Below are 44,240 nucleotides of genomic sequence, written 5' to 3'. Positions count from 1 at the left end.
TCCCGCCTTCTCCGGCCTGTTCGCGCCGTACTGGCGTGCGGATGCCCGCGGCGCACTGGTCGGACTGACCCGGTACGTGAACAAGGGCCACATCGCGCGCGCGGCCCTGGAAGCCACGGCCTTCCAGACCAGGGAAGTCCTCGATGCGGTCAATGCCGACTCCGGCGTGCCCCTGGCTGAGCTGAAGGTCGACGGCGGGATGATCGCGAACAACCTCCTGATGCAGTTCCAGGCCGATATCATCGGAGTGCCGGTGGTGCGCCCGGTCGTTGCCGAGACGACTGCCCTCGGCGCCGCTTACGCGGCCGGGCTGGCGGTCGGCTTCTGGAGCGACCTCGACGAGCTCCGGTCCCACTGGCAGGAAGACAGCCGCTGGACGCCGAGCATGTCCGAAGAAGAGCGCGGCCGTCAGCTCCGCAACTGGAAGAAGGCGGTCACCAAGACCTTCGGCTGGGTCGACGAGGACGTCGTCTAGAGCCCGGTTCAGGCCTGGCTGGACGCGACCCAGGCGGCGAGTTTGGCCGTGGCCGCCCCGGAGTCGACAGACTCCGCGGCCACGGCCATTTTCGTGCGGAACCGGTCGAGGATATTGACCTGCGCCTGTGCGGGATCGTTCGCGAGATCGAAGGCCACCAGGCCGGCTGCCGCGTTCAGCAAGACGATTTCCCGCACCGCATCGTCCTGGCCGGCCAGCATCGAGTGCACGACGGCGGCGTTGTGCTCCGCATCACCGCCCACGAGCTCACTCATCCTGGCCCGACGAAGGCCCAAATCGCGCGGATCGATGTCGTGCTCCGTCACGAGGCCCCTCGATACTTCCCACACGTGGCTGTGACCCGTCGTGGTGAGCTCATCGAGACCGTCGTCCCCGCGGAAGACGAGCGCCGTCGCGCCTCGAGTTTGAAACACGCCGACGATGAGCGGAACCCGGTCGAGGGCGGCGACGCCGACCGCAGACGCTTCCGGTCGAGCCGGATTGCAGAGCGGACCGAGATAGTTGAACACGGTCGGAATGCCCAGTTCTCGGCGGGCAACCGCAGCGTGACGGAAACCTGGGTGAAAGCCTGCCGCATATGCGAACGTGATCCCGGCCGTTTCCAGCGTCTCGGCCACCTTCTCCGCGGACATGGTCAGATCGATGCCGAGCGCCGACAAGACGTCCGAGGCGCCCGAAGCCGAGCTTGCGGCTCGATTCCCGTGCTTGATCACCGGCACTCCCGCCCCTGCGCACACGATCGACGCCATGGTGGAGATGTTGACGGTGCCGAACCGGTCACCGCCCGTGCCGACGATGTCCAGTGCCATGGGGTTCACCGGTAAGGGCACGGCATAGTCGAGGATCGCGTCCCGGAAACCGACGATTTCATCGACCGTTTCTCCCTTGGCCCGCAAGGCCACCAGAAAGCCGGCCAACTGCGCCGGCGTCGCCTCCCCGAGCATGACCTGTTCCATGCTCCACGCCGCGTCTGACACGCTTAGATCCTCACCGGAGAGCAGCGCGCTGATGACGTTCGGCCAAGACTGAATTTCAAGCATGAATCAATTTTAGCGAGAAGGATCCCCCATGCAGAATTCGGCGATGAGGGCCGGTTTGTTTCGATCCGGTAGTCATTCGAACAAAAGCGCGACAGGCATGCCCGGTTGAGAATATCCGGGGCGGAAATCGGCCATAATGGAACGGTGACGAGCCCCTCAATTTCTTATACGGTCAATGCGCCCGTTGTTAACCGGCCAAACAGCGTGGCTGTTGGCACCATTGTCTGGTTGGGCAGCGAAGTCATGTTCTTCGCCGGGCTCTTTGCCATCTACTTCACTCTGCGATCGACCTCGCCGGAGTTGTGGCAGGCCGAGACCGCGAAGCACGGCTTCACGTTCGCGCTGATCAACACGCTCATTCTGGTGTCGTCCTCCGTGACCTGCCAGTTCGGTGTTTTCGCGGCGGAGCGTCTTCAGTCCAGGTCGACGGGCTGGAAGCCGAGCCAGTGGGGCATGGTCGAGTGGTTCTTCCTCACCTACGCCCTGGGTGCGATCTTCGTTTCCGGCCAGGTGTTCGAGTACGCGACCCTCGTTTCCGAGGGCGTGACGCTGGCCAGCAACGCCTACGGTTCCGCGTTCTACCTCACCACCGGGTTCCACGGCATCCACGTGACCGCAGGTCTCCTCGCGTTCCTGCTCGTCATCGGACGTGCATTTGCCGTCAAGAACTTCGGCCACAAAGAGGCGACCAGCGCGATCGTGGTGTCCTACTACTGGCACTTCGTCGACGTTGTGTGGATCGGTCTCTTCCTCGTCATTTACGTACTTAAATAGAAACTCGGAGTGGACAACACGTATGACCACGTTTAACACCCCCAAGCAGCCCCGAGGCCGCAAGGCCGGGCGCCGCAGTCCACTGGCCAGTGTCGCTCTCATCGCGATCGGCCTCCTCTTCACCGGCGGTGCGTACGCAGCGTTCAGCACGAGCACCGCTAGCGCCGAGACCAACGCCACGTCACAGCAGACGGTCGGCGAGGGCCAGAAGCTCTTCGCCGCCAACTGCGCAACCTGCCACGGACTTGCCGCACAGGGCTCCGGCAGCGGACCCAGCCTGATCGGCGTCGGCGCGGCAGCCGTCGACTTCCAGGTCGGCACCGGTCGCATGCCCATGCAGATGAACGGACCGCAGGCCCAGAAGAAGAAGGTGCAGTTCACGGAGGAGCAGATCGCCTCGCTCGCCGCCTACGTCGCGTCCCTGGCCCCGGGACCGGGTAAGCCGGACGCGAGTCTCCTCGACGCCGAGGGTAACGCTGCCAACGGCGCCGAGCTCTTCCGCATCAACTGCGCCATGTGCCACAACGTCGCCGGCGCCGGTGGGGCCCTGACGGCCGGAAAATACGCCCCGAACCTCAAGGGTGTCACCGAGGCCCACATCTACGAGGCCATGGTCACCGGTCCGCAGAGCATGCCCGTGTTCAACGACATGAACATCTCCCCGGAGAGCAAGCGGGACATCATCACGTACCTCAAGTACCTGGAGAAGACCCCCTCTCCCGGCGGCCTCGCACTCGGCTCTCTCGGACCGGTATCAGAGGGCCTGTTCCTCTGGATCTTCGGCCTCGGCTCGATCGTCGCCCTAACGGTGTGGATCACAGCGAAGTCGAACTGACCGTCGACGCTCACGCATACAACATGTCTCACACAGAACTTCCGATGAAGGAGAATAATGGCCAAGGACGATAACAGCGGGAAGGACCTGACCGCTGCTGACTCGTCGACAGTCGGGCATGAGGGGGCTCCCGCAGGCACCGCCGTAGTCGTTCGCGACGCCGTGGCCAACCCGGGCTTTCCTCCGCACCGCCCACGTGTCACCGACCTCGACCCGAGCGCAGAACGTCAGGCCGAGCGCACTGTCTACACGCTCTTCTACCTGTCGATCGTTGGAAGCGTGTTCGCCATCGTGGCGTACATGGTGTTCCCGATCATCCCGGAAGACCCTGGTTCCGTTCGCCTGAACAACCTGTTCATCGGGCTGGGCCTCACCCTGGCGCTGATGGCCATCGGCATCGGGGCGGTGCACTGGGGCAAGGCGCTGATGTTCGACCATGAGGGCATTGACGAGCGTCATCTCGTCCGAGGAACGGACGAGACCCGCACGCGAGCCGTCGAGATCTTCCACGAGGCCAATGTGGAGTCCGGGATCGGACGCCGCAGCCTCATTCGCAACAGCCTCATCGGCGCGCTGATCGCCTTCCCGCTGCCCGCTGTTGTGCTCTTCCGCGGCCTCGGCCCGATGGACACCAACCCGTCCGCACTTCTCAGCCACACCATGTGGAAGGCGGGCACCCGCCTCGCGATCGACCCGACCGGTACGCCGATCAAGGCTTCCGACGTCACCCTGGGCTCCGCATTCCATGTGATTCCCGAGGGCCTCCAGGACCTCGAGCACGGCAAACTGGAAGAGAAGGGCAAAGCAGCCGTTCTCCTGATGCGCCTCAAGCCCGAAGACCTGAACGAGCTGCCCGAACGCAAGGGCTGGTCGTATGACGGAATCGTGGCCTACTCCAAGATCTGCACGCACGTCGGATGCCCCGTCGCGCTGTACGAGCAGCAGACGCACAACCTGTTGTGTCCGTGCCACCAGTCGCAGTTCGACGTCACCAACCACTGTGAGGTCATCTTCGGGCCGGCCAAACGCCCGCTTCCGCAGCTGCCCATCGCGGTAGACTCAGAGGGCTACCTCATCGCACAGAGCGATTTCACTGAACCCGTCGGACCGAGCTTCTGGGAGCGGCATTGAGTACTGCAACGACGACCACTGAATTGGTCGAGACCAAGAAGTCCGGCGGCCTGACCGGCGCCGCCGCAAACTACATCGACGAGCGCACCAGCATCTCGACGGCGGTCAAGGAATTGGGTCGGAAGATCTTCCCGGACCACTGGTCCTTCCTGCTCGGTGAGGTGGCCCTCTACAGCTTCGTCATCATCCTGTTGTCCGGGTCCTTCCTGACCTTCTTCTTCCACGCCTCCATGACGCCGGTCGAGTACGACGGTTCGTTCATGCCGCTCAAGGGTGTTGAGATGTCCGCGGCGATGGCTTCGTCGCTCGACATCTCCTTCGACATCCGTGGCGGACTGCTCATGCGCCAGGTCCACCACTGGGCGGCCCTGCTCTTCGTGGCGGCTATTGGCCTGCACATGCTGCGCATCTACTTCACGGGTGCCTTCCGCAAGCCCCGTGAGCTGAACTGGATCATCGGGTTCATCCTGTTCATCCTGGCCATGGCGGAAGGATTCACGGGCTATTCCCTCCCCGACGACCTTCTCTCCGGCAACGGTCTGCGCATCATCGACGGAATGGTCAAGGGAATCCCCCTGATCGGCACCTGGATCTCGTTCCTTCTCTTCGGTGGCGAGTTCCCCGGCGAACAGATTGTCGGGCGTCTCTACTCGCTGCATATTCTGCTACTGCCGGCCATCATCGTTGCCTTGATCGCGATGCACCTCCTGTTCGTGGTCGTCCACAAGCACACGCAGTACCCCGGAGCGGGCCGCACCAACCAGAACGTGGTCGGTTACCCGGTACTTCCGGTCTACGCAGCGAAGGCCGGCGGATTCTTCTTCATCGTCTTCGGCGTGGTCATGCTGATGGCGTCGCTGTTCACGATCAACCCGATCTGGAACTACGGCCCGTACGACCCCTCCCCCGTCTCCGCCGGAACGCAGCCTGACTGGTACATCGGATTCGCTGACGGCGCCCTGCGCCTGATTCCGCCGGGACTCGAGTTCGTCTGGCTCGACCGCACCTGGTCGTTCAACATCCTGATCCCGCTGATCAGCCTCGGCCTGTTCATCCTCGTCGTACTGATCTACCCCTTCATCGAAGCGTGGGTGACCGGCGACAAGCGTGAGCACCACATCCTGGACCGCCCTCGGAATGCCCCGACCCGCACCGCCATCGGCGCGGCCGGCGTGACCTTCTACGCCGCCCTGTGGGCAACCGCATCCTCCGACATCATCGCCACGCACTTCTCGGTGACGATGGAGGGTGTCATCCACACGATGCAGTTCCTCGTCCTGGTCGGACCGTTCATCGCCTTCTTCGTGGCCAAGCGCATCTGCCTTGCCCTGCAGAAGAAGGACCGGGAGATCGTCCTGCACGGCTACGAGTCGGGTCGCATCGTACGCCTGCCCGGCGGCGAGTACATCGAGGTGCACCAGCCCGTCGACGAGTACGATCGCTGGAAACTGGTCAGCTACAACGACTACAAGCCCCTGATGATCCGCCCGAACGCCGATGGCAAGATCACCGTTGGGCAGAAGGCGCGCGCCGGACTGTCTCGCTGGTTCTTCGAGGACCGGATTGCACCGGTGAACAATACAGAACTCGAGCAGGCACACGGGGATCACCACTAGGCCCTCCATCACAACAACAGAACGGGCATCGATGTCCCTCCAGACCCTGTCGGAGTGGCTTCGGTGCCCGAACTGTTCTCTCCCCCTTCATCCGGGCGGTGCCCTCGTCCTGAAGTGTGACGCCGGCCATTCCTTCGACGTGAACAAGCGCGGATTCGTTTCCCTCGCCGGCCAGGCACGACGATTGATCGGCGACAGCATCGCGATGGTCGATGCCCGGGACCTGTTCCTGGGCACGGGATGGTACGACCCACTCCGTGACCGAATCGCGGACCGGGTCGCGGCAGAGCACCCCGGCCGTCTCCTCGACATCGGTTGCGGCACCGGCTACTACCTGAGGGGCATTCTGGACCGGGTTCCCGGCATACGTGTCCTGGGCATGGATCTCTCCCCCTCCGCCGTGGGGCGCACGGTCGCCGGTCAGAGCGGCGTTGACGGGTTGGTAGCGGATGTCTGGTCTCCCCTGCCGGTGCGGGACGGGGCAGCCGACGTGCTCCTCAACGTCTTTGCCCCCCGTAATCCTCCCGAGTTCCATCGAATCCTCACGGATGACGGCCTGTTGGCCGTCGTCGTGCCGCAGGAGCGCCACCTGCGTGAGCTCCGGCAGGCCGGGCTGGCCCTGGACGTGCCGTCCAACAAGGTCGCCCACCTCGTCGAGACTCTGGCTCCCTTCTTCCGACTGGAGGCCGCAGAAGACCTGTGCTCGACGCTCAGCCTGGAGCCGATCCAGATCGCAGCTCTAATCGGCATGGGGCCCTCTGCCCACCACACCGATGCAGGCGCTCTAACGGACCAGCTCAGCGCCGTGCAGACGGTGACCGCCGCGTTCCACCTGTTGAGCTTCCGGCGGCTGGCTTACCCGTCGCGATGAGCGCCGCGCGTGCAGCGCCCACCGGTCTGCCGCAGTCAGCGCCAGGCGCCGAGGCCCGAATGTTGCTGGCGCGCCACCACCGAGCTCGCCTGTTCCGGTCGAGTTCGGCAGGTGTGCGGGGCGAAGTCGACCGGAAGTGGCGAACCCGGCGCGGATGCCGTCTCGGGAAAACGCAAAAACGGCGTCCGGGACAGTGTCCCGGACGCCGCCGAATCCCCGTGTGGGAACCCGTGAATCAGATCAACGCGCGAAGTTCCCGCGGTAGTACTCGTAGACCCAACCGACCAGGCAGATGATGCCGATGCCGAGGGCGATGATCGAGATCCAGACCCCGACGGCGAGTCCCATGAAAAGCAGCGCGGCGCTACCTGCGAGCAGGATCGGCCACCAGCTCCAGGGGCTGTAGAAACCAACCTCTGGGTCGCCGTCATCGATGTTCGCGTCGAGACGGTCCTCGGGAAGCTCGCCGCCCTGGGCGCCATGCACTCGGCTGAGATAGAACGCGACGAACGCGACGAACACTGCGCAGAGGCTCAGGACGAAGGTTCCGGCCCACTCCACTCGCCCTTGACTCGGGTCAATGAGACCCCAGACCGTGTACGCGGTCGCAACGACGACGAAGAACCCCGTGAGAATCCACAGCAGGTTGACGTTGGCTCTCATTACTTGACCTTCTTCGATATCGCGTCATACGTGGGCGAGTCCGGAGCATCCTTGCCGGGGCCGATTCCGACGGGCATCGCGACCTCAGGGTGGTTCAGGTCGAACGCCGGACGCTCGGAACGGATGCGCGGAATCGAGGTGAAGTTGTGACGCGGCGGCGGGCAGGACGTGGCCCACTCGAGCGACGCACCGTAGCCCCACGGGTCGTTGACCGTGACGAGCGGCGCCTTGCGAGCGGTGATGTACACGTTCAGGAAGAACGGAATCATCGACACGGCGAGAATGACCGACCCGATCGTCGACACCTGGTTCATCCAGGTGAAACCGTCCTCAGGCGAGTACGACGCGTAGCGACGCGGCATTCCGACGACTCCGAGCCAGTGCTGCACCAGGAACGTGGTGTGGAAACCGATGAACAGGAACCAGAAGTGCCACTTGCCGAGGCTCTCGTTGAGCATCTTGCCGGTCCATTTGGGCCACCAGAAGTAGAACCCGCTGAACATCGCGAAGACCACGGTGCCGAAGATGACGTAGTGGAAGTGGGCGACGACGAAGTAGGTGTCCGAGACGTGGAAGTCGAGCGGGGGCGATGCCAGGATCACTCCGGTGAGGCCACCGAAGGTGAAGGTGACCAGGAAGCCGAGCGCCCAGAGCATCGGGGTCTCGAAGGTCAGTGATCCGCGCCACATCGTGCCGATCCAGTTGAAGATCTTCACCCCGGTCGGGACGGCGATCAGCATCGTCATCAGAGAGAAGAACGGCAGCAGCACAGAGCCTGTGACGTACATGTGGTGGGCCCAGACGGCGACGGACAGCGCGGCGATGGAAATGGTCGCGTAGATCAACGTCTTGTACCCGAAGATCGGTTTGCGGCTGAAGACCGGGAAGACCTCCGAAACGATGCCGAAGAACGGCAGCGCGATGATGTACACCTCGGGGTGCCCGAAGAACCAGAACAGGTGCTGCCACAGGATGGCACCGCCGTTGGCCGGGTCGTAGATGTGCGACAGGAAGATGCGGTCGGACGCGGCAGCCAGAAGGGCGGCAGCGAGAACCGGGAACGCCATCAGGACCAGGATCGAGGTGACCAGCGTGTTCCAGGTGAAGATGGGCATTCGGAACATGGTCATTCCGGGCGCACGCATGGTGATGATCGTGGTGATGAAGTTCACGGCGCCGAGGATGGTTCCGAACCCGCTGAGGCCGAGACCGACCATCCAGAGGTTTCCGCCGACACCCGGTGAGAAGGTCGTGCTGGCGAGCGGCTGGTACGCGAACCAGCCGAAGGACGCCGCCCCCTGCGGGGTGAGGAATCCGCCGACGGCAACGAGGCTGCCGAAGAAGAACGCCCAGAAGGAGAATGCGTTCAAACGAGGGAACGCCACGTCCGGAGCGCCGATCTGAAGCGGCATCAGCGAGTTCGCGAAGCCGAAGAAGAGCGGTGTCGCGAACATGAGCAACATGATCGTGCCGTGCATGGTGAAGAGCTGGTTGTACTGTTCCTTGGTCTGAACGACCTCGAGACCGGGCGCGAAGAGCTGCGCGCGGATGACGAGGGCCATGACGCCGGCCAGACAAAAGTAGACGAAGGAGGTGATCAGGTACATGTACCCGATGACCTTGTGGTCGGTGGACGTGATCCATCTGACCAGGACGTTGCCCTTGCGCTCGACTCCCGTGGGGCGACGAGTGGCGGCCGGCGTTGTGGGAGCAGTGGTTGTACTCATGGCTTAGTTGCCCTCCTGAGCCGTCGGGGCGGATGTGCCCGGAAGATTCGAGTTGCGCTTGTAGTCATTATCGACCTGGCCCTCGTTTCCTGCAGCACGGAGAGAGTCGATGTAGGTGGCGTAGTCGGCCTGGGAGACGACTTCGACCTTGAACAGCATCAACGAGTGGTACTCTCCGCAGAGTTCGGCGCACTTGCCCGAGTAGGTACCGATTCGTTCCGGGATGACCGACATGTAGTTGGTCTTGCCTGGGATCATGTCCTTCTTGTACAGGAAGTCAACGACCCAGAAGGAGTGGATGACGTCGCGGGATTCGAGCGCGAGTTCGATCTTCTGGCCGACGGGAAGGACGAGCGTGGGGATCTCCGATTCGACCAGGGCCCCCTTGGCCCCCTCGAGGTCAGGCTGTCCCTGCACACCGGTCGTGAAGACGTCTTCATTCACGTAGTTGAAGTCCCATGCCCACTGCTTACCGATGACCTCAACCTTGATGTCCGGGGCATCGAAGCGAGCCTCGATCGCAGCCTGGTCCCGCGCGGTGAAGGCGAAGAAACCGACCACCAGGATCAAGGGAACGACCGTGTAGAAGATCTCGATCGGCATGTTGTAGCGCAGCTGCACGGGGAGACCGGTCTGGCCCTTGCGGCGGCGGTAGACGACCACTGCCCAGATGGTCAAGCCCCAGGTGATGAGGCCGACGATCATAAGCACAATCCAGGACGTGGTCCACAGGCCACTGATCCGTTCGGTCTGGTTTGTCACCGCCGGCTGACCTTCTTCGAAGCCGGGGAGGAAGCCGTGAAGCTGGGCTTGAGTGCACCCCGCGAGAACTACGGCCAACGACGCTGCGATCGGAATTGCAGCCCATCGGAGACGATGGTTTTTGCGCACCAGTTACCTTTCGGTGGGACTCGACGACACTCCATTGGAAGTGTTTTATAGGTTCCCAGCCTACTGGGAGGGAGGGCGTGGGTTGTGCAGGAACGCGCCCGCAGAGGTAACAAATTCGCCTCTAGTCACACGATTTGCGAGCCCGTCCCGCGGCCGGGGATCAGCTGAAGGAGTCCCCGCAGGCGCAGCTTCCACCGGCGTTCGGGTTGTCGATCGTGAAACCCTGTTTCTGAATCGTGTCCTCGAAATCGATGGACGCGCCATCCAGGTACGGCACGCTCATCTTGTCGACGACGACCTCGACGCCGTCGAAGTCGACGAGGGCGTCGCCTTCGAGGACCCGTTCGTCGAAGTAGAGCTGGTAGATGAGTCCCGAGCAGCCGCCGGGCTGCACCGCAACGCGCAGGCGTAGATCCTCACGGCCTTCCTGGGCCAGGAGGCTCCTCACCTTCGCGGCCGCGGTCGCGCTGAGACCCACGCCGTGGGCCGCCGTACTGGTGCTGAGTGTGTCGGTCATGGTGCTCCTCGTTGCTTTCTCGCTGCTGGTCAGCGGGCCAGATTCCCGTTGTTTCTCACCGAGATTCTACCGAGGGAAACCGATAAGTCTTCCCCGGCATTCCCGAAATTTCCGCGGCCGGGCAGGTTCAGTCGACTGAACGGTCATTCAGCCGTCCGAGCAGGAAGGCCTCACTGAGGATCGCCCGCTTGAGCACGCCCAGATGAAGGGACTCGTTCGGGCTGTGCGCCCGTGAATCGGGGTCCTCGACGCCGGTCACGAGAATTTGGGCCTCGGGGAAGACTCGCACGAGATCGGCGATGAACGGGATGGATCCGCCCACTCCGATGTCCACCGGTTCGACTCCCCAGGCTTCGGCCATGGCGCTCCGGGTCTCGGTGACGGCCCAGCCGCCGGTGTCGACCAGGAAGGCCTCCCCCGTGTCGACATCATCGATGTCGACACGGGCACCGAACGGCGCGTGGGCTCTGAGGTGCGCTTCCAACGCCACCAGGGCCTCCTGGGCCGGCTGTCCGGGGGCGACCCGGGTGCTGATCCGGACGGAGACGGCGGGAGAGAGCGTATTTGAGGCGTTGGCCACCGAGGGAGCATCGATCCCGGTGATGGTGATCGCCGGCTGCGACCAGATCCGGCTGAGCACGGATCCGTGGCCGATCGGCTCGACGCCCGCGCTGAGACCGGTTTCCCGTCGCAATTGCTCGACCGGGTAGTCCGGGGTGGGTGCATCGTGGCTGGTGAGTCCGGCGACAGCCACGGACCCGTCGTCGGCGTAGAGGGTGGAGAGAAGGCGGACGGTGGCCATCATGGCATCCGGCACCGCTCCCCCGAACATGCCGGAGTGGGAGGCGTGGTCGAGGGTGCGCACGGTCAGCCGGAAGGTGACGTTGCCGCGCAGCGCGGTGGTCAGCGCCGGCGTGTTGATGTCCCAGTTGCTCGAGTCGGCGACGACGATCGCGTCCGCGCGCAGGGAGTCGCGATTCTCCTCGAGGAAGGTGGCGAACGAACGGCTGCCGAACTCCTCCTCGCCCTCGATGAAGACAGCGAGTCCGAGATCGAACTCCGGCCCCTCTGCTTCAACCAGCGCGCGAATCGCGGCGATGTGTGCCAGCACGCCCGCCTTGTCGTCCGCGGCGCCGCGGCCGTACAGGCGGTCCCCGCGCACCGTCGGCTCGAACGGGTTCGACTCCCAGTCGGCGTCCTGCCCGGGAGGCTGCACGTCGTGGTGGGCATACAGAAGAACGGTCGGGCGCCCGTTGCGGGCTGCGCGGGTGGCCAGAACAGCCGGATGTCCCAGGCCGGATCCCCCGGGGATGCCGGCCCTCTTGACCTGGACCGACTCGAAGACCCCGGTGTCACGGACGAGGGCGGCGACGGCGTTCGCGCTGGCAGTTACCTGTGCAGCGTCGAAAGCGTCCCAGGATACCGAGGGGATCCGGACGAGGGCACACAGGTCAGCGATGGTCGTGGGCAGGCCACGCTCAACGGCGGTGCGAAGCGCCGAGGCGCCCGGGGAGGTTGCCGCGGGCTCTGTTTCTCGAATATCGGTCATCAGGTAATCTTAAGCCAATCGATTGCAAGGAACTGATGTGGCTAAGCCTGTGAACCCAGACGCACAACCATCCATGGAGACCCCGGACGAGACGCGAGCCCGCCTCGCTGCCGGCCAGTCCGCCGGCAAGGGGCAGGCGACGCCCAGCCGGAAGCAGCAAGAGGCGTTGAACCGACGCCCGCTGGTTCCGGACGACCGTAAGCTCGCGGCCAAGCAGGCCAGGGGCAAGGCGGCCGAGACACGGGACCGGGCCAGGGTCGGCATGGCTGCCGGCGACGAGAAGTACCTCCCGGTTCGCGAACGCGGCCCGCAGAAGCGCTTCGCGCGCGATTATGTTGACGCCCGCTTCAACGTGGGCGAATTCATGATCCCGGTGATGTTCCTCGTGATCCTCCTGACCTTCTTCCCTGACCCGTCGGTGCAGACCTATGGCATTCTCGCGCTCTGGGCCTTCTTCCTGGTCGCCGTGGTCGACTCGGTCATCCTCGGCTTCACACTCACCCGCAAGGTGAAGGCCAAGTTCGGCGAAGCCAAAGCGGAGCGCATCCGCTGGTATGCCGCGATGCGGGCGTTGCAGCTGCGCCCCATGCGTCTGCCCAAGCCCCAGGTCAAGCGCGGCCAGTACCCGTCCTGACCGCTCGGTCAGTTCGAGAAGGCCCCTGACCTGATCAGGGGCACGCGGAGTTCCTCGTCGGTCAGCGATCCGTGCTGGCCGACCATCGAGCGCGCGGACTGATTCGATTCGCGGGAATCGTAGTAGGCCACGAGTTTGCGCGCGGCCACGATCACATCCCCGATGCGGGGGCGCACCTCCGCCGCGATCTCCCCGAACAGTCCGGCCCGGATGGCGTCCTCTCTCGTGAACACCCACGCTCGCGCCCCCTCCACGTCGGACCAGGCGTCGGCGAGAGCCTGCGCGGAATCGCCGCCGAGCCCCGGTTCGAGATAGAGCTGGACACAGCGCGGGTCGCCCCCGATATGACGAACGTTCGCGACCAGCTCCGGCACGGTGTCGAAGAGCACCTGCCGGGTGGAGGGGACGTCGACGATGCCGTGGTCGGCCGTGACCAGAAGGCCTTCGTCGGCGCGGAGCCCCCCGGCGAAGCGCGCGAGGGCGCCATCGAGCGTTTCGAGCTCGGCCAGCCACCTGGCCGACTCCCAGCCCTGGGCATGGGCCGCCACATCGAGCTCGGGAACATACAGGTAGACCAGGGCGCGCGGCTCCGTGTCGAGCAGGTGCCGGGCCGCTGCGAATCGGTCAGCAAGGCTCTCCGCGGAGACGTAGCGGGCCCCGCGCAGCACGGCCTGGGTGAACCCCGATGCGGCGTAGCGCCTGGGGCCGATTGCGAAGCCGGGCACGCCGGCATCCGTGGCCTGCTGGAAGACGGTTCGTTGACGTTGCCAGATTTCGGGCTGCATTCCCGCGTCCCAGCCCGTGAGCTGATTGACGACGCGGTCGCGCTCGGCGTCGAACACCCGGTAGCCCACGAGGCCGTGCTGACCGGGCGGAACCCCGGTGGTGAGGGTCGCAATCCCCGCGGCGGTGGTCGACGGGAAGACACCGTCGACCACGCTGGTCTTCGTCAGCAGCGAGTTCAGGAACCGGGCATGGCCGGCCCGGGCGCGCAGCGAGCTGACACCGAGCCCGTCAGCGAGCACCACGACCGCTTTCGAGGCCGGGCCGAGGCCCAGCGGGTTCGGCCGGCCCAGAACGGATGACAGCGAACTTGCGAGAACGTCGGCAAGGCGCAGAGGGCTGAATTGGCGGGCCGGTAGCATGGATGGCATCGCGCCAAGTCTGACATAGACGTGGCCGGATCGATCCAGCGCCTACCCGCCAGCGCGTGTCCCGCAACGCGCGCCTCAGCAGAATCCACGAATGAGCCGCTCAGACAGCACCACACCCGCCGCCTTCACCGAGCGCATCGAGGACGTCGATGTCTCCACCGAGATGCAGGGATCCTTCCTCGAGTACGCGTACTCGGTCATCTATTCGCGGGCGCTCCCCGATGCCAGGGACGGACTGAAGCCCGTCCAGCGCCGCATCCTGTACCAGATGAGCGAGATGGGGCTGCGTCCCGACCGCGGACACGTCAAATCCGCCCGCGTCGTCGGCGAGGTGATGGGAAAGCTTCACCCGCACGGCGACACGGCCATCTATGACGCCCTGGTGCGGATGGCGCAGGCATTCACCCTGCGGGTTCCGCTCATCGACGGCCACGGCAACTTCGGCTCCCTGGACGACGGCCCGGCCGCGCCCCGCTACACGGAAGCCCGCCTCGCCGCGCCGGCGCTGGCCATGACTGAGAACCTCGACGAGGACGTCGTTGACTTCGTGCCCAACTACGACAACCAGCTCACCCAGCCCGATGTGCTGCCGGCGGCGTACCCGAACTTGCTGGTGAACGGTGCGAGCGGCATCGCCGTGGGCATGGCCACGAACATGGCCCCGCACAACCTGATCGAGGTCGTCGGAGCCGCCCGCCACCTGCTGGCCCACCCCAATGCCACCCTCGAGGACCTGATGGAGTTCGTCCCCGGCCCCGACCTCCCCACCGGCGGAACCATTGTCGGCCTCGCCGGCATCAAGGATGCCTACGCGACCGGCCGCGGCAGCTTCAAGACCCGGGCGCGCGTATCCGTTGAAGCCATCACGGCACGGAAGGCTGGGCTCGTCGTCACGGAGCTCCCCTACCTGGTCGGTCCCGAGCGAGTGATCGAGAAGATCAAAGACGGGGTCAACTCCAAGAAGCTGAGCGGCATCTCCGATGTCACGGACCTCACCGACCGCACCAAGGGCCTGCGCCTGGTGATCGGGATCAAGACCGGGTTCAGCCCCGAGGCTGTGCTCGAGCAGCTGTACCGGGTCACCCCGCTCGAGGACTCCTTCAACATCAACGCCGTGGCGCTCGTCGACGGCGGGCCGCAGACCCTGGGCCTGCGTGAACTGCTGCTCGTCTACATCGGGCACCGGATCGAGGTCGTCACCCGGCGCTCCGCCTACCGGCTGGCGCGGAGGAAAGAGCGCTTGCACCTCGTGGAGGGGCTCCTCGTCGCCATTCTCGACATCGACGAGGTCATTCAGGTCATCCGCGCCAGCGAGGACAGTGAACAGGCTCGCACCCGGCTGATCGACGTCTTCGATCTGAGCCAGGTGCAGGCCGAGTACATCCTCGAGCTGCGCCTGCGGCGGCTGACCCGGTTCTCGTTGATCGAACTGGAAGCCGAGCGCGACCAGTTGCTGGCCGAGATCACGGCCCTGGAGAAACTGCTGGGCAGCAAACCGGCCATCCGCTCACTGGTCTCCGACGAACTGGCCTCGGTGGCGGAGCGGTTCGGCACCCCGCGCCGCACGCTGCTCACGGAGGCGAAACCGAGCATCGCCGGGGCCGCCGCCAAGCGCCAGGCCGCCATCCTCGAGGTCACGGACAGCCCGACCCGCGTGTACCTGAGCGCCACCGGCCGGATTGCCCGGGTGGATCGTCCGCTCGACGACGCAGCGCTGCCGGATCGGATCACGCCCGCCCAGCGCCGCAGCAAACACGATGCCGTGCTGTCCACGTTGGACACAACCAGCAGAACCGAGATCGGCGCGGTCACCAGTCGTGGGCGGCTGATCCGCTTCTCCCCCGTCGACCTGCCCGTCATGCCCGCGTCGTCCATCCAGCTCGCGGCCGGGGTCAAGGTCAGCGACTACCTGGCCCTGCCCAACCGCGGCGAGTCGGTTCTGGCGCTGGTCTCCCTCGACTCCGATCGATCTATCGCCCTCGGAACCCGGCTCGGAACCGTCAAGCGGGTCACGGTGAATGACTGGGCGAACAAGCCCGACTTCGAGATCATCGCCCTGAAGCCCACAGACGTGGTCGTCGGCGCCGTGCAGGGCTCGGAGGATGACGAACTGGTCTTCATCGCCTCCGATTCACAGCTGCTGCGCTTCCCTGCAAGCACCGTGCGGCCCCAGGGACGAACCGCGGGCGGAATGGCCGGCATCAAACTGGCCGCGGATGTCCACGTTGTCTTCTTCACCAGCCTGTCCCCGCAGACCATTGCCACGGCCGTCGTCGCCACGGTCGCCACCGGAAGCCACACTCTCCCGGGCACGGATCCCGGAAGCGCCAAGGTCTCGGACTTCTCCGAGTACCCCGCTAAGGGGCGTGCGACGAGCGGGGTGCGCTCCCAAAGGTTCCTGAAGGGCGAAGACACGATCTCCGTCGCCTGGGTCGGGCCGCTCCCGGCCCGGGCGGTCGGGCCCGACGGTTCTCCGCGCGTCCTCCCCGATTCCGGATCACGACGCGACGCGTCGGGGGCCATGCTCGATTCGGTGATCGGCGCGATCGGGGCCCGGATCGCCTGAGAGTCGTCGTCGCCGTGGTCGTTGTCGGCGCCGGCCCTGCCCCGGTCTCTCCCGCGCCGTTCTGGCGCAGAAGATGCTGGGTTAGGGTGACGGAATGACTCTCATCTCGGATTCGGCCATTCTCGTTGTCGGTGCCTCCGGCGGACTCGGCCGGGAGATCGCCCGGCTGCTCAACGCGGGCGGAGCCCGTCTCATCCTGACCGGTCGCGACCGCACGAAACTGGCGGCGCTCGGCATCCACGGAACCGTGCTCGAGGCCGATCTCTCCGATCCGGCGGCGATCGTCGGCCTCGTCGCCGACGCCGTCGGCGTGCACGGTCGCCTTGACGGTATCGTGAACGCGTCCGGCGTGGTCGCGTTCGGCCCGGCCACGGAGGTGAGCGATGAAACGCTGGCGGAGCTGTTCGCCGTCAACACCCTGGCGCCGATCCGCCTGCTTCGAGCGGCGCGCGCGGCGTTGACCGATTCGGCCGAGCAGGGCCGCGAACCGTTCGTGCTCACCCTCAGCGGGGTCGTGAGCGAGAGCCCGACCGCCAACCTGGCCGCGTACTCCGCCTCGAAGGCCGGCTTGGCCGCCTTCGGCCAGGCCGCCGCCCGGGAACTGCGGCGCAGCGGCATCCGGATCGTTGATGCCCGACCGGGCCATACCGAGACGGCCCTGTCCACGCACCCGATTTCCGGGACGGCACCCCGCCTTCCCTCCGGCTACCCGCCGGCCGCCGTCGCGCAGCGTCTGGTCGACGCCATCATCGGCGGCGAACGAGATCTGCCGAGCACGGCCTTCCAGCTGAAGGACGCCTGACCCCCCGCTCGGCGTTGCCCGCCAGCCGTCAGCCGACCGGGTCAGACGTCGATGCGGTCGCGACTGAGCTTGTCGGAGCTCTCAATGATGAACTCCTTGCGTGGGGCCACGTCGTTGCCCATCAGCAGCTCGAAGACGTTCCCGGCCATTTCGGCATCCGCGACCCTCACCCGGCGCAGCGTGCGGTGCGAGCGCTCCATGGTCGTCGTGGCAAGCTGGTCGGCGTCCATCTCGCCCAGTCCCTTATAGCGCTGGATCGGGTCCTGATACCGCTTGCCGCTCTTCTTCAGGCCGGCAAGGACACCCTGGAGCTCCTGCTCCGAGTAGGTGTAGATGGTCTCGTTGGGCTTGGTGCCCGGGTTCATGACCACGACCCGGTGCAGCGGAGGAACCGCCGCGAACACCCGACCCTCGGTGATCATGGGCCGCATGTAGCGGAAGAACAGGGTGAGCAGCAGCGTTCGAATGTGAGCGCCATCGACATCCGCATCGCTCATGATGATGACCTTGCCGTACCGGGCAGCAGACAGGTCGAAGCTCCGGCCGGAGCCGGCTCCGATCACCTGGATGATGGATGCGCACTCCACGTTGGAGAGCATGTCGGACACGGAGGCCTTTTGCACGTTCAGGATTTTGCCGCGGATGGGCAGGAGGGCCTGGTGCTCACTGTCCCTGGCCAGCTTCGCCGTGCCCAGCGCGGAATCACCTTCAACGATGAACAGTTCGCTGGTGGACACGTCGTTGCTGCGACAATCAACCAGCTTCGCCGGAAGCGAAGAACTCTCCAGCGCGTTCTTGCGCCGCTGGGTCTCCTTGTGCGCCCGCGCGGAGATGCGTGACTTCATCTCGGCCACGATCTTGTCGAGCACGACCGCAGCCTGGGTCTTGTCGTCGCGTTTGGTGGACACGAAACGCTCGTTCATTGCCTTGGCGACGACGTTCGCCACGATGGCCCGCACGGCTGGGGTGCCGAGCACTTCTTTCGTCTGGCCTTCGAACTGCGGCTCCGGCAGTCGCACCGTCAGAACCGCGGTGAGGCCGGCCATCACGTCGTCTTTCTCGAGCTTGTCCGAGCCCATCTTGAGGCGGCGCGCATTCAATTCGACCTGGGCGCGCAGGAACTTTAGCAGGCCGGCGTCGAAGCCGGCCAGGTGCGTCCCACCCTTCGGGGTGGCGATGATGTTCACGAAACTGCGCACGACGGTGTCGTACCCGGTCCCCCACCGGAGGGCGATGTCCACGGTGCAGTCCCGCACCAGCTCCGTGGGAACCATCGCTCCCTTGTCCGTCAGAACGGGGACGGTCTCGGAGAAGCTGCCCTGTCCGGTCAGGCGCCAGGTGTCGGTGATCGGGGAATCCGTCGCGAGGTGGTCGACGAACTCGGAAATGCCGCCGTCGAATTTGAATGATTCGAACACGTGGTCTGCGGTGCGCTGGTCGGCGATGTCGATGCCCAGCCCGGGCACGAGGAACGCCGTCTGCCTGGCCCGTTCGAGCAGCTCCTCGGTTTGGAAGGCCGCACCCTTCGTGAAGATCTGCCGGTCGGCCCAGTACCGGACCCGGGTGCCGGTCACGCCGCGTTTGACCTTGCCGATGACTCGGAGTTCGCTCTGGTTCTCGAATGGGGTGAACGGAGCATCCGGACTCTTCTCCCCCGTGTCGGCGAAGATGCCCGGTTCGCCGCGGTGGAAGGACATGGCCCATGTCTTCCCGTCACGGTCGACCTCGACGTCGAGGCGCTCCGACAGGGCGTTCACGACGGATGCGCCCACGCCGTGCAACCCGCCGGACGCGGCGTAGGATCCGCTGCCGAATTTGCCACCGGCATGCAATTTCGTGAAAACGACCTCGACCCCGGTCAGACCCGTTTTGGGTTCGATGTCCACGGGGATTCCTCGTGCCGTGTCGCGGACCTCCACGCTCTCGTCGGCGTGCAGAACGATGTCGATCCCGCTGCCGTAGCCGCCGAGGGCCTCATCGACGGAGTTGTCGATGATCTCCCAGAGGCAGTGCATGAGCCCCCGCGAGTCGGTGGAACCGATGTACATGCCGGGACGCTTGCGGACCGCTTCCAGCCCCTCGAGGACAGACAGATGGCGCGCGGAATAGTCAGAAGAGCTCACAACTTCCAAGAATACCGACTGTGGCCCCTCGGCCTTTCATCAACACTCCTCGGAGGCGGGCTACGCGGTGAGCGAAATAGCGTCCTCCGGGCTCGATTACCGGGCAGGAGCGTGTTTACATTAAGAACAGCAAACATTGGTATCGCTTGGTATCAGTCTGGAGGAGGAAACCATGTCTCAGATCGCCACCGAAAATGGTGCAGTCGGCCAAGAGAAGGCTCCCCACCAGCTCACCGCAGCGGACCGCTGCGACGCTTGTGGAGCCCAGGCCTACATCCGGGTCGTAGTCAACAACAGCGAATTGTTGTTCTGCGCTCACCACGGCCGTAAGCACCAGGAGAAGCTCGCAGCCATTGCCGAGAGTTGGCACGACGAGTCGAGTCGGCTCCTAGAGGACCAACGCTCCTAGAGCGAACGCACGACGAAACAAAGCTACGGCGCAGGAGCATCACGGATGCTCCTGCGCCGTAGCTTTTTACTCCGCCGTGAGCCCCAGGCGCACCGCGATCGGGTTGCGCGCGGCCCGCGCTATCTCGTCTACCGCCACCGTGTGCGCGCCGGGCGTATAGGCGCGGCCGAGGCGGACCAGCGCGGAGCGCAGCAGGTGATCGGCCAGGCCGGGATTGCGTGCAAGCACGGGACCGTGCAGGTGGGTCCCGACCAGGTTGCCCATGACGAGCCCCTCGAGTCCTCCACCGTTTCCGGTGCCCGACTCGACCCGGCCCAGAGGCGACGCCTCCGCGCCGACATACCCGCGAGCGTGATTCTCGAACCCCACCAGCCGACCGTGCTTCGTGGCGACGATGACGTCATCCGTGGCCCGGGCGGCCAACGGCACGGCGCGCCCGGCCACGATGCCCAGTCCTTCGATCACTGAGCCGTCCGCGAGCTCGATTCCCCAGCTCAGCAGTTCCCACCCGGTGCCGACAGCCAGAACCGGAACGCCCTCGGTCGTCCAGGTGCGCAGGTGCCCGGTCATCGTCGCCAGGATGTCTCGGGCGGTGACGAGGTCGGAATCCGAACCGGAGCCGATCACCACGGCATCGGCCCGCTCGGGCAGGTCGTCGACCGTGCGTACGTCCACGACGTGCGCATCGATGCCGGCCCACCGGCTGCGCTGGGCAAGAACGCGGGCGTTGGCCGCGTCGCCGTTCGTGCCCAGTAGCTCGGGCAACAGGGACACGATCGTCAGTGCCGTCGTCACTCCTGGCCCTCCTTGTTGCTGGCGAGCCCGAGGTGGGCCCGGGTTCGGCGCATCGAGTCCGCGGAGAAGATGATCGTTTTCAGTCCGGCAGCCGGTTTCGGCAGCGCCAGGAAGTCATCGAGCGCCTGGCCCAGGTCCGGCTCGACCCGCTCGACGATCACGTCGTCATAGGCGAGCTGCAGTGCGATGTCCTGCGCTTTGGATCCGGAGGCGATGAGGACGCGGCCGAGTACCGATGTGTTCACGGGCCAGAAGTAGGACGGATCGCGCACGTCGGAGCCGATGGCGATCAGGATCTGCTCTGTCCCGGGTTCCAGGCTGTCCACGTTGAGCTGGAAGCTGGCCGGATTCTGCACGAGGACGAATTCCACCTGTTGGCCGCGAACGGTGACAATCTCGCCGCGGCCGAAGACGGGCGGAATCGTCGAGATTGCCTCGGCGGCCACCCGGGGGTCGAATCGATCGCCCAGGGCTGCCCGGGCGGTGGCGAGAGCAGTCAGGGCATCCACGGCGTAGTGCGTCCCCCGTGAGGGCAACCCGACGGGGTAGTCCTGCCCGGCGATCGCGATGGTGGCGTTGCGGCCGTCGATGTGGGTCAGGAGCATTCCGGACTCCGCGGGGAGCCGGTCGTGAGCGGTGGCGCTGTAGCCAAGCCCGCGCGGGTTGGCCGCCAGCACCTCTGCGGACACTCCGTACCGGGCAACCGACACTCCGGCGCCGAGTCCCGCGGCGAGATCGGCGAGGTACCCGTCGTCGGCGTTGACAACGACCGTCCCGGTGGCGCGGGCCGCGATTTTCGCGAGCATCGCCGCGACCATGTCGGAATCGTGGAATCGGTCGATCTGGTCCACCATCACGTTGGTCAGGGCGACCACGCGCGGAGCGAGAGACCCGGAGATCAGGGCGCCGTGGCCCTCATCCATTTCGAGCACGGCCATGTCCGCGGCGATCCTACCGTTCAGATTCACCCGCTCGAGGAGAGCGGACGTGAGCCCCTGGCTGATATTGGCGGTGGACTGGTTCGTGAAGACGTCGGTGCCGTGCGCGCGCAGGGCCGCGACCAGCATTTTCGTCGTGGTCGACTTGCCACTCGACCCGGTGACGATGATCAGCCCACCGGGAAAGCTGTTCAGCGTCCGCGGCAGGAACCCGGGGGCGACCCGGTTGACCACGAGGCCGGGGACCGCTGATCCCCCGCCGGGTTTACGCCAACGGGCGAGTATCCGCACGACCCGCCCGAGCAGGATCGCCGGTGCATAGAGCACCGGGGTTCCTATTCGAGGTAGTCGCGTAGCGACTGGGACCGCGAGGGGTGGCGCAGTTTCGCCATCGTCTTGGACTCGATCTGGCGGATGCGCTCACGCGTCACGCCGAACGTGTCGCCGATCTGGTCGAGCGTCTTCGGCATCCCGTCGCCGAGCCCGAAGCGCATCCGGATGACGCCGGCTTCACGCTCGGAGAGGGAATCGAGCAGGCTTTCCAGTTGCTTCTGCAGCATGGTGAACCCGACGGCGTCCGCCGGAACGACCGCTTCGGTGTCCTCGATCAGGTCGCCGAATTCGCTGTCGCCATCCTCGCCGAGCGGGGTATGCAGTGAGATCGGCTCGCGACCGTACTTCTGCACCTCGACGACCTTTTCCGGCGTCATATCGAGCTCGCGGCTGAGCTCTTCCGGCGTGGGCTCCCGACCGAGGTCCTGAAGCATCTGGCGCTGGACCCGGGCGAGCTTGTTGATGACTTCGACCATGTGCACGGGAATGCGGATGGTACGGGCCTGGTCGGCCATGGCGCGAGTGATCGCCTGGCGGATCCACCAGGTGGCGTAGGTGGAGAACTTGAAGCCCTTGGTGTAGTCGAACTTCTCGACCGCGCGGATGAGGCCCAGGTTGCCCTCCTGGATCAGGTCCAGGAACTGCATACCGCGACCGGTGTACCGCTTGGCCAGCGACACGACGAGGCGGAGGTTGGCGCCCAGCAGGTGGCTCTTGGCCCGGGCACCGTCTTTGGCCACCCAGAGCAGCTCACGCCCGAGGGCACTCTTCTTCTCCGCGTCGGTCATCTGCGCCATCTTGTCCTCGGCGAAGAGGCCGGCTTCGATCCGCATGGCCAGTTCGACTTCCTCGGCCGCGTTCAGGAGCGCGACCTTGCCGATCTGCTTCAGGTAGTCCTTGACGGGGTCGGCGGTGGCTCCGGTGATCGCGCTGGAGTAAACCGGGACCTCATCGTCATCATCCACGAGGGAAAGGACGAGGGCGCCGCTGGGCAGGGCCTCGGCGGATGCGGCACGCTTCTTCGCGGCGTCGTCTGAATCGTCGTCGGCATCCGTGTCATCGCCGGGGGCGTGCTCGTCGTGCTCGTCGGCCGCCGGCTTTGCCTTGGCCTTCGTGCTGGCGGCCCGCTTGCGCGGAGCTGGCTTTTCTTCTCCGGCGGCCGCTGCTGCTTCAGCTTTTGCCAGCTTGGCGGCGGCAGCCTTGGTCAGCGGCTTCTTCGCAACAGCCTGTGCGGCACCGGTTTCCGGGGTCTGGCCGACTTCAGCCTGGGCCTCTGCCGGCGTGCTCACGGGGGACTCGTCGCCTGGCTCGTTTTTCTTGCGGGTTGCCATTCGAACACCTCTCATGCCGTGGCGCGGACACCTGCGGCGCTGCCTGGTCTGGTTCAGCCGGGTCGATCGGGCAGAACGGGCACCGGGGGCAGTGTGGATTTTGGGCAGTACTTGGACCCATGTCAAGTCCCGGGAGATTTACATTGACACTCATGTCGCTGTTCCCCGGACCAGAAAGGGCCCTATTGACAATTATTGCATGCTTTGTGTATGCGGCAAGCCAGCCGCGCCTATTCAGGTCGCCGTCGTCGGCGCCATGCACGAGCCAGTCCAACCCAGAGCGGAGCCACCTCGATCCCCTCTTCGCGCGACAGCTGGCTACGGGTGCGTGTCCTGGTCCGCAGGAGGAAGACAACCCCGATCCCCACGACCAGAAACTGCACGGAAAAAGCGAGACGGAAGGAATCGAGTGAGTAGAGATCACTCGCCGCTCCCCCGGAAACGCGCCAGGAGTCCTGAAGGTCCAGCAGCAGCCCGACCAGGTAGACCATGACGAAGCTGGCCGTGAACCCGCCCACGTTGACCACCCCGTTCGCCGAGCCGTGGCTGCGCTGGGGATTGAAGGTCCGGGCGAAGTCGAAGCCGATCAGCGAACCCGGCCCTCCGACGCCCAGGGCCACCAGCAACAGCACGATCAGCCAGAATGGCGGCTGCCCCGGCCAAAGCAGCACGGCAGCCCAGGCAACCGCCATGACCGTGACGATGCCGAGCACGATGTTGCTACGGCGCAGCGGGTACCGCGCCGTGAGGATTCCGAGGACCGGACCGAACACCATTCCCGCACCGACCAGGACCATCAGCATCGCGGCGGCGAGGGACGGGTCGTAACCGAGCCCGTAGACCATGAATGGGAAGCCCCAGAGCAGTGTGAAGACCGTGCCGGCGGACTGGGTGACGTAGTGCGACCAGAAACCCAGTTGGGTTCCCGGCCGCTTGAAGCTGTGTTTGAGCTGGGCCAGTGCCTCACCGAGGCTGGTGGGCCTCAACCGGTCGGACGTGCCGGCCGGCTGGTCCCGAATCACCACGATGCCGACGACCAGGGCAACCAGAGCGACGGATGCGGCCGAGAGGAATGCGGGTGTCCACCCCCAGATGTGCAGCACCCAGGCGAGCGGGACTGCCGAGAGCACCTGTCCGAGCTGACCGATGTTTCCCAGCCACTGGGAAAGCTGCGGAACGCTGCGACCGGTGAACCAGGATGAGATCAGCCGGATCATGGAGATGAAGATCATGGCGTCCCCAGCGCCGACAAGGATGCGGCCGACCACGGCGATCGAGATGCTCGGGGCGAGCGCGAGCGTGACCTGTCCGGCGGCCATCAGAGAGGTCCCCGTCAGCACGAGCACCCGCGGCCCGTAGCGGTCGATCAGGACACCCACCGGAATCTGGGCGGCCGCGTAGACCACGAGCTGGACCACGGCGAGGCTGGACAGGAGCGCAGCCGAACCGCCGAAACGGTCGGTCGCCGCGACGCCGGCAATCCCGAGAGACGATCGCTGGAGGACAGCTGAGAGATAGGCGAACGATCCGACGGAGAAGACCAACCAAGACCGACGCGAGTTCATTGCCCCTAACTTACCCGCGCTCGGGGCTGCTCCCGCACGGTCCGGCCTCCTCGAGCTCCGACGGACAGAAGCCTACGCCGTCGGGTCAGGCGAGTGTGCCGTCGTCCCTGCCGCGGCGGGTAGCGAGGAAATTCTCCAATTCCGCCGCGATTTCGTCGGCGCTCGGGAGCTCGCCGGACTCGTCCGTCAGGGGCGAACGCAGCGTGCTGCCCTCCATATAAGCGTCATAGCGTTCTTCGAGTGTGCCGACCAGCTTGGCCAGCTCGGGGTTGTCGTGAACCTGCTCGTCGATCCGGGCCACGAAATCGCGATTCTGCTCGCGCACCTGATCGGTCGGGAAGATCAAACCCGTCGACGCGCTCGTGCTCTCGAGTGCGGACAGTGCGGCCGCGGGGAACTCGGTGTCCGCGAGATAGTGGGGCACCAGGAGAACGAAACCGACGACGGTCGCGCCACTTTCCTGGAGCCGGAACTCGACCAGGTGCAGGGCGTTCGCGGGGACCTGCGTGTGCGGGCGCCACACCGACATGCTCTCGATCAGGTCGGAGCGGTTGCCGCTGACCGTGACTCTGATCGGACGCGTGTGCGGCACGGGCATCGGGATGGCGTGCACCCAGGTGGTCGAGGCCACCGTGAATCGACGCACCAGCTGAAGTACCGCGGCGGTGAACTGGTCCCAGCGGAAGTCGGGTTCGTACCCGGCAAGGAGCAGGAAGGGCTGGCCGATCTCGTCCCGGGCCAGGTAGAGCCGGAGAGCCGGCGGCTGGTAGCCGGTGAGGTGGTCCTGATCGAAGTAGATGATCGGGCGGCGGGCCCGGTAGTCCAGAAGGAGGTCAGGGTGGAAGATGGCGATGACGGTGTGCTCTAGCGTTCCGAGCAGGTACTCCGTGAACTGGGACACCGCTCCCCCGGCATCCGCGAACCCCGTCAGACCCGCGACGAGGTGGAGCCCCTCCGGGACGTTCTCGGCGTCCGCGGTCAGCTCGTAGAGGTCACCAGGATCACGCATGTCGTTAACTCTAAACGTCAGAAACGGAGGCGGGGAGGAATCGACGCTCGGGCCGTGATGCCCAGAGCGAACACGGCCGCGGCGGACGATCCGCGTACCATCGGAAGATGACTGCTCCCCGTCTTACCCTGTCCCCAGCACCCGCCATCGAGTCGGATGCCGACGTCCTCATCGTCGGGGCGCTCCAATCGGGCGACACCGCAACGCTCTACGCCGACCCGGCCTTCGCCGGCCTCGCGGAGATTCTTTCCAGCCTCGACATCACCGGCGCCCGCGACCAGGTTGTCCGCCTGCCTGCATCGATCGGCAAAGCCCGCAGTATCGCCATTGTCGGCATCGGCACGGAAGCCACCGCGGACGCCCTGCGCCATGCCGCGGGATCCGCGGTTCGCCAGCTCACCGGCGTTGCCTCCGTCGCATTCGCCTTCCCGACCCTGACGGCGGAGGGGGCCGAGGCTGTACTCGAGGGCGCAGCGCTCGGTTCGTATTCGTTCACCGCCTACCGTCAGAATTCGCTGGCGGCCACGAAGCTGCCGGCTCAGGAGATCACGGTGCACACCGGCGTCGGCGCGGACGGCGCGGTCGACCGCGTGGACGCGATCACCGAGGCCGTCGGCCTGGTCAAGGACCTGGTCAACATGCCCCCGTCAGACCTGTATCCGGACTCGCTCGCTCGCCTCGCGGTCGAGGCGGCAACGGGCCTCCCGGTCACCGTGCGCGTGTGGGACGAGGAACAACTGGCCGCCGACGGTTTCGGCGGGATCGCCGGCGTCGGCCAGGGATCAACCCGACCGCCCCGGCTCGTCAAGGTCAGCTACTCACCGGAAGGCGCCACGCAGCACCTGGCGCTCGTCGGCAAGGGCATCACGTTCGACACCGGCGGACTCTCCCTGAAGCCGCCGGCGTCGATGGTGGGCATGAAGTACGACATGACGGGCGCGGCCACAGTGCTCGCCGTGACTCTGGCTGCGGCCCGGCTCGGCCTGGGCCTGCGCATCACCGCCTGGCTCTGCATCGCCGAGAACATGCCTTCCGGGTCGGCCATTCGCCCCAACGACGTTCTGCGCATCCGCGGTGGACGCACGGTCGAGGTACTGAACACGGATGCCGAGGGCCGCCTGGTCCTCGCCGACGGCCTCGTCGCGGCCGGAGAAGAAGGCCCGGACGCGATCGTGGACGTCGCGACCCTGACCGGCGCCGCCCTCGTCGCCCTCGGCACGCGGTACTACGCCGCCATGGGGCAGGACGCGCTCGTCGAGCGCGTGCTCGCCGCCGGCAAGTCGGTCGGCGAACTGATATGGCCGATGCCGCTCCCCGAGGAGCTGCGCGCCACTCTGAATTCCGACGTCGCAGACATCGCCAACGCCAAGATCGGCAGCAGCCACGGCGGAATGCTCCTGGCCGGAGTCTTCCTCCAGGAATTCATCGGCACCCGCGGAGTGGGCGAATCCGCGGAGACGATCCCGTGGGCGCACCTGGACATCGCGGGACCGGCACACAACACCGGCAGCGCGTGGGGCTTCACGAATGCCGGCCCGACCGGAATCTCGGTCAGGACACTGCTGCGCCTGGCCGAGGACTTTTCGCGCCCGTAGTACAGTCGAGTGGGCGAGAAAGCTCGCCCACTCTTCGCCTGCCCGGATGCGTCATCTCGCGTCGGGCGGATCGGGTTGTGATGCATAAGGGAGTATCTGGGTGTCGGAACAGAATTTTGACCTTGTCGTTCTCGGCGGCGGAAGCGGCGGTTACGCGGCTGCATTGCGCGCCGTTCAGCTGGGCCTCACGGTTGGTCTGATCGAAAAGGACAAGCTTGGGGGCACCTGCCTGCACGTCGGTTGCATCCCGACGAAGGCGCTGCTGCACTCGGCCGAGGTGGCCGACGTCAGCCGCGAGGCCGCCAAATACGGCGTCAAGACGCAGTTCGAGGGCATCGACATGCCCGCGGTGAACGCGTTCCGCAAAGGCATCGTGGCGTCCAAGTACAAGGGGCTGCAGGGACTGATCAAGTCGCGCGGCATCACCATGATCGAGGGCGAGGGCCGCCTGGTCTCACCGAACACCGTGCAGGTCGGCGCAGACACCATCGTGGGCAAGAACGTCATCCTGGCAACGGGCTCCTACTCGCGCTCTCTGCCGGGACTCGCCATCGGCGGCCGCGTCATGACCAGCGAGCAGGCGCTCGAACTCGACTTCGTTCCCCAGAAGGTCGCCATTCTCGGCGGCGGGGTCATCGGCGTCGAATTCGCCAGTGTGTGGAAGTCCTTCGGAGCGGACGTCACGGTCATCGAGGCGCTGCCCCACCTGGTTCCCAACGAGGAAGAGTCCATCTCCAAGCAGTTGGAGCGCGCGTTCCGCAAGCGCGGCATCGAGTACTCCCTCGGGGTCCGGTTCCAGAGCGTCACCCAGCACGAGAACGGCGTCGTCATCACCCTGGAAAACGGGACCGTCATCGAAGCGGAGATCCTCCTCGTCGCCGTCGGACGTGGCGCGGCGACTGCCGGACTCGGCTTCGAAGAGGTCGGCGTTGCCATGGATCGTGGCTTCGTCCTCACCGATGAGCGCCTCGCAACCAACATCCCGGGTGTCTTCGCCGTGGGCGACATCGTCCCCGGACTGCAGCTCGCGCACCGTGGATTCCAGCAGGGCATCTTCGTCGCGGAAGAAATCGCCGGACTGAATCCGATCGTCGTCGACGACCTGAACATCCCGAAGGTCACCTACTGCGACCCCGAGATTGCATCCATCGGCTACTCGGAAGCCAAGGCGGCCGAGAAGTTCGGCGCCGACCAGATCTCCACCGTTGAGTACAACCTGGGTGGAAACGGCAAGAGCTCGATTCTGGGCACTGCCGGTTCGATCAAGCTCGTCCGGGCCAAGGACGGCCCCATCATCGGTGTCCACATGATCGGCGCCCGGGTCGGCGAACTCATCGGCGAGGGTCAGCTGGTAGTGAACTGGGAGGCTTACCCGGAGGACATCGCCCCGTTCCTGCACGCGCACCCCACCCAGAACGAGGCACTCGGCGAGGCCTTCCTGGCCCTGGCCGGCAAGCCACTGCACGCGTAGCAGCCGAATCTCGGCATTCAGACTCTCAAACTCTAATTACAGACAAATGGCTTTGAAGGAGACAATCGCATGAGCGAATCCGTTAACCTCCCGGCACTCGGTGAGAGTGTCACAGAGGGTACGGTCACCCGCTGGCTGAAGAGCGTGGGAGACCGCGTCGAAGTCGACGAGCCGCTGCTGGAAGTTTCGACCGACAAGGTGGACACGGAAATTCCGTCCCCCATCGCCGGAGTGATCGAAGCGATCCTGGTCCAGGAAGACGAGACCGTCGAGGTCGGAACGCCCCTGGTCACCATCGGAGACGGCTCAGCCGCCGCTGCTCCTGCCGCGGTCCCCGTCGCCGAAGCGCCGGCCCTGGTCGAAGAACCGGCTCCCGCGGCAGAGCCTGCTCCGGTCGAAGCCCCGGCACCGGTGGAAGCATCTGCACCCGTGGAAGCGCCAGCCCCCGTGGAAGCACCGGCACCCGCAGCAGTACCAGCGCCCGCAGCAGCGCCGGTGTTCGCACCGACCCCCGTGTTCGCGCCGTCGCCCGTCGCCGCCCCGGCAGCGGCCCCTGCCGCTCCGCCGACGGCCGCGCCGGCAGCTGAGCCCGTCACGTCCCGCGGATCCCACGCGGGAACGTCCGGTTACGTCACCCCCATCGTCCGCAAGCTCGCGAACGAGGCCGGCGTCGACCTCTCCAGCGTTCAGGGCACCGGTGTCGGCGGCCGCATCCGCAAGGAAGACATCGTTCTGGCTCAGGCCAGTGCCACCACGGGCGCCGTCCCCGCTGCCGCACCGGCCGTCGAAGTATCCGCCCTGCGCGGCACGACGCAGCCGATGTCCCGCCTGCGGAAGGTCGTCGCCGAGCGCGCCGTCATCTCCATGCAGTCGTCGGCACAGCTGACCACCGTCGTCGAGGTCGACGTCACCCGCGTGGCGATTCTGCGGGACAAGGTCAAGGGCGAGTTCCACGCCAAGACCGGCAACAAGCTGTCCTTCCTGCCGTTCTTCGCTCTCGCTGCTGCCGAGGCGCTGCAGGCCAACCCGATCATCAACGCCACGATCGACGGCGACACGATTGTGTACCCGAGCCAGGAGAACATCAGCATCGCCGTCGACACCGAGCGCGGCCTGCTTACCCCGGTCGTTCGGAACGCCGGCGAACTGGACCTCGCCGGATTCGCCGCCCAGATCGCCGACCTGGCGCAGCGCACCCGCGACAACAAGCTGAAGCCGGACGAACTCTCGGGCGGTACGTTCACCCTGACCAACACCGGTTCGCGCGGCGCCCTCTTCGACACTCCGGTGGTCTTCCTGCCGCAGAGCGCCATCCTGGGCACCGGCGTCGTCTACAAGAAGCCGCTCGTCGTCACCACCGACGGGCTCGACGCCATCGCGATCCGCTCCACCGTGTTCCTGGCCCTGTCCTACGATCACCGCATCATCGACGGCGCTGACGCGTCACGCTTCCTCGTCACCATGAAGCAGCGTCTCGAAGCGGGAGCCTTCGAAGCCAACCTCGGGATCTAGTCCCCATCGACGGTTCTGACTAGTCGTCGAAGATCTCCCTGATCCGCCAGCCGGCCTCGCCCTTGACCACAAGGACCGAGGCCGGCTTTCGTTGTGCGTCGGTTGCTGTCAGCGTCACCAGCGCGACGTCTCCGGTTCGGTAGGCGAGCACTGGCGTCCACGATGCCAAACCGATCGCCGCGGCCGCGGCCCCTCCCTGCTGCGCAAGGTGAACCGTGTGAGAGTCGGCGGCCAGCGCCGAAGACTGGGCCTGTTCGGCGCCGTCCAGGCACGCAACGGATGCCGCAGAGAGACACCGGTCGCGCAGCCCCAGCAGCGCCTGGACGGCGGTCACCGGGTCGTCTCCGTTCACCGCGACCCGGTCCGAGGGCGTCAGAGCGGCCGCCGAAGCCGGCACACTCGCAGCGGGCACGACCGGGGGCCCCGGGGCCGACTCGCCCGGACGGGCACCCCTGGCGGGCCGGAGACCGGAAACGGCGACTCCGGCCACGAGAACCGCGACGACCACCCCGGCGAGTGCCGGGCCCCGCCGGGCGCGAAGCGCGGGCCGCAGCCAGGCCCAGAGCCGGACGCCTGCGCCGTTGTCACGGCCGGCGCCCCTGCCCAGGACCGCCAGAACGACGCCGGCTGCCGCCCGCACCGCTGATACGGGCCCGGCGAACCACGGACCGCCCCAGCCCGCGCTCGAAGACCGGTCGGTTCCACCGCCACCGGCCGTGGCGGGCGACGCCCCCGTGACCGGAGCGACGCTTCGAAGGCGCAGGACGGTGACCGCGCTGTCCGGGTCGTGGCCGGGTTCCGCCCCTGACCCCAGACACACCGGTCCGGCGTCGCTCCACGCGAAGAGGCGCCGCTCCAGGTCAGCCAGCCTGGTCGCGCCCGGAACCCGCGGAGCTGCGGCGGCGAACCATTCGGCCAGTTCCCGCGCAGCATGGGTCTGCTCCGGGTCAGGGCCCACCCGGTCCAGCACGATTCGCACCAGGTGGGAGAGACAGCCCGCGGCATCCTCGGTCAGCGCTCTACGGGCAGGACCCGGTTCCGGAAACGCCCGAAGCCCGCCGAGTCCCGCCAGCACGGGGCGACCGCGGGAGTCGAAGAGGATCACGGCCGGGGTCAGCCCGAGATGCACGAGGCCGATCGCCTGGAGCTCCGCCAGCGCGACCACGACGGGAGCCAGGATCGTGACCGCCTCTCCCGGCTCCACCCAGCGCCCGTCGGCGAGGTGACGGCCGAGGCTGCCGCCGGTCAGTAATTCGAGTACGAGGCACATTCGGCCGCCCGGGAGAGTCGCCACGTCCAGGAGCCCCGCGAGGCGCCCCGGGCTGGTCTCGGTCAGGGCTCGGATCTCCCGTTCGATCGACGCGTCGTCCGCTTCCGGCCGAAAGACTTTCAACGCGACAGTCCTGGTCGGGGCGGCCATCTCGCCCTCCGGCGGCTCCCCCGAAGCCGCCCAGGAGGGGGCAACGCCGGCGTAGATGTCAGCTCGCTCGCTGGAGGCAAGGCGACGGAGCACCCGGTAACCGGCGATCAGGGTGAGGCGGTCGCTCGAGTCTGGGCGGCTGCCGGCGGCGGTCAGGGGGTTCGCCCGAATCGGTTCCTCATGGCTCGTCATGGCCGAATGCTGCACCCGAACGGGCACCGGCGGCGCACCGGGCGGACCCCGGAGCGCAACCAGGTCCCGGCCGGTGTGGGGAGGACAAGCTGGCCTAGACTGGTCGCATGCTCGACTTTGTCGTCGCGGGGCTAAGCGCCAACTCCGTGCCGTATGTTGAGGGCCTAGAGCTCCAACGCGCAGTCCATCGTTCCGTCGTCTCCGGGGTGAGGCCGGACACCGTCATCTTCCTCGAACATCCCTCCGTGTACACCGCCGGCAAACGCACCGCTCCGGAGGAACGGCCCACGAACGGAACCCCCGTCATCGATGCTGACCGCGGCGGGAAGATCACCTGGCACGGCCCCGGGCAACTCGTGGGCTATCCGATCATGCGTCTTGCGGAGCCGGTCGACGTCGTCGGCTACGTGCGCCGACTCGAGGGAATTCTGATCGACGTCCTCTCCGACTTCGGCGTCGACGGCCGCCGGGTGGCGGGACGGTCCGGCGTCTGGGTCGGCCCCGATGGGCAGGAAGACAAGATCGCAGCCATCGGAATCCGAGTCGCGGAAGGAGTGACCATGCACGGCTTCGCCCTCAACTGCAGCAACTCGCTCGAGCCGTACAGCCGCATCATCGCCTGCGGCATCAAAGATGCCGGCATCACCACCATGTCACGAGTCCTCGGCCGCGAGGTGTCGACCTCGCAACTGGTCGCCCCCCTCACTGCCCGGTTCCAGGCGGAGCTGGCGGCGGCATCATGACCGCGGCACCTGAGGGGCGGAAGATGCTCCGCCTCGAGATCCGTAACATGGAAACGCCGATCGAGCGCAAGCCCGCCTGGATCAAGACGGTCGCCAAGATGGGACCCGAGTACCGCAAACTCCAGGACCTGGTCAAAGGCGAGAACCTGCACACCGTCTGCCAGGAGGCGGGCTGCCCGAACATCTTCGAGTGCTGGGAAGACCGTGAGGCCACGTTCCTGATCGGCGGATCGCAGTGCACGCGGCGCTGCGACTTCTGCCAGATCGACACCGGAAAACCCGCGGACTACGACACCGACGAGCCTCGCCGGGTGGCGGAATCCGTCGTCAAGATGAACCTCCGGTACGCGACCGTCACCGGCGTCGCCCGGGACGACCTTGCCGACGAGGGCTCCTGGCTCTACGCCGAGACCATCCGGAAGATCCATGCCCAAAGCCCGGGCACGGGGGTGGAAATCCTCGTCCCGGATTTCTCGGGGAACCCCGAATTCCTCGGTGAGGTCTTCTCCGCCCGGCCCGAAGTCTTCGGGCACAACGTGGAAACGGTCCCCCGGATCTTCAAGCGCATCCGCCCGGCCTTCCGCTACGACCGGTCGCTCGACGTTCTCAGCCAGGGCCGGAACGCCGGTCTGATCACCAAATCCAACCTCATCCTCGGCATGGGCGAGGAACGTCAGGAGATCAGCCAGGCACTACAGGACCTGCACGATGCAGGCACAGACATCGTCACGATCACGCAGTACCTGCGGCCGACTTCCCGCCACCTCCCCGTGGCGCGCTGGGTGAAGCCGGAGGAATTCGTTGAGCTGAAACAGGAGGCGGAGGCCATCGGCTTTCTCGGAGTTCTGTCCGGCCCCCTGGTCCGATCCTCCTACCGCGCCGGACGGCTCTGGGCCCAGTCGATGGTGGCGACCGGGCGCGAAGTCCCCCCGCAGCTTCGTCAGCTGGCGGATGCGTCCCTGGGCTTCGCGCAGGCCGTCTCATGACCTGGAAACGGTCACGATCCGGGCGAGTGACTCGGTAGTCTTGACCCATGGCACGCAGCAAGGACAAGACTCCCAAACCCCCCAAACAGCCTGGCCGCTTGAAGCAAATGTGGCAGGTGTTCCAGATGACGCGACGGTACGACTCGAAAATCGTGCTCCTCATGATCGCCTCGTTCGTGATCCCGGTCGCGATCAGCCTCGTCCTGGGATTCCTCCTGTCGCCCGGCAACGTGCTGACGATCATCCTCTGGGTGATCGCGGGGATCCTGGCCGGAGTCCTGGCAATGCTCATCATCCTGGGACGCCGGGCCGAGAAGGCGGCGTACTCGCAGATCGAGGGTCAGCCCGGCGCGGTCGGCGCTGTCCTGCGCTCCTCGCTGAAGCGCGGCTGGGTGGGCAGCGAGATGCCCGTCGCCGTCAACGGGAAGACCCAGGATGCCGTCTACCGGGCCGTCGGGCGTGGTGGAGTCGTCCTGATCAGCGAAGGACCGCGCACCCGCACGGCCCGGATGCTCGAAGAAGAACGCCGCATGGTCACGCGACTGGGCGGCAGCATCGCCGTCACCGTGATCTCGGTTGGACCTGACGCCGACGCCGTGCCGCTGCACAAGCTCGCCCGTCGCCTGACCAAAATCAAGCCGACCCTGACCAAGGCCGAAGTCCTCGCCGTGAACAACCGCCTCACTTCGATGACGAAGAAGCTGCCGATCCCCAAGGGTGTCGACCCGATGAAGGCGCGTCCGCAGCGCGGAAACTAGCTGCGAATCAGTACGGTGCCTGCCACCTTGTCGTGAAACCCGCGTTGGTCGGAGTCCCAGACCAGCGCAGGAAAGGCGAGGCCGAGCAGCACGGCACGAACGACCGGGCGCCAGAGCCCGACCCAGCCTCCGCGCAGCGAAACCACCCGGAGCCCTACGAGACGGTGTCCGATGCTTCCGCCGAGGGTCGGGATGAATACGATCTGCAAGGCCACGAAGACTCCGGTGACGACGAATCCGTTGTAGTCCAGGAACGTGTAGTCGAAGAGCGCGAACGCGGCGGCCATGGCCAGGACCTGGTCGATCGCGAGGGCTGCGATCCTTCGTCCCACCCGGCCGACCGACTGGCTGCCCTGGTCGGGCAAGCCCAGGCGCTCCCCCGGCCATTTGCTGGGAGGAAGCTGTCCGAAAGGGATCGATTTCGAGGAGGCTGCAGACACGCGATGAGTCTACCGACCAGCCTCGGCTGTAACATGTGTGAAACATAAGCGTCACTGCCGGGTAATCCCATCCCACTAGCCTCAATTGAGCCGCAGTGCGCGACTTTTTCAGAGATCAACTGTTCAGAGATCAACGCCCACGTCGTTTGGAGTAAAACCGCATGTTCCGCGATTCGTCAGAAGTGCTCAAATTCATCAAGGATACCGACGTCAAGTTCCTTGACATTCGTTTCACCGATTTGCCGGGTGTGCAGCAGCACTTCAACATCCCCGCGTCGACCGTCGATGAGGAGTTCTTCACGGTCGGCCAGATGTTCGATGGTTCCTCGATCCGCGGTTTCGCGTCGATCCACGAATCCGACATGCAGCTGATCCCCGACGTCACCACCGCCTACATCGACGCGTTCCGCACCGAGCGCACGCTCATCATGCTGTTCGACATCTACAACCCGCGCAACGGTGAGATCTACTCCAAGGACCCCCGCCAGGTCGCCAAGAAAGCCGAGAAGTACCTCGCCTCGACCGGCATCGCCGACACCGCCTTCTTCGCTCCCGAAGCCGAGTTCTACATCTTCGACGACGTGCGTTACGAAGTGAACCAGCACTCCAGCTTCTACTCCGTCGACTCCAGTGAAGGCGCCTGGAACTCGGGCAAGAAAGAAGTGGGCGGAAACCTCGCCAACAAGACGCCGTTCAAGGGCGGCTATTTCCCGGTCAGCCCCGTCGACCAGCACGCCGACCTCCGCGACGACATCTGCCTCAAGCTGATCGACGCCGGCCTCATCCTCGAGCGCAGCCACCACGAGGTGGGCACCGGCGGCCAGGGCGAGATCAACTACCGCTTCGACACCATGGTGCACGCGGCCGACGATTTGCTCAAGTTCAAGTACATCGTCAAGAACACCTCGGCCGAGTGGGGCAAGACCGCCACCTTCATGCCGAAGCCGCTGTTCGGCGACAACGGATCCGGCATGCACACCCACCAGTCCCTCTGGGCCGACGGCAAGCCGCTCTTCTACGACGAGGCCGGCTACGGCGGGCTGTCCGACGTGGCCCGCTGGTACATCGGCGGCCTGCTCAAGCACGCCCCGGCAGTGCTCGCCTTCACGAACCCGAGCGTGAATTCCTACCACCGCCTGGTCCCGGGCTTCGAAGCTCCGGTCAACCTGGTCTACTCGGCCGGAAACCGCTCCGCGTCGATCCGGATCCCGATCACCGGCACCAACCCGAAGGCCAAGCGCATCGAATTCCGCGCTCCGGATGCCTCGGGCAACCCGTACCTCGCCTTCGCCGCCCAGCTGATGGCCGGCCTGGACGGGATCAAGAACCGGATCGAACCGCACGAGCCGGTCGACAAGGACCTCTACGAGCTGCCGCCCGAAGAAGCGAAGAACATCCCGCAGGTTCCCGCTTCCCTCGAAGAGGCCCTCGTGGCCCTCGAGAACGACCACGACTTCCTGCTCGCCGGAAACGTGTTCACTCCCGAACTGATTGAAACCTGGATCGGCTACAAGCGGGAGATGGAAATCAAGCCGCTCGCCCAGCGCCCGCACCCGTTCGAGTTCGAGCTCTACTACGGCGTCTAAAACGCAGAACCGCCCGCAACCTGAAAGGACCGCACCCCCTCGGGGATGCGGTCCTTTCAGGTTCCGGGCCCGGCGCTCAGCCGCCGAAGGGGCCGGCCCGCTCCGCGGGCCCGTAGAACCTGCGCTCGAATACGGCGCGGGCCCGCCGCGTCAGGGACAGATACTCCTCTTCGAGCTGGTTGGCGGAGCCCGGCGGGTACTGCATCACCCGGGCGACCCCCTCGAGCTGAGCCCGGTCAGTCGGCAGCACATCGGACGTCTTGTTGGTCCACAGGGTGATGGCGGACCTGCATCGGGACGCGAACTTCCACGCCACCGTCAATGTCTCGGCATCCGCGTCGCTGACCAGGTCGGCGTCGGCCGCGGCGCGAAGGGCACCCAGCGTCGATGTCGTGCGCAACGCCGGGATGGCCGCCGCATGCTGCAGCTGCAGCAGCTGCACGAACCACTCCACGTCGCTCAGTGAGCCGCGTCCGAGTTTCAGGTGCCGGTTGGGGTCCGCCCCCTGGGGCAGCCTCTCGCTCTCCACCCGCGCCTTGATTCGCTTGACTTCCCGGACAGCCTGTTCGCTGATCGCGGCGGGATACCGGACCGAGTCGGCCACCGTCTCGAAGTCGGCGAGCAGCCGCGAATCGCCCGCCACTCCCCTGCCCCGGAGCAGAGCCTGCGCCTCCCAGGTGAGCGACCAACGGCGGTAGTACGCCTCGTAGGATTCGAGGGAGCGGGCCACGGAGCCGTTCTTGCCCTCCGGGCGCAGCCCGAGGTCGAGATCGAGGGGCAGCCGGTTGTCGTCGGTCAGCCGGGCCAATTCGCGCACGATGAACTTCGCCCGGTCGTGCGCGGCCTCGCCGGTCAGGGTCCCGGGCCGGAAGACGTACATCACGTCGGCGTCCGATCCGAAGCCCAGTTCGGCCCCGCCGAATCGTCCCATCCCGATCACGGCGAATTCGATCCCGTCAGCGGCCGACCCCTCCGGCGCGCCCCCCAGGGGCGTGCCCCGGATGGCGGCGAGAACCCCCTGGATGATGGTGGCGGTCACGTCGGTGAGTCCGGTCGCGAGGGCCTCGATACTGATCTGGCCCAGGACGGCCGAGGAAGCCAGTCGCAACATCTCCCGGCGCCGGGCCGTGCGCAGGATGGACGCGGCGGCATCGGGGCTCTCATGCCGGGCCAGCACGGCGCGCGCCTCCTCGTGGAGGGTCGCCACACTACGGGGGCGCAGGTCGTCTTCGTCCTCCAGCCAGGCCACCGACTCGGGGATCGTCTCGAGCAGCTCCCCGACGAACCGTGACGAGGACAACACCCGGGTCAGGCGTTCGGCCGCCCCGGACGAGTCGCGCAGCATACGCAGGAACCAGTAGGTCGTGCCGAGGCTGTCGCTCAAGCGGCGGAAGGCCAGCAGACCGTAATCCGGGTCGGCGCCCTCCGAGAACCACTGCAGCAGAACGGGCAGCAGATGCCGCTGGATCGCCGCCCGGCGGGACACACCGCCGGTGAGAGCGGCGATGTGGGCCAGGGCGCCCGCGGTGTTGCGGAAGCCGATGGCCGCCAGCCGGGCTTCAGCCTGCGCACTGGTCAGGTTGAGACCGTCGGCCGGGAGCGCGGCCACGGCGGAGAGCAATGGGCGGTAGAACAGTCGTTCGTGCAGTCCCCGGACTCGATGCTTGACCTGGGCCCACCGGTCGGTGAGCTGTGCGGCGTTCGGTGCGAGACCCGTGGCCCGGGCCAGCACGCGCAGACTCGCCTCATCGCGGGGCACGAGATGGGTGCGGCGCAACTTCTCCAGCTGCAGCCGATGTTCCATCAGGCGCAGGATCCGGTAGTCCTGCGCGAACTCGGCCGCCTCAGCCCGTCCCACGTAGCCGCTGTCCACCAGCGCCGTCAGAGCGGGGAGGGTTCCGGCCTGACGCACGTCCGGGTCGGTCTGCCCGTGCACCAGCTGCAGCAACTGCACGGTGAACTCAATATCGCGCAGTCCTCCGGGGCCGAGCTTGAGTTGCACGGCAACTTCGTCGTCCGGGATGTTCTTTGTCACCCGTTCACGCATCCGCTGCACGGAATCGACGAAGTTCTCCCGGCTGGCGCTGGTCCACACCTTCGGGGCCACCGCCTCGACGTAACGGCCGCCGAGGCCGAGATCGCCCGCCAGCGGGCGAGCCTTGAGCAGCGCCTGGAATTCCCAGCTCTTGGCCCACCGGTCGTAGTACGCCAGGTGAGACTCGAGGGAGCGGACGAGTGCTCCGGATTTTCCTTCCGGACGGAGGTTCGGGTCTACCTCCCAGAGTTCGGGCTCGAGCGACGGCTGGTTCAGGCCCCGCATCACGAGGATGGCGAGCCGGGTGGCGATGTCGACGGCCCGCGGCGACTCCAGCCCCGCCTCGGGGTCACCCTCAGCGACGAAGATCACGTCCACATCGCTCACGTAGTTCAGTTCGCCGGCTCCGGCCTTGCCCATGCCGATGATGGCCAGCCGGGTGGCCCGAACCTCGTCCGCCGGGAACACGCCGCGGGCGGGGGCGAGACCGCTGGACATGCTGCGCGCGACGGCCAGGGACGCTTCCAGGGCGGCAGCCGCGAGGTCGGCGAGGGTGCGTGCGATCCCGTCGAGCCCCGCGACGGGATCGGCCTGCTCCAGGTCGAAGGCGGCCAACTCGGCCAGCCGGCGGCGGTAGCGAACCCGCAGCGCCACCCACCCGTCGTCGTCGACGAGGGTGGCGAAGCCATCATGGCTGCCGACGGAGTCCAGCAGGTCGGCGGTCAGTTCGGACGCACCCGGCAACCTCGCCAGGGGCCTGGCGAGGACCGCGAGCTCCTCCGGGCGTCGCAGGAAGAACTCAGCCAGGCCGCTCGAGGCCCCGAGGACGCGCACCAGCCTCAACGCCGAGTCGGCGTGGCCGAGGATGGCATGCGACTCGTCCGGCGACTGGCGCAGGAGCTCGACCAGGGAACCGAGGGCGGCGTCCGGGTTCGCTGTCCTGGTCAGAAGGGGCAGCAGCACTGTCGGCTCCGGACCGCCCAGTTCGCCTACCTCCATGAGCCGCAGGCGCACCTCGCTCAGCTCGACGAAACCCACCCGAGCAAGCTCGGTGAGAGTGAGTATTTCCCGCGCCATGAGTTCCGTTCCCGGGGCGGCTAGAGCATCTCGAGGTTCTTGTCGAGCTCGAACGGGGTCACCTGGGAGCGGTATTCCTTCCACTCCTGGCGCTTGTTGAGCAACACGTAGTTGAAGACGTGCTCTCCGAGCGTTTCGGCGACGAGCTCGGACTCCTCCATGAACTGGATCGCGTGGTCAAGGCTGGCGGGCAATTGACGATAACCCAGCGCGCGACGCTCGGTGTCGCTGAGCCCCCAGACGTTGTCCTCGGCCTCGGGAGGCAACTCGTAGCCCTCCTCGATACCCTTGAGGCCGGCGGCCAGCATCAGCGAATACGCCAGGTACGGGTTCGCGGCCGAGTCGATGGCGCGGTACTCGACGCGGGCGCTCTGGCCCTTGTTGGGCTTGTACAACGGAACCCTGATCAGGGCGGAACGGTTGTTGTGCCCCCAGCAGACGAAACTGGGAGCTTCGTCGCCGCCCCACAGCCGTTTGTAGGAATTGACGAACTGGTTCGTCACCGCGGTGATCTCCGGGGCGTGCTTGAGCAGTCCGGCAATGAACTGACGGCCGGTCTTGGAGAGCTGGTACTGCGCACCGGCCTCGTAGAACGCGTTGGTGTCGCCCTCGAACAGGGACAGGTGCGTGTGCATACCCGATCCGGGGTGCTCCGACATGGGCTTGGGCATGAACGTGGCGTACACGCCCTGCTCGATGGCGACTTCCTTGATCACGGTGCGGAAGGTCATGATGTTGTCGGCCGTCGTGAGGGCATCCGCGTAGCGCAGGTCGATCTCGTTCTGACCGGGACCCGCCTCGTGGTGGCTGAACTCCACCGAGATGCCGAGGTCTTCGAGCATCCGCACCGACCGGCGACGGAAGTCGTGGGCTGTGCCGCCGGGGACGTTGTCGAAGTAGCCGGCCGAATCCACCGGGACCGGTCCGTTCTTGCCGTACTTCGACGACTTGAGCAGGTAGAACTCGATCTCGGGATGCGTGTAGAAGGTGAATCCGCGATCGGCGGCCTTCGCCAGGGTCCGCTTGAGCACGTTTCGCGGGTCGGCGACCGCCGGCTGACCGTCGGGAGTCATGATGTCGCAGAACATGCGGGCGGTGGGATCGATCTCACCACGCCAGGGCAGGATCTGGAAGGTGGTGGGGTCGGGATGAGCGAGCACGTCCGCCTCGAACGAGCGGGTGAGGCCTTCGATGGCGGAGCCGTCAAAACCGAGGCCCTCAGCGAAGGCACCCTCCACCTCGGCAGGCGCGATGGCCACCGATTTGAGTGTGCCGACAACGTCCGTGAACCAGAGTCGGATGAACTTGATGCCCCGCTCCTCGATGGTCCGGAGAACGAAGTCGCGCTGCTTGTCCATTCACGCCCTTTCTTGTTGTTACCTAGGCTACTGGCTGGCGCCGAAACTCGGGCGAAACTGGGCGCCAGTCGGCGGATTACACCCTGACTACACTGGACCCATGCCAGAGTCGACCGTTCCCGAAGTGCCCGCCGCCGCCCGCGAGCTGAACCCGTTCGCGCCCGTGCCGCCCGGGCCCAAGCGGGTGCGCACCCGCCATTTTCACAATGCCAAACAGCAGGGCATCCCGATCACCGGGCTGACCAGCTATGACATGCTCACCGCCCAGATCTTCGACCAGGCCGGGATCGACTTCCTGCTCGTCGGGGACTCGGCCGGCAACAACGTGTTCGGCTACGAGAGCACCCTGCCCGTCACCGTCGACGAGCTGATCCCCCTCACCCGGGCCGTCTCGCGGGCGGTCACCCGAGCCCTCGTCATCGCCGACATGCCATTCGGATCGTATGAGACCGGCCAATCCGAGGCTCTGCACACGGCCGTGCGCTTCATGAAAGAGGCGCAGGCCCATGCGGTCAAGCTCGAGGGCGGCGTGCGCAGTCGCAAGCAGATCAAACGCATCGTGACGTCGGGGATTCCCGTGATGGGTCACATCGGCTTCACCCCGCAGAGCGAGCACGGGCTGGGCGGCCACATCATTCAGGGGCGGGGCGCGGCCGCCGACCAGCTGATCGAGGACGCTCTCGCGGTGCAGGATGCCGGCGCCTTCGCCGTTGTGCTCGAAATGGTGCCGGCTACGGTGGCCGCACTGGTGACCGCCCGGCTCGAGATCCCCACCATCGGGGTCGGCGCGGGCCCGGACGTCGACGGACAATTGATGGTCTGGACTGATTTCGCGGGCCTTACCGAGGGCCGCGTGCCCCGGTTCGTGCGCCAGTACGCGAACATGCGCAGCGTGCTGACGGATGCTGTGCACCAGTTCAAGGAAGACGTCGACTCCGGCGCCTATCCCGGCCCCGAGCACAGCTACGAGTAGGGCCGGTCAGCGGTCCTAGCGGTCGTTTGCCGCTTCTTCCTCGGCCCATTTGGCGCTGTTCGCGCGCAGTTTCTCCAGCGCGTGAGCGGCCTCGTCACGTGTTGCGAACGGCCCGACGCGCTCCTTGGAGGTGGACTGCATACCCTCCTCGACCGCTCCCGTGCGCATGTTGTACCAGAACTGGTGTTCAGTGTCTTCGGACATAAGCTGATCCTATGCCCAAGGATTCTGCCGGTCACCTGTTGCCGGGAACGGTCTCCCCGTTCCGCCCCGTTCCGCGCCACATCCCACGACCGGAGTACGTCGGCCGTGAGATGCCGGCGCCGTTCACCGGATCGGACGTGTACTCTCCGGACAAGATCGAGCTGATCCGCGAATCGGGCCGGATCGCGGCGCAGGCGATCGAAGCCGTGGGACGGGCCGTCCGCCCGGGCGTCACGACGGACGAACTCGACCGGATCGGCCACGACTTCATCATCCAACACGACGCCTACCCGTCGACCCTGGGCTACCGCGGCTACCCCAAGTCGCTGTGCAGTTCGGTGAACGAGGTGATCTGCCATGGCATCCCCGACGACACCGTTCTCGAGAACGGGGACATCGTAAACATCGACATCACTGCCTTCAAGAACGGGGTGCACGGCGACACGAACGTCACGTTCATCGTCGGCGAGGCCGGCGACGAGGTGAGGCTGCTGGTCGAGCGTACCCGGGAGGCCCTCGCCCGGGGCATCAAGGCCGTCGCACCGGGCAGGCAGGTCAACGTCATCGGTCGCACGATCGAGTCCTATGCGAAGCGTTTCAACTATGGCGTGGTGCGCGACTTCACCGGCCACGGGGTCGGAGAGTCCTTCCACTCCGGGCTGATCATCCCGCACTACGACTCCGCCCCCGTTTACGACACCGTGATGGAGGTCGGCATGGTCTTCACGATCGAACCGATGCTCACCCTCGGCGGATCCGACTGGGACATGTGGGCCGACGACTGGACCGTGACGACGAAAGACAAGAGCATCACGGCCCAGTTCGAACACACCCTCGTCGTGACCGAGCACGGCGCCGAAATTCTCACCCTCCCGTAAACGGTAGGTTTTGACTATGAGTTCAACCACGGCCATCGGCATTGATATTGGCGGCACCGGAATCAAGGGAGCGGTGGTCGACCTGGTCACCGGTCAATTTCTGTCCGATCGGGTGAAACTCCCCACCCCCAAGGGGGGACGCCCGGTGGACATCGTCGAGTCCACGCGCGCCCTCCTCGCCACGGTCTCCTCCGTGGCGGGCGCCTCCGCACTGCCGGTCGGGATCTGCTTCCCCGCCATCGTGAAGAACGGGCACACCATGTCCGCCGCCAATGTCTCGGACAAGTGGATCGGCCTCGCCGCCGAGAAGCTGTTCCAGAAGAGCCTGGGGCAGCCGATCCACTTCGTCAACGACGCCGATGCCGCGGGGTACGCGGAATCCGAGTTCGGCGCGGCCAAGGGCGTGCGGGGAGTGGTCCTGATGACCACCCTCGGCACCGGGATCGGAACGGCCCTGATCAACGACGGCGTGCTCGTGCCGAACACCGAGCTCGGTCACCTCCAGATCGACGGCGTCGACCACGAGACGCGCGCGGCATTCTCTGCCAAGGAGCGCGAACACCTGAGCTGGGATAAGTGGGCCTCCCGCCTGCAGAAGTACTACTCGACCCTGGAGGCCCTGTTCTCCCCCGACCTGTTCATCGTCGGCGGCGGCGTGTCCAAGCACCATCAGGACTTCCTGCCGCTTCTGAAGCTGAAGACCCCGATCATCCCGGCCGTCCACCGCAACAATGCCGGAATCCTGGGGGCAGCTGCCCTCGCCGTCAAGAACCTGAACTGACCCGTCCACATGGCGCCGCCACTCACTGACCTCCCGGTCCTTGAGCCGGCCGACCGCCAGGAATGGCGGGCCTGGCTCCAGACCCACCATGCAGAGAGCCGCGGCGTGTGGCTGGCCATCGGGAAGAAGGGAAACTCCGTCACCGAGCTCTCCTACGAGGCTGCGGTGGAAGAGGCCCTGTGCTTCGGCTGGATTGACAGTGTGGTCAATCGCCTCGGTGGCGACCGGTACAAACAGCTAATGACGCCCCGCAAGCGGGGAAGCGCCTGGGCGCCCAGCAACAGGGAACGGTGGGGCCGCCTGGTGGCGCAGGGACGGGTCGCCCCGGCCGGCCGTGCAGCCGTTGAGGCCGCGCAGGCAGACGGTGACGGCGCTCAGCGAAATTCCCCAGTCCTGCTCATCGAAGCTCCCCAGGTCGCGGGGATAGATTAGCGGAAGTTTGTGCCCGTTGTCACGCGGCGG

39 protein-coding genes are annotated in these 44,240 nt (G+C 66.1%); 21 read left to right on the top strand and 18 right to left on the bottom strand.

From position 1 onward, the window contains the following. On the top strand, nucleotides 1-475 hold a 475-nt coding region (locus E3T42_RS07290), incomplete at its 5' end, for an FGGY-family carbohydrate kinase (protein WP_241975903.1). An 8-nt stretch (nucleotides 476-483) separates the two neighbouring features. Here E3T42_RS07290 and trpD read toward each other — a convergent pair. Continuing rightward, entirely contained in the window at nucleotides 484-1,536 is a 1,053-nt protein-coding gene (trpD, locus tag E3T42_RS07285; RefSeq protein WP_134364865.1) for an anthranilate phosphoribosyltransferase, read from the bottom strand. A 144-nt stretch (nucleotides 1,537-1,680) separates the two neighbouring features. Between trpD and E3T42_RS07280 the strand changes: the two genes are divergently transcribed. The 5 genes from E3T42_RS07280 (at nucleotide 1,681) to E3T42_RS07260 (ending at nucleotide 6,763) form a co-directional block, all read left to right on the top strand. Continuing rightward, nucleotides 1,681-2,310 (top strand): heme-copper oxidase subunit III, encoded by a 630-nt coding sequence (locus E3T42_RS07280; RefSeq protein ID WP_174235661.1) that lies wholly within the window; start codon nucleotides 1,681-1,683, stop codon nucleotides 2,308-2,310. 22 nt (nucleotides 2,311-2,332) lie between these two features. Next, complete coding sequence (locus E3T42_RS07275; protein ID WP_134364867.1) at nucleotides 2,333-3,145, top strand: cytochrome c; 813 nt, start codon at nucleotides 2,333-2,335, stop codon at nucleotides 3,143-3,145. Between the two features lie 57 nt (nucleotides 3,146-3,202). Beyond that, a complete protein-coding gene (locus tag E3T42_RS07270) occupies nucleotides 3,203-4,276 on the top strand; it encodes a ubiquinol-cytochrome c reductase iron-sulfur subunit (RefSeq protein ID WP_134402746.1) in 1,074 nt (357 codons plus the stop codon). After that, nucleotides 4,273-5,892 (top strand): ubiquinol-cytochrome c reductase cytochrome b subunit, encoded by a 1,620-nt coding sequence (locus E3T42_RS07265; protein WP_174235660.1) that lies wholly within the window; start codon nucleotides 4,273-4,275, stop codon nucleotides 5,890-5,892. Before E3T42_RS07270 ends, E3T42_RS07265 begins: the two co-directional genes overlap by 4 nt. A 139-nt stretch (nucleotides 5,893-6,031) precedes the next feature. Further along, nucleotides 6,032-6,763 (top strand): methyltransferase domain-containing protein, encoded by a 732-nt coding sequence (locus E3T42_RS07260; RefSeq protein WP_160140998.1) that lies wholly within the window; start codon nucleotides 6,032-6,034, stop codon nucleotides 6,761-6,763. Nucleotides 6,764-7,003: 240 nt separating this feature from the next. Here the strand turns inward: E3T42_RS07260 and E3T42_RS07255 are convergent, their stop codons facing one another. From E3T42_RS07255 to E3T42_RS07235, 5 genes are all read right to left on the bottom strand, one after another. Then, the gene (locus E3T42_RS07255; protein WP_134364870.1) at nucleotides 7,004-7,426 is read right to left on the bottom strand and encodes a cytochrome c oxidase subunit 4; all 423 of its coding nucleotides are present in this window, start codon (nucleotides 7,424-7,426) and stop codon (nucleotides 7,004-7,006) included. After that, a complete protein-coding gene (gene ctaD, locus E3T42_RS07250; RefSeq protein WP_134364871.1) occupies nucleotides 7,426-9,153 on the bottom strand; it encodes a cytochrome c oxidase subunit I in 1,728 nt (575 codons plus the stop codon). The genes E3T42_RS07255 and ctaD overlap by 1 nt, the downstream gene beginning before the upstream one ends. A gap of 3 nt (nucleotides 9,154-9,156) precedes the next feature. After that, nucleotides 9,157-10,044, bottom strand: coding sequence for a cytochrome c oxidase subunit II (coxB, locus tag E3T42_RS07245; protein ID WP_134364872.1), 888 nt, complete (start codon nucleotides 10,042-10,044; stop codon nucleotides 9,157-9,159). 160 nt (nucleotides 10,045-10,204) lie between these two features. Then, complete coding sequence (erpA, locus tag E3T42_RS07240; protein WP_134364873.1) at nucleotides 10,205-10,561, bottom strand: iron-sulfur cluster insertion protein ErpA; 357 nt, start codon at nucleotides 10,559-10,561, stop codon at nucleotides 10,205-10,207. 127 nt (nucleotides 10,562-10,688) lie between these two features. Beyond that, nucleotides 10,689-12,110, bottom strand: coding sequence for a dipeptidase (locus tag E3T42_RS07235; RefSeq protein ID WP_134364874.1), 1,422 nt, complete (start codon nucleotides 12,108-12,110; stop codon nucleotides 10,689-10,691). Nucleotides 12,111-12,183: 73 nt separating this feature from the next. On the opposite strand from E3T42_RS07235, the gene E3T42_RS07230 reads away from it, so the two are divergent. Further along, entirely contained in the window at nucleotides 12,184-12,744 is a 561-nt protein-coding gene (locus E3T42_RS07230; RefSeq protein WP_134364928.1) for a DUF3043 domain-containing protein, read from the top strand. Between the two features lie 8 nt (nucleotides 12,745-12,752). On the opposite strand, the gene E3T42_RS07225 is transcribed toward E3T42_RS07230, so the two are convergent. Then, nucleotides 12,753-13,898: an alkaline phosphatase family protein gene (locus tag E3T42_RS07225; protein ID WP_134364875.1), complete on the bottom strand. Its 1,146-nt coding sequence runs from the start codon at nucleotides 13,896-13,898 to the stop codon at nucleotides 12,753-12,755. A 91-nt stretch (nucleotides 13,899-13,989) separates the two neighbouring features. Between E3T42_RS07225 and E3T42_RS07220 the strand changes: the two genes are divergently transcribed. Further along, nucleotides 13,990-16,464 (top strand): DNA topoisomerase (ATP-hydrolyzing) subunit A, encoded by a 2,475-nt coding sequence (locus tag E3T42_RS07220; RefSeq protein ID WP_134364876.1) that lies wholly within the window; start codon nucleotides 13,990-13,992, stop codon nucleotides 16,462-16,464. 94 nt (nucleotides 16,465-16,558) lie between these two features. After that, a complete protein-coding gene (locus E3T42_RS07215) occupies nucleotides 16,559-17,266 on the top strand; it encodes an SDR family oxidoreductase (protein ID WP_134364877.1) in 708 nt (235 codons plus the stop codon). 41 nt (nucleotides 17,267-17,307) lie between these two features. Here E3T42_RS07215 and E3T42_RS07210 read toward each other — a convergent pair whose 3' ends face one another. Then, a complete protein-coding gene (locus tag E3T42_RS07210; protein WP_134364878.1) occupies nucleotides 17,308-19,389 on the bottom strand; it encodes a type IIA DNA topoisomerase subunit B in 2,082 nt (693 codons plus the stop codon). A 172-nt stretch (nucleotides 19,390-19,561) separates the two neighbouring features. On the opposite strand from E3T42_RS07210, the gene E3T42_RS07205 reads away from it, so the two are divergent. Then, a complete protein-coding gene (locus tag E3T42_RS07205; protein ID WP_134364879.1) occupies nucleotides 19,562-19,798 on the top strand; it encodes a hypothetical protein in 237 nt (78 codons plus the stop codon). Nucleotides 19,799-19,864: 66 nt separating this feature from the next. On the opposite strand, the gene E3T42_RS07200 is transcribed toward E3T42_RS07205, so the two are convergent. The 5 genes from E3T42_RS07200 to E3T42_RS07180 form a co-directional block, all read right to left on the bottom strand. Beyond that, nucleotides 19,865-20,593 carry a type 1 glutamine amidotransferase gene (locus E3T42_RS07200; protein ID WP_134402745.1) on the bottom strand — a complete coding sequence of 243 codons (729 nt, stop codon included), beginning with the start codon at nucleotides 20,591-20,593 and terminating at the stop codon, nucleotides 19,865-19,867. Further along, nucleotides 20,590-21,858: a MurT ligase domain-containing protein gene (locus E3T42_RS07195; RefSeq protein ID WP_134402744.1), complete on the bottom strand. Its 1,269-nt coding sequence runs from the start codon at nucleotides 21,856-21,858 to the stop codon at nucleotides 20,590-20,592. The genes E3T42_RS07200 and E3T42_RS07195 overlap by 4 nt, the downstream gene beginning before the upstream one ends. Nucleotides 21,859-21,866: 8 nt before the next feature. After that, nucleotides 21,867-23,195, bottom strand: coding sequence for an RNA polymerase sigma factor (locus tag E3T42_RS07190; RefSeq protein ID WP_134364882.1), 1,329 nt, complete (start codon nucleotides 23,193-23,195; stop codon nucleotides 21,867-21,869). A 230-nt stretch (nucleotides 23,196-23,425) separates the two neighbouring features. Further along, nucleotides 23,426-24,760, bottom strand: coding sequence for a nitrate/nitrite transporter (locus tag E3T42_RS07185; protein WP_134364883.1), 1,335 nt, complete (start codon nucleotides 24,758-24,760; stop codon nucleotides 23,426-23,428). A gap of 85 nt (nucleotides 24,761-24,845) precedes the next feature. Next, entirely contained in the window at nucleotides 24,846-25,769 is a 924-nt protein-coding gene (locus tag E3T42_RS07180) for a proteasome assembly chaperone family protein (protein ID WP_134364884.1), read from the bottom strand. Nucleotides 25,770-25,876: 107 nt separating this feature from the next. Between E3T42_RS07180 and E3T42_RS07175 the strand changes: the two genes are divergently transcribed. The 3 genes from E3T42_RS07175 to E3T42_RS07165 all read left to right on the top strand — a co-directional run bounded on the left by E3T42_RS07175 (nucleotide 25,877) and on the right by E3T42_RS07165 (nucleotide 30,347). After that, nucleotides 25,877-27,364, top strand: coding sequence for a leucyl aminopeptidase (locus E3T42_RS07175; protein WP_134364885.1), 1,488 nt, complete (start codon nucleotides 25,877-25,879; stop codon nucleotides 27,362-27,364). 100 nt (nucleotides 27,365-27,464) lie between these two features. Next, nucleotides 27,465-28,835 (top strand): dihydrolipoyl dehydrogenase, encoded by a 1,371-nt coding sequence (gene lpdA / locus E3T42_RS07170; RefSeq protein ID WP_134402743.1) that lies wholly within the window; start codon nucleotides 27,465-27,467, stop codon nucleotides 28,833-28,835. Nucleotides 28,836-28,904: 69 nt separating this feature from the next. Further along, complete coding sequence (locus tag E3T42_RS07165) at nucleotides 28,905-30,347, top strand: 2-oxo acid dehydrogenase subunit E2 (protein WP_134364887.1); 1,443 nt, start codon at nucleotides 28,905-28,907, stop codon at nucleotides 30,345-30,347. Between the two features lie 19 nt (nucleotides 30,348-30,366). Here E3T42_RS07165 and E3T42_RS07160 read toward each other — a convergent pair whose 3' ends face one another. After that, nucleotides 30,367-31,959, bottom strand: a complete 1,593-nt coding sequence (locus E3T42_RS07160; protein WP_134402742.1) for a hypothetical protein — start codon at nucleotides 31,957-31,959, stop codon at nucleotides 30,367-30,369. A gap of 107 nt (nucleotides 31,960-32,066) precedes the next feature. Between E3T42_RS07160 and lipB the strand changes: the two genes are divergently transcribed. From lipB to E3T42_RS07145, 3 genes are read left to right on the top strand one after another with little or no spacing between them, the layout of a single operon-like run. Further along, nucleotides 32,067-32,702, top strand: coding sequence for a lipoyl(octanoyl) transferase LipB (gene lipB / locus E3T42_RS07155; RefSeq protein ID WP_134364889.1), 636 nt, complete (start codon nucleotides 32,067-32,069; stop codon nucleotides 32,700-32,702). Beyond that, nucleotides 32,699-33,688, top strand: a complete 990-nt coding sequence (gene lipA / locus E3T42_RS07150) for a lipoyl synthase (RefSeq protein WP_134364890.1) — start codon at nucleotides 32,699-32,701, stop codon at nucleotides 33,686-33,688. The genes lipB and lipA overlap by 4 nt, the downstream gene beginning before the upstream one ends. 47 nt (nucleotides 33,689-33,735) lie before the next feature. After that, nucleotides 33,736-34,446, top strand: a complete 711-nt coding sequence (locus E3T42_RS07145) for a DUF4191 domain-containing protein (protein ID WP_134364891.1) — start codon at nucleotides 33,736-33,738, stop codon at nucleotides 34,444-34,446. On the opposite strand, the gene E3T42_RS07140 is transcribed toward E3T42_RS07145, so the two are convergent. Further along, nucleotides 34,443-34,886, bottom strand: coding sequence for an RDD family protein (locus E3T42_RS07140; RefSeq protein WP_241975902.1), 444 nt, complete (start codon nucleotides 34,884-34,886; stop codon nucleotides 34,443-34,445). The genes E3T42_RS07145 and E3T42_RS07140 overlap by 4 nt on opposite strands. Nucleotides 34,887-35,047: 161 nt before the next feature. On the opposite strand from E3T42_RS07140, the gene glnA reads away from it, so the two are divergent. Then, nucleotides 35,048-36,472, top strand: a complete 1,425-nt coding sequence (glnA, locus tag E3T42_RS07135; RefSeq protein WP_134364892.1) for a type I glutamate--ammonia ligase — start codon at nucleotides 35,048-35,050, stop codon at nucleotides 36,470-36,472. Between the two features lie 76 nt (nucleotides 36,473-36,548). On the opposite strand, the gene E3T42_RS07130 is transcribed toward glnA, so the two are convergent. After that, entirely contained in the window at nucleotides 36,549-39,584 is a 3,036-nt protein-coding gene (locus tag E3T42_RS07130; RefSeq protein WP_134364893.1) for a bifunctional [glutamine synthetase] adenylyltransferase/[glutamine synthetase]-adenylyl-L-tyrosine phosphorylase, read from the bottom strand. 20 nt (nucleotides 39,585-39,604) lie between these two features. Then, the gene (locus E3T42_RS07125; RefSeq protein WP_134364894.1) at nucleotides 39,605-40,942 is read right to left on the bottom strand and encodes a glutamine synthetase family protein; all 1,338 of its coding nucleotides are present in this window, start codon (nucleotides 40,940-40,942) and stop codon (nucleotides 39,605-39,607) included. Between the two features lie 100 nt (nucleotides 40,943-41,042). On the opposite strand from E3T42_RS07125, the gene panB reads away from it, so the two are divergent. After that, nucleotides 41,043-41,915 (top strand): 3-methyl-2-oxobutanoate hydroxymethyltransferase, encoded by an 873-nt coding sequence (gene panB / locus E3T42_RS07120; protein WP_134364895.1) that lies wholly within the window; start codon nucleotides 41,043-41,045, stop codon nucleotides 41,913-41,915. Nucleotides 41,916-41,930: 15 nt separating this feature from the next. Here panB and E3T42_RS07115 read toward each other — a convergent pair whose 3' ends face one another. Then, a complete protein-coding gene (locus E3T42_RS07115) occupies nucleotides 41,931-42,119 on the bottom strand; it encodes an SPOR domain-containing protein (protein WP_134364896.1) in 189 nt (62 codons plus the stop codon). A gap of 11 nt (nucleotides 42,120-42,130) precedes the next feature. On the opposite strand from E3T42_RS07115, the gene map reads away from it, so the two are divergent. Genes map through E3T42_RS07100 form a run of 3 tightly spaced genes read left to right on the top strand, consistent with a single transcriptional unit; the run spans nucleotide 42,131 to nucleotide 44,210 of the window. Next, a complete protein-coding gene (gene map, locus E3T42_RS07110; RefSeq protein WP_134364897.1) occupies nucleotides 42,131-42,997 on the top strand; it encodes a type I methionyl aminopeptidase in 867 nt (288 codons plus the stop codon). 16 nt (nucleotides 42,998-43,013) lie between these two features. After that, a complete protein-coding gene (ppgK, locus tag E3T42_RS07105; RefSeq protein ID WP_134402741.1) occupies nucleotides 43,014-43,778 on the top strand; it encodes a polyphosphate--glucose phosphotransferase in 765 nt (254 codons plus the stop codon). A 9-nt stretch (nucleotides 43,779-43,787) separates the two neighbouring features. After that, entirely contained in the window at nucleotides 43,788-44,210 is a 423-nt protein-coding gene (locus tag E3T42_RS07100; RefSeq protein ID WP_134402740.1) for a YdeI family protein, read from the top strand. Nucleotides 44,211-44,240 lie beyond the last annotated feature (30 nt).

Source organism: Cryobacterium sp. TMT4-10, assembly GCF_004403275.1.
Classification (GTDB): domain Bacteria; phylum Actinomycetota; class Actinomycetes; order Actinomycetales; family Microbacteriaceae; genus Cryobacterium; species Cryobacterium shii.
Note: the sequence above shows the minus strand (reverse complement) of the source record. Positions and strands in the feature narration are given on the sequence as shown.

What these genes read in the sequence shown, in the direction of transcription:
- trpD (WP_134364865.1), bottom strand. Translation starts at nt 1,536, where the DNA reads ATGCTTGAAATTCAGTCTTGGCCGAACGTCATCAGCGCGCTGCTCTCC.
- E3T42_RS07275 (WP_134364867.1), top strand. Translation starts at nt 2,333, where the DNA reads ATGACCACGTTTAACACCCCCAAGCAGCCCCGAGGCCGCAAGGCCGGG.
- E3T42_RS07270 (WP_134402746.1), top strand. Translation starts at nt 3,203, where the DNA reads ATGGCCAAGGACGATAACAGCGGGAAGGACCTGACCGCTGCTGACTCG.
- E3T42_RS07255 (WP_134364870.1), bottom strand. Translation starts at nt 7,426, where the DNA reads ATGAGAGCCAACGTCAACCTGCTGTGGATTCTCACGGGGTTCTTCGTC.
- ctaD (WP_134364871.1), bottom strand. Translation starts at nt 9,153, where the DNA reads ATGAGTACAACCACTGCTCCCACAACGCCGGCCGCCACTCGTCGCCCC.
- erpA (WP_134364873.1), bottom strand. Translation starts at nt 10,561, where the DNA reads ATGACCGACACACTCAGCACCAGTACGGCGGCCCACGGCGTGGGTCTC.
- E3T42_RS07235 (WP_134364874.1), bottom strand. Translation starts at nt 12,110, where the DNA reads ATGACCGATATTCGAGAAACAGAGCCCGCGGCAACCTCCCCGGGCGCC.
- E3T42_RS07230 (WP_134364928.1), top strand. Translation starts at nt 12,184, where the DNA reads ATGGAGACCCCGGACGAGACGCGAGCCCGCCTCGCTGCCGGCCAGTCC.
- E3T42_RS07225 (WP_134364875.1), bottom strand. Translation starts at nt 13,898, where the DNA reads ATGCCATCCATGCTACCGGCCCGCCAATTCAGCCCTCTGCGCCTTGCC.
- E3T42_RS07220 (WP_134364876.1), top strand. Translation starts at nt 13,990, where the DNA reads ATGAGCCGCTCAGACAGCACCACACCCGCCGCCTTCACCGAGCGCATC.
- E3T42_RS07215 (WP_134364877.1), top strand. Translation starts at nt 16,559, where the DNA reads ATGACTCTCATCTCGGATTCGGCCATTCTCGTTGTCGGTGCCTCCGGC.
- E3T42_RS07205 (WP_134364879.1), top strand. Translation starts at nt 19,562, where the DNA reads ATGTCTCAGATCGCCACCGAAAATGGTGCAGTCGGCCAAGAGAAGGCT.
- E3T42_RS07190 (WP_134364882.1), bottom strand. Translation starts at nt 23,195, where the DNA reads ATGGCAACCCGCAAGAAAAACGAGCCAGGCGACGAGTCCCCCGTGAGC.
- E3T42_RS07185 (WP_134364883.1), bottom strand. Translation starts at nt 24,760, where the DNA reads ATGAACTCGCGTCGGTCTTGGTTGGTCTTCTCCGTCGGATCGTTCGCC.
- E3T42_RS07180 (WP_134364884.1), bottom strand. Translation starts at nt 25,769, where the DNA reads ATGCGTGATCCTGGTGACCTCTACGAGCTGACCGCGGACGCCGAGAAC.
- E3T42_RS07175 (WP_134364885.1), top strand. Translation starts at nt 25,877, where the DNA reads ATGACTGCTCCCCGTCTTACCCTGTCCCCAGCACCCGCCATCGAGTCG.
- E3T42_RS07165 (WP_134364887.1), top strand. Translation starts at nt 28,905, where the DNA reads ATGAGCGAATCCGTTAACCTCCCGGCACTCGGTGAGAGTGTCACAGAG.
- E3T42_RS07160 (WP_134402742.1), bottom strand. Translation starts at nt 31,959, where the DNA reads ATGACGAGCCATGAGGAACCGATTCGGGCGAACCCCCTGACCGCCGCC.
- lipB (WP_134364889.1), top strand. Translation starts at nt 32,067, where the DNA reads ATGCTCGACTTTGTCGTCGCGGGGCTAAGCGCCAACTCCGTGCCGTAT.
- lipA (WP_134364890.1), top strand. Translation starts at nt 32,699, where the DNA reads ATGACCGCGGCACCTGAGGGGCGGAAGATGCTCCGCCTCGAGATCCGT.
- E3T42_RS07145 (WP_134364891.1), top strand. Translation starts at nt 33,736, where the DNA reads ATGGCACGCAGCAAGGACAAGACTCCCAAACCCCCCAAACAGCCTGGC.
- glnA (WP_134364892.1), top strand. Translation starts at nt 35,048, where the DNA reads ATGTTCCGCGATTCGTCAGAAGTGCTCAAATTCATCAAGGATACCGAC.
- E3T42_RS07130 (WP_134364893.1), bottom strand. Translation starts at nt 39,584, where the DNA reads ATGGCGCGGGAAATACTCACTCTCACCGAGCTTGCTCGGGTGGGTTTC.
- E3T42_RS07125 (WP_134364894.1), bottom strand. Translation starts at nt 40,942, where the DNA reads ATGGACAAGCAGCGCGACTTCGTTCTCCGGACCATCGAGGAGCGGGGC.
- panB (WP_134364895.1), top strand. Translation starts at nt 41,043, where the DNA reads ATGCCAGAGTCGACCGTTCCCGAAGTGCCCGCCGCCGCCCGCGAGCTG.
- E3T42_RS07115 (WP_134364896.1), bottom strand. Translation starts at nt 42,119, where the DNA reads ATGTCCGAAGACACTGAACACCAGTTCTGGTACAACATGCGCACGGGA.
- map (WP_134364897.1), top strand. Translation starts at nt 42,131, where the DNA reads ATGCCCAAGGATTCTGCCGGTCACCTGTTGCCGGGAACGGTCTCCCCG.
- ppgK (WP_134402741.1), top strand. Translation starts at nt 43,014, where the DNA reads ATGAGTTCAACCACGGCCATCGGCATTGATATTGGCGGCACCGGAATC.
- E3T42_RS07100 (WP_134402740.1), top strand. Translation starts at nt 43,788, where the DNA reads ATGGCGCCGCCACTCACTGACCTCCCGGTCCTTGAGCCGGCCGACCGC.